Annotated in this window: 53 protein-coding genes and 1 tRNA gene (1 of these 54 only partly in view); 39 read left to right on the forward strand and 15 right to left on the reverse strand. The window is 70.4% G+C overall.

The features are described 5' to 3' along the window. The first annotated feature begins 152 nt into the window (after positions 1–152). Both nucS and ABD108_RS11345 read left to right on the forward strand, forming a co-directional pair. Positions 153–848: an endonuclease NucS gene (gene nucS / locus ABD108_RS11340; RefSeq protein WP_220659579.1), complete on the forward strand. Its 696-nt coding sequence runs from the start codon at positions 153–155 to the stop codon at positions 846–848. A gap of 11 nt (positions 849–859) precedes the next feature. Further along, entirely contained in the window at positions 860–1,147 is a 288-nt protein-coding gene (locus ABD108_RS11345; RefSeq protein ID WP_343930337.1) for a hypothetical protein, read from the forward strand. Here the strand turns inward: ABD108_RS11345 and ABD108_RS11350 are convergent. Together ABD108_RS11350 and mce are read right to left on the reverse strand one after the other, a co-directional pair. Next, entirely contained in the window at positions 1,128–2,174 is a 1,047-nt protein-coding gene (locus ABD108_RS11350; RefSeq protein ID WP_220659577.1) for a coiled-coil domain-containing protein, read from the reverse strand. The genes ABD108_RS11345 and ABD108_RS11350 overlap by 20 nt on opposite strands. Before the next feature lie 102 nt (positions 2,175–2,276). Beyond that, positions 2,277–2,780 carry a methylmalonyl-CoA epimerase gene (mce, locus tag ABD108_RS11355; RefSeq protein ID WP_343930338.1) on the reverse strand — a complete coding sequence of 168 codons (504 nt, stop codon included), beginning with the start codon at positions 2,778–2,780 and terminating at the stop codon, positions 2,277–2,279. A 64-nt stretch (positions 2,781–2,844) separates the two neighbouring features. Between mce and ABD108_RS11360 the strand changes: the two genes are divergently transcribed. The 8 genes from ABD108_RS11360 (at position 2,845) to ABD108_RS11395 (ending at position 12,616) form a co-directional block, all read left to right on the forward strand. Next, positions 2,845–4,047 carry an acetyl-CoA C-acetyltransferase gene (locus ABD108_RS11360; protein WP_220659576.1) on the forward strand — a complete coding sequence of 401 codons (1,203 nt, stop codon included), beginning with the start codon at positions 2,845–2,847 and terminating at the stop codon, positions 4,045–4,047. An 8-nt stretch (positions 4,048–4,055) separates the two neighbouring features. Next, positions 4,056–4,406, forward strand: a complete 351-nt coding sequence (locus ABD108_RS11365; protein ID WP_220659575.1) for a DUF3817 domain-containing protein — start codon at positions 4,056–4,058, stop codon at positions 4,404–4,406. 68 nt (positions 4,407–4,474) lie between these two features. After that, complete coding sequence (locus ABD108_RS11370) at positions 4,475–7,417, forward strand: AMP-binding protein (RefSeq protein WP_220659574.1); 2,943 nt, start codon at positions 4,475–4,477, stop codon at positions 7,415–7,417. 28 nt (positions 7,418–7,445) lie between these two features. Beyond that, positions 7,446–8,423: a tetratricopeptide repeat protein gene (locus tag ABD108_RS11375; protein WP_425579781.1), complete on the forward strand. Its 978-nt coding sequence runs from the start codon at positions 7,446–7,448 to the stop codon at positions 8,421–8,423. Between the two features lie 56 nt (positions 8,424–8,479). Continuing rightward, entirely contained in the window at positions 8,480–9,811 is a 1,332-nt protein-coding gene (locus tag ABD108_RS11380; protein ID WP_343930339.1) for an ABC transporter substrate-binding protein, read from the forward strand. 56 nt (positions 9,812–9,867) lie between these two features. Next, a complete protein-coding gene (locus ABD108_RS11385) occupies positions 9,868–10,734 on the forward strand; it encodes a carbohydrate ABC transporter permease (protein WP_343930340.1) in 867 nt (288 codons plus the stop codon). After that, a complete protein-coding gene (locus ABD108_RS11390; RefSeq protein ID WP_343930341.1) occupies positions 10,731–11,555 on the forward strand; it encodes a carbohydrate ABC transporter permease in 825 nt (274 codons plus the stop codon). The genes ABD108_RS11385 and ABD108_RS11390 overlap by 4 nt, the downstream gene beginning before the upstream one ends. A gap of 104 nt (positions 11,556–11,659) precedes the next feature. Further along, positions 11,660–12,616: an alpha/beta hydrolase gene (locus ABD108_RS11395; RefSeq protein WP_220659571.1), complete on the forward strand. Its 957-nt coding sequence runs from the start codon at positions 11,660–11,662 to the stop codon at positions 12,614–12,616. Positions 12,617–12,628: 12 nt separating this feature from the next. Here ABD108_RS11395 and ABD108_RS11400 read toward each other — a convergent pair whose 3' ends face one another. After that, entirely contained in the window at positions 12,629–14,209 is a 1,581-nt protein-coding gene (locus tag ABD108_RS11400; protein WP_343930342.1) for a molybdopterin-dependent oxidoreductase, read from the reverse strand. Between the two features lie 92 nt (positions 14,210–14,301). Between ABD108_RS11400 and ABD108_RS11405 the strand changes: the two genes are divergently transcribed. From ABD108_RS11405 to ABD108_RS11435, 7 genes are all read left to right on the forward strand, one after another. Further along, a complete protein-coding gene (locus ABD108_RS11405) occupies positions 14,302–15,720 on the forward strand; it encodes an acyl-CoA synthetase (RefSeq protein WP_343930343.1) in 1,419 nt (472 codons plus the stop codon). A 493-nt stretch (positions 15,721–16,213) separates the two neighbouring features. Beyond that, entirely contained in the window at positions 16,214–17,293 is a 1,080-nt protein-coding gene (locus ABD108_RS11410) for a 3-oxoacyl-ACP synthase III family protein (protein WP_305111414.1), read from the forward strand. Beyond that, entirely contained in the window at positions 17,290–18,162 is an 873-nt protein-coding gene (locus ABD108_RS11415; protein WP_343930344.1) for a hypothetical protein, read from the forward strand. The genes ABD108_RS11410 and ABD108_RS11415 overlap by 4 nt, the downstream gene beginning before the upstream one ends. Positions 18,163–18,173: 11 nt before the next feature. Next, positions 18,174–20,168, forward strand: a complete 1,995-nt coding sequence (gene asnB, locus ABD108_RS11420; protein ID WP_220659566.1) for an asparagine synthase (glutamine-hydrolyzing) — start codon at positions 18,174–18,176, stop codon at positions 20,166–20,168. Next, positions 20,152–21,066, forward strand: a complete 915-nt coding sequence (locus ABD108_RS11425; RefSeq protein WP_343930345.1) for an SDR family NAD(P)-dependent oxidoreductase — start codon at positions 20,152–20,154, stop codon at positions 21,064–21,066. Before asnB ends, ABD108_RS11425 begins: the two co-directional genes overlap by 17 nt. Before the next feature lies 1 nt (position 21,067). Next, positions 21,068–22,489, forward strand: coding sequence for a cytochrome P450 (locus tag ABD108_RS11430; protein WP_220659564.1), 1,422 nt, complete (start codon positions 21,068–21,070; stop codon positions 22,487–22,489). Beyond that, entirely contained in the window at positions 22,486–24,000 is a 1,515-nt protein-coding gene (locus tag ABD108_RS11435) for an MFS transporter (protein ID WP_220659563.1), read from the forward strand. The genes ABD108_RS11430 and ABD108_RS11435 overlap by 4 nt, the downstream gene beginning before the upstream one ends. Before the next feature lie 22 nt (positions 24,001–24,022). On the opposite strand, the gene ABD108_RS11440 is transcribed toward ABD108_RS11435, so the two are convergent. Continuing rightward, complete coding sequence (locus ABD108_RS11440; protein WP_343930346.1) at positions 24,023–24,898, reverse strand: LysR family transcriptional regulator; 876 nt, start codon at positions 24,896–24,898, stop codon at positions 24,023–24,025. A gap of 90 nt (positions 24,899–24,988) precedes the next feature. Between ABD108_RS11440 and ABD108_RS11445 the strand changes: the two genes are divergently transcribed. Both ABD108_RS11445 and ABD108_RS11450 read left to right on the forward strand, forming a co-directional pair. Then, positions 24,989–26,389, forward strand: coding sequence for a malate:quinone oxidoreductase (locus ABD108_RS11445; protein ID WP_343930347.1), 1,401 nt, complete (start codon positions 24,989–24,991; stop codon positions 26,387–26,389). Between the two features lie 63 nt (positions 26,390–26,452). Further along, entirely contained in the window at positions 26,453–26,896 is a 444-nt protein-coding gene (locus ABD108_RS11450; protein WP_343930348.1) for a lipoprotein LpqH, read from the forward strand. Here ABD108_RS11450 and ABD108_RS11455 read toward each other — a convergent pair. The 5 genes from ABD108_RS11455 to ABD108_RS11475 form a co-directional block, all read right to left on the reverse strand. Continuing rightward, positions 26,893–27,624, reverse strand: coding sequence for an MBL fold metallo-hydrolase (locus tag ABD108_RS11455; RefSeq protein ID WP_343930349.1), 732 nt, complete (start codon positions 27,622–27,624; stop codon positions 26,893–26,895). The two genes, ABD108_RS11450 and ABD108_RS11455, sit on opposite strands and share 4 nt — an antisense overlap. Continuing rightward, positions 27,621–29,822 carry a 1,4-alpha-glucan branching protein GlgB gene (gene glgB, locus ABD108_RS11460; protein ID WP_343930350.1) on the reverse strand — a complete coding sequence of 734 codons (2,202 nt, stop codon included), beginning with the start codon at positions 29,820–29,822 and terminating at the stop codon, positions 27,621–27,623. Before glgB ends, ABD108_RS11455 begins: the two co-directional genes overlap by 4 nt. Next, on the reverse strand, positions 29,822–31,822 hold the full coding sequence (locus tag ABD108_RS11465) for an alpha-1,4-glucan--maltose-1-phosphate maltosyltransferase (RefSeq protein WP_343930351.1): 2,001 nt from the start codon (positions 31,820–31,822) through the stop codon (positions 29,822–29,824). The genes glgB and ABD108_RS11465 overlap by 1 nt, the downstream gene beginning before the upstream one ends. A 62-nt stretch (positions 31,823–31,884) precedes the next feature. Next, on the reverse strand, positions 31,885–33,918 hold the full coding sequence (locus ABD108_RS11470; protein WP_343930352.1) for an ATP-dependent DNA helicase: 2,034 nt from the start codon (positions 33,916–33,918) through the stop codon (positions 31,885–31,887). Positions 33,919–33,946: 28 nt separating this feature from the next. Continuing rightward, positions 33,947–34,588 (reverse strand): GntR family transcriptional regulator, encoded by a 642-nt coding sequence (locus ABD108_RS11475; RefSeq protein WP_220659556.1) that lies wholly within the window; start codon positions 34,586–34,588, stop codon positions 33,947–33,949. Between the two features lie 99 nt (positions 34,589–34,687). On the opposite strand from ABD108_RS11475, the gene ABD108_RS11480 reads away from it, so the two are divergent. Then, positions 34,688–35,938, forward strand: coding sequence for an MFS transporter (locus ABD108_RS11480; RefSeq protein WP_343930353.1), 1,251 nt, complete (start codon positions 34,688–34,690; stop codon positions 35,936–35,938). Here the strand turns inward: ABD108_RS11480 and ABD108_RS11485 are convergent. Beyond that, a complete protein-coding gene (locus ABD108_RS11485) occupies positions 35,923–36,795 on the reverse strand; it encodes a LysR family transcriptional regulator (protein WP_343930354.1) in 873 nt (290 codons plus the stop codon). The two genes, ABD108_RS11480 and ABD108_RS11485, sit on opposite strands and share 16 nt — an antisense overlap. Before the next feature lie 71 nt (positions 36,796–36,866). On the opposite strand from ABD108_RS11485, the gene ABD108_RS11490 reads away from it, so the two are divergent. The 3 genes from ABD108_RS11490 to ABD108_RS11500 all read left to right on the forward strand — a co-directional run bounded on the left by ABD108_RS11490 (position 36,867) and on the right by ABD108_RS11500 (position 39,168). Then, positions 36,867–37,226 carry a nuclear transport factor 2 family protein gene (locus ABD108_RS11490; protein ID WP_220659553.1) on the forward strand — a complete coding sequence of 120 codons (360 nt, stop codon included), beginning with the start codon at positions 36,867–36,869 and terminating at the stop codon, positions 37,224–37,226. A 21-nt stretch (positions 37,227–37,247) separates the two neighbouring features. After that, positions 37,248–37,916 carry a hypothetical protein gene (locus ABD108_RS11495; protein ID WP_220659552.1) on the forward strand — a complete coding sequence of 223 codons (669 nt, stop codon included), beginning with the start codon at positions 37,248–37,250 and terminating at the stop codon, positions 37,914–37,916. 61 nt (positions 37,917–37,977) lie between these two features. Then, complete coding sequence (locus ABD108_RS11500) at positions 37,978–39,168, forward strand: oxygenase MpaB family protein (RefSeq protein WP_220659551.1); 1,191 nt, start codon at positions 37,978–37,980, stop codon at positions 39,166–39,168. A 9-nt stretch (positions 39,169–39,177) separates the two neighbouring features. On the opposite strand, the gene ABD108_RS11505 is transcribed toward ABD108_RS11500, so the two are convergent. Further along, positions 39,178–39,738 (reverse strand): isochorismatase family protein, encoded by a 561-nt coding sequence (locus ABD108_RS11505; RefSeq protein WP_305111426.1) that lies wholly within the window; start codon positions 39,736–39,738, stop codon positions 39,178–39,180. Continuing rightward, positions 39,735–41,090 (reverse strand): nicotinate phosphoribosyltransferase, encoded by a 1,356-nt coding sequence (locus tag ABD108_RS11510; RefSeq protein ID WP_343930638.1) that lies wholly within the window; start codon positions 41,088–41,090, stop codon positions 39,735–39,737. The genes ABD108_RS11505 and ABD108_RS11510 overlap by 4 nt, the downstream gene beginning before the upstream one ends. 24 nt (positions 41,091–41,114) lie before the next feature. Here ABD108_RS11510 and clpS point away from each other — a divergent pair, with 24 nt between their 5' ends. The 12 genes from clpS (at position 41,115) to ABD108_RS11570 (ending at position 49,564) form a co-directional block, all read left to right on the forward strand. Beyond that, positions 41,115–41,444 (forward strand): ATP-dependent Clp protease adapter ClpS, encoded by a 330-nt coding sequence (gene clpS, locus ABD108_RS11515; protein ID WP_220659548.1) that lies wholly within the window; start codon positions 41,115–41,117, stop codon positions 41,442–41,444. Beyond that, a complete protein-coding gene (locus tag ABD108_RS11520) occupies positions 41,445–42,050 on the forward strand; it encodes a DUF2017 domain-containing protein (RefSeq protein ID WP_343930355.1) in 606 nt (201 codons plus the stop codon). Between the two features lie 28 nt (positions 42,051–42,078). Beyond that, positions 42,079–42,513 carry a M67 family metallopeptidase gene (locus tag ABD108_RS11525; RefSeq protein WP_255585865.1) on the forward strand — a complete coding sequence of 145 codons (435 nt, stop codon included), beginning with the start codon at positions 42,079–42,081 and terminating at the stop codon, positions 42,511–42,513. Further along, positions 42,513–42,785: a MoaD/ThiS family protein gene (locus ABD108_RS11530; RefSeq protein WP_343930356.1), complete on the forward strand. Its 273-nt coding sequence runs from the start codon at positions 42,513–42,515 to the stop codon at positions 42,783–42,785. Before ABD108_RS11525 ends, ABD108_RS11530 begins: the two co-directional genes overlap by 1 nt. Before the next feature lie 2 nt (positions 42,786–42,787). Next, entirely contained in the window at positions 42,788–43,774 is a 987-nt protein-coding gene (locus ABD108_RS11535) for a PLP-dependent cysteine synthase family protein (RefSeq protein WP_305111428.1), read from the forward strand. Between the two features lie 33 nt (positions 43,775–43,807). Further along, entirely contained in the window at positions 43,808–44,464 is a 657-nt protein-coding gene (locus ABD108_RS11540; RefSeq protein WP_343930357.1) for a rhomboid family intramembrane serine protease, read from the forward strand. 28 nt (positions 44,465–44,492) lie between these two features. Next, entirely contained in the window at positions 44,493–45,254 is a 762-nt protein-coding gene (locus ABD108_RS11545; RefSeq protein WP_343930358.1) for a cyclic nucleotide-degrading phosphodiesterase, read from the forward strand. Between the two features lie 48 nt (positions 45,255–45,302). Beyond that, entirely contained in the window at positions 45,303–46,085 is a 783-nt protein-coding gene (gene rph, locus ABD108_RS11550; protein WP_305111432.1) for a ribonuclease PH, read from the forward strand. Next, a complete protein-coding gene (locus ABD108_RS11555; protein WP_220659541.1) occupies positions 46,082–46,723 on the forward strand; it encodes a non-canonical purine NTP pyrophosphatase in 642 nt (213 codons plus the stop codon). The genes rph and ABD108_RS11555 overlap by 4 nt, the downstream gene beginning before the upstream one ends. 9 nt (positions 46,724–46,732) lie before the next feature. Next, positions 46,733–47,971, forward strand: a complete 1,239-nt coding sequence (locus ABD108_RS11560) for an LCP family protein (RefSeq protein ID WP_344185824.1) — start codon at positions 46,733–46,735, stop codon at positions 47,969–47,971. Positions 47,972–48,068: 97 nt separating this feature from the next. Continuing rightward, complete coding sequence (locus tag ABD108_RS11565; RefSeq protein WP_220659539.1) at positions 48,069–49,337, forward strand: S8 family serine peptidase; 1,269 nt, start codon at positions 48,069–48,071, stop codon at positions 49,335–49,337. Next, the gene (locus ABD108_RS11570; protein WP_220659538.1) at positions 49,334–49,564 is read left to right on the forward strand and encodes a hypothetical protein; all 231 of its coding nucleotides are present in this window, start codon (positions 49,334–49,336) and stop codon (positions 49,562–49,564) included. The genes ABD108_RS11565 and ABD108_RS11570 overlap by 4 nt, the downstream gene beginning before the upstream one ends. Before the next feature lie 65 nt (positions 49,565–49,629). Here the strand turns inward: ABD108_RS11570 and ABD108_RS11575 are convergent, their stop codons facing one another. Further along, positions 49,630–51,222, reverse strand: coding sequence for a beta strand repeat-containing protein (locus tag ABD108_RS11575; protein WP_343930359.1), 1,593 nt, complete (start codon positions 51,220–51,222; stop codon positions 49,630–49,632). A 587-nt stretch (positions 51,223–51,809) separates the two neighbouring features. Then, positions 51,810–51,891, reverse strand: a tRNA-Leu gene (locus tag ABD108_RS11580). Between the two features lie 81 nt (positions 51,892–51,972). Here ABD108_RS11580 and ABD108_RS11585 point away from each other — a divergent pair. Together ABD108_RS11585 and ABD108_RS11590 are read left to right on the forward strand one after the other, a co-directional pair. Continuing rightward, positions 51,973–52,437 carry a transcriptional regulator gene (locus ABD108_RS11585; protein ID WP_220659536.1) on the forward strand — a complete coding sequence of 155 codons (465 nt, stop codon included), beginning with the start codon at positions 51,973–51,975 and terminating at the stop codon, positions 52,435–52,437. Next, entirely contained in the window at positions 52,434–52,811 is a 378-nt protein-coding gene (locus ABD108_RS11590) for a DUF3817 domain-containing protein (RefSeq protein WP_343930360.1), read from the forward strand. The genes ABD108_RS11585 and ABD108_RS11590 overlap by 4 nt, the downstream gene beginning before the upstream one ends. 79 nt (positions 52,812–52,890) lie before the next feature. Here ABD108_RS11590 and ABD108_RS11595 read toward each other — a convergent pair whose 3' ends face one another. Further along, the gene (locus ABD108_RS11595; protein ID WP_220659535.1) at positions 52,891–54,666 is read right to left on the reverse strand and encodes an AMP-dependent synthetase/ligase; all 1,776 of its coding nucleotides are present in this window, start codon (positions 54,664–54,666) and stop codon (positions 52,891–52,893) included. Between the two features lie 107 nt (positions 54,667–54,773). On the opposite strand from ABD108_RS11595, the gene ABD108_RS11600 reads away from it, so the two are divergent. Beyond that, the gene (locus tag ABD108_RS11600) at positions 54,774–56,585 is read left to right on the forward strand and encodes a DEAD/DEAH box helicase (RefSeq protein WP_255585863.1); all 1,812 of its coding nucleotides are present in this window, start codon (positions 54,774–54,776) and stop codon (positions 56,583–56,585) included. 108 nt (positions 56,586–56,693) lie between these two features. Continuing rightward, positions 56,694–57,153, forward strand: partial view of an AAA domain-containing protein gene (locus tag ABD108_RS11605; protein WP_343930361.1) — the beginning only. 3,773 nt of this gene lie beyond the right edge of the window; the window shows 460 of its 4,233 coding nt (coding positions 1–460); its start codon is at positions 56,694–56,696; the stop codon falls past the right edge of the window.

The raw sequence follows: 57,153 nt of genomic DNA on the forward strand, positions 1-57,153 counted from the left end.
GTGAGGGTGTGGGAGAGTAGGACACCGCCGGACTAAAATTAGATACAGGATGAAAGCCCTCGGGGGCTGGTGAGCAGAAATGCTCCCGCCTCCGGGGGCTTTCGCCGTATCCTCATCAGCTCCCGTTCGACGAATCCCGTAAGGTGGAAACCGTGCGTGTCGTGATTGCCGATTGCCAGGTCGACTACGTGGGACGGCTCACCGCCCACCTGCCCATGGCCCGCCGGCTCATTCTGGTGAAGGCCGACGGCTCCGTCAGCATCCACGCCGACGATCGCGCCTACAAGCCCCTGAACTGGATGAGCCCGCCCTGCTGGCTGGAGACGGCACCGTCGGGCGAGGACGCCAAGGACGTGCCCGAGGGCCAGCAGCTGTGGATCGTGCGGAACAAGGCCGACGAGCAGCTCCGCATCCTGATCGGCGAGGTCGAACACGACAGCAGCCATGAACTCGGCATCGATCCCGGCCTCGTCAAAGACGGTGTGGAGGCCCACCTGCAGGAGCTGCTCGCCGAGCACACGCACACCTTCGGTGAGGGCTACACCCTGATCCGGCGTGAGTACATGACGGCCATCGGCCCCGTGGACCTGCTGTGCCGCGACGCCGACGGTCGCACCGTGGCGGTCGAGGTGAAGCGCCGCGCCGAGATCGACGGCGTCGAGCAGCTCACCCGGTACCTGGACCTGCTCAACCGTGATCCGCTGCTCGCGCCCGTCCAGGGCATCCTCGCGGCGCAGCAGGTCAAGCCGCAGGCCCGCACGCTGGCCGAGGACCGCGGGATCCGGTGCGTCACCGTCGACTACGACGTGCTGCGCGGTACCGAGGACACCTCCTACAAGCTGTTCTGACGGCGCCGGACATGGCGAAGCGATCGGTCTCCCGACGCCGGGCCTCGGGCCCCGTCCGGCCGCTCAGCGCGGGCGGGTTCGGTTCCCGGGTCGAGGCGGGGGACGAGGCCTTCCAGGTGCGCACCGTGACCGGGAGCGCCGCGATCAAGGACTACCGCTGTCCGGGCTGCGCACAGACCATCCCCGCGGGCACCGCCCACGTGGTGGCCTGGCCGGCCGCCGAGTCCGGCGGCGTGAGTGAACGCCGCCATTGGCACACGGGGTGCTGGCGGCGCGAGGTCAGTCGGCGTTCGCGGTAGCGGGATCCGCGGCGGCGAAATCGTCCGCGTTGAGCACCTTGTCGGCACGCTCCGCGGCCGTGGGCCGCGCATCCGAGACGTGCTGTGCCGGCTGGGTCCGCGCGGGCTGGAAGGCGGCGGGCTCGACGTGCTTGTCGACCACATCCTGCTCTCCACTGCCCACGGCGAGCGCCTCGGGCACCAGCGAGAGCTGACGGCGCACCGTCTCCAGCTGATCGAGGATCGACGAGCGCAGCGCCTGCATGTCCTCGGTGATCCGGCGGGCGTTCGCCACCTGCGAGGAGATGCGGGTATTGGTCTCGTCCAGCTTCTGCTGCGCGGTGGCGTTGGCGGTGTTGAGCGTCTGATCGGCCCGCTCGTTGGCGCTGTCCACCCGCTCGCGGGCCTCGTTCTTGGAGGCCTCCTCGAGCTCGGTGATCGTGCGGATCGCCTTGTCCCGCCGCATCGACATGGCGAGATCGAAGTCGTTCTGCACCCGCTCGCGGTTCTCCTCGGCGGTGCGCTCCAGCTTCGAGGCGCGCGCCTCGGCCTCGGCGATGATGCGCGCGGCCTCGGCCTCGGCGCGCTTCATCGTCTCCTTGTGCTCGTCCTCCATCGCCTGCCGGCGATTGGTCATGTCCGAGCGGATCCGGTCCGCCTCGCGGCGGGTGGACTCGGCCTCCTGGCGGGCCAGCGAGCGGACCTCGGCCGCCTCGTTCGCGGCGCCGGCACGGATCTCGGAGGCCTCGTCGGACGCGAGACGCATCATGCGCGCGATCCGGTCGCTCATGCCCTCGGCGGTGGTCGGCGGGACGCTGAGCCGGTCGACCTCGCGGCGGAGGTTGTCGATCTCGTCCTGCGCCTCGTCGAGCAGGTCGGTCAGCTCGCGCGCGTGCGCGGACGCCGCATCCCGGTCCGAGGCGAGAACGCGCAGCTCGGCCTGGTACCGGTGGAACTGCTCGCTGACCTGTTCGCGGTCGTAGCCACGGAGCACCACCGCGAACGGCGCGGGGGCCGGCCCGGCCGAGGGATTGTCCGAATTCGCCATAGCCTGAATGGTACGTGTATGCACCGGTCGAGCTCGTGTCAGCAGGCCCGTAGCGTCCGAATCGTTACGCACCGCGACTGACCGGACGTTGCGAATGCAAGGTCAGTGCGCGGCTCCCGGCTCGACCAGCTCGACAAGGATCCCGCCCGCGTCCTTCGGATGCAGGAAGTTGATCCGCGAACCGGCGGTACCAGACCGCGGCGCGTCGTAGAGCAGCCGCACACCCTGCTCACGCAGGTGCTCGGTCACCTTGTCGAGATCGGACACACGGTAGGCGAGCTGCTGCATGCCCGGACCGTTGCGATCGAGGAACTTCGCGATCGTCGACTCCGGGGTCAGCGGAGCCAGCACCTGCAGCTGCGCCGCCGCGGCCGGCTCGGCGCCCTCCGCGAGCAGCTTCGCGGGGGAGAGCATGGCCTCCCGCACGCCCTGCGCCTCGTTGATCTCCTCGTGGGTGCACACGAAGGCGAGGACCCGGGCGTACCACTGCACGGCCTCGTCCAGATCGGCCACTGCGACACCCACGTGATCGATGCCGAGCACGTACTGGGCGGGCAGTTCCGCGGCAGCGGGGTGGGGGCTGGGATGCGATTCGCTTGCGGTCATTGTCCGAATGTAGCGTGGAAGCAGGTGCGATCATTCGCAGGTGTACGAACAATAGGAGCGAGCAGTGTCCAACCCCGATCCGTCCGTCATCGTCTCCGGGGCCCGGACCCCGATCGGGAAGCTGCTCGGCGCACTCAAGGGCTTCAAGGCCACCGATCTCGGCGCGATCGCCATCAAGGGCGCGCTCGAGAAGGGCGGCGTCGATCCGAAGCACGTCGACTACGTGATCATGGGCCAGGTGCTCACCGCCGGTGCCGGCCAGATGCCCGCTCGCCAGGCCGCGGTCGGCGGCGGCATCGGCTGGGACGTCCCCACCCTCACCATCAACAAGATGTGCCTGTCCGGCCTCACCGCCATCGCGATGGCCGACCAGCTGATCCGCGCCGGCGAGTACGAGGTCGTCGTCGCCGGCGGCCAGGAGTCCATGACCCAGGCCCCGCACATCCTCAAGGGCAGCCGCGAGGGCTTCAAGTACGGCGCCACCGAGCTGCTCGACCACACCGCCTACGACGGCCTGCACGACGTCTTCACCGACCAGCCGATGGGCGGGCTCACCGAGCAGGAGAACCGCGTCGAGGGCCAGAAGTTCACCCGCGAGCAGCAGGACGAGGTGGCGGCGAAGTCGCACCAGCGCGCCGCCGCCGCGTGGGCCGAGGGCCGGTTCAAGGACGAGGTGGTCCCCGTCGAGATCCCGCAGCGCAAGGGCGACCCGGTCGTCTTCGCCGAGGACGAGGGCGTGCGCGGCTCCACCACCGCCGAGTCGCTGAGCGGCCTGCGTCCCGCCTTCGCCAAGGACGGCACCATCACCGCCGGTAACGCCTCGCAGATCTCCGACGGCGCCGCCGCCCTCATCGTGATGCGCAAGAGCAAGGCGCAGGAGCTGGGCCTGGACTACGTCGCCGAGATCGGCGCCCACGGCGTGGTGGCCGGCCCCGATTCCACGCTGCAGCACCAGCCCTCGAACGCCATCAAGAAGGCCCTCGCCAAGCAGGGGCTCACCGTGGCCGATCTCGACCTGATCGAGATCAACGAGGCCTTCGCCGCTGTCGGCCTCGCCTCGATGGCCGACCTCGGCGTGACCGACGAGATCGTCAACGTCGACGGCGGCGCCATCTCCATCGGCCACCCCCTCGGCGTCTCCGGCGCCCGGGTCGTGCTGCACCTGGCCTACGAGCTGCAGCGCCGCGGCGGCGGCACCGGTGTCGCCGCGCTGTGCGGCGCCGGCGGCCAGGGCGACGCCCTCATCCTGACCGTTCCGAAGAAGTGAGTGAGACCATGAACGAATCGACCGCGTCCAAGATCGTCACCGCCTTCAAGGTGGTCGCCTTCGCCGAAGCGCTCACCTGGGTGTGGCTGCTGATCGGCATGTACGGCAAGTGGGTCGGCGGCAACGAGGAGGCCGTGGCCAAGCCCGGCATGACCCACGGCATCGTCTTCATGGTGCTCGTGGCGCTCACCCTGGCCGTGGCCTACGTGCGCAAGTGGGACATCAAGACCCTCGCCCTCGGTCTGCTCGCCACCGTCCTGCCCTTCTGCTCGGTGGTCTTCGAGGTGTGGGCGCAGAAGGCCGGCAAGCTCGACGCTCCGGCCGCCGCGCCGGCGTCCGCAGACGCAATCGGCGGTTAACCGGCGGCACGTCCCGCCCGGCGGTACGTTGACTCGCTGACCGGATCGACTTCACTGGAGGCGGGGAGATGGTGGACATCCTGGGCGGATTGCCGGGCGGAAGGGCCCTCGAAGCGTCGGTGAACCGGCTCGCGGCCACGGCCCGCAACGGCATGGAGGTGCTGCGGCAGGGCGGTCTGGAGACGGGTGCCAAGCCCTCGCCGTTCACCGTCGCCGAGCGCAGCCCGATGTACCGGCTGCGCCGCTACTTCGCCGACGGCGCACCGTCGCCGAAGGACGACGATCGGCCCGTGATCCTGCTGGTCCCGCCGATGATGGTGGACGCCAACGTCTTCGATGTCACCGAGGACAAGGGCGCCGTCTCGGTGCTGCACCGCGCGGGGCTCGACCCGTGGGTGATCGACTTCGGTTCGCCCGACCGCGAGGAGGGCGGCCTCGAACGCAACCTCGCCGATCACGTGGTGGCGATCTCCCGCGCCATCGATCAGATCGTGGCGCTCCGCGGCCGCGACGTGCACCTCGGCGGCTACTCGCAGGGCGGCATGTTCTGCTACCAGGTGGCCGCCTACCGCCAATCGCGGAGCCTGGCCAGCCTGATCACCTTCGGCAGCCCCGTCGACATCTCCGCGGGCCTGCCGCTGGGCGCCCCGCCCGCGCTGGTGAACAAGGGCGCCGAATTCGTCGCCGACCACGTCTTCAACCGGTTCTTCCTGCCGGGCTGGATGGCGCAGCGCGGCTTCGAGCTGCTCAACCCGGTCAAGGCAGTGCGCTCGCGCGTCGACTTCGTGCGGCAATTGCACGACCGCTCGGCGCTGCTGCCCCGGGAGGATCAGCGGCGGTTCCTCGAATCCGACGGCTGGGTGGCCTACGCCGGACCGGCCGTGGCCGATCTGCTCAAGCAGTTCGTGGTGCACAACCGCATGCTCACCGGCGGCTTCTCCATCGAGGGCGAGGCCGTCTCGCTCGCCTCGATCACCTGCCCGGTGCTGGCCTTCGTCGGCACGTCCGATCAGATCGGTCGTCCCAGCGCCGTGCGAGGCATCCTGCAGGCTGCACCGTCGGCCGAGGTCTACGAGGCGCAGGCCTCCGCCGGACACTTCGGTCTGGTGGTCGGCAGCACCGCCGGCAGCGTCACCTACCCGACGGTGGCCGACTGGGTGAAGTGGCGTGAGGGCCGCGGCACGGAGCCCGCCAATGTCGCCCGGATGCAGCCCCACGACGGTATGGACGCCCCGGTGAATCCGCTGGTGGCCGGCGTCGCGGGCCTCGCGACCGTCGGCTTCGTCGCGGCGCGCGATGTGATCGATGCCGCCGCCGGCGCCGCGGCGGGTGCCTCCGCCGTGGCCCGCGAGGTGACCCGCGGTCTGCCGAAGTTGGCGCGGCTGGACCAGCTGCAGGCGCACACCCGGGTCTCGCTCGGCAAACTGCTGGCCGAGCAGGCCGCGAAGGATCCGCACGGCGAGCTCTTCCTGTACGAGGACCGCGTCCACACCAAGCAGGCGGTCAACGAGCGCATCGACCGCGTCGTCAGCGGCCTGCTGCAGGTGGGGGTGCGGCAAGGTGAGCACGTGGGCGTGCTCATGCACACCCGGCCCTCGGCCCTGGTGACGATCGCCGCGCTGTCGCGGCTCGGCGCCGTCTCGGTGCTGCTCTCGCCGGGCACCGATTACGCCGCCTCGCTGAAGCTGGGTGAGGCCACCTCCGTCATCACCGATCCGGAGCACGCGGAGGAGGCCGGCGCGGTCGCCGAACGCGTCTTCGTGGTGGGCGGCGGTGACCGCCGCGACCGGCCCGGAGCCTCGCGGCAGGACCTGGGGGCCGAGTTCGTCGACCTCGAGCAGGTCGACCCGGACAATGTGCGCATCCCGCGCTGGTACCGGCCGGATGCGGGCCTCGGACGTGACCTGGCCTTCGTGATGTTCTCCGAGGCGGGCGGAACGCTGCGGGCCAAGCGGGTCACCAACGGCCGGTGGGCGCTGTCGGCCTTCGGTACCGCCTCGGCCACGCGGCTCTCCGAGAGCGACACCGTGTACTGCCTCACCCCGCTCAGCCACAGCTCGGGCCTGATGACCAGCCTGGGCGGCGCCCTCGCCGGCGGCTCCCGGATCGCGCTGACCCGCGATTTCGACCCGGCGCGGTTCATGACCGAGGTGCAGCGGTACGGCGTCACCGTGGTCTGTTACACCTGGAACCTCATGCGCGCCGTGCTCGACGAGCCCGATCTGCAGATCCCGCGCTACCACCCGATCCGCGCCTTCATCGGCTCCGGTATGTCGTCGGAACTGTCGCGCCGGGTCAGCGAGGCCTTCAGCGCTCGCGTCGTCGAGTTCTACGCCTCCACCGAGGGCGAGATCGTGCTCGCCAAGGTCGGCGGCGGCAAGCCCGGCGCGAAGGGCCGCCGCCTCCCCGGTAGCGCCGAGGTCACGCTCGTCGACTTCTACGTGGATTCGGGTCGCTTCGTCGAGACCGACGAGGGCTATCTGCAGGAGGTGCAGCGCGGCGAGGTCGGCGTGCTCATCGGCCGCGCCGATCCCGACACCACCCAGCGGGACGTGCTGCTGCGCGGCGTCTTCCGGCCGGGTGATGCCTGGTTCTCCACCGGGCACCTGTTCCGGCAGGACGACGACGGCGACTACTGGTTGGTCGACGACGTGCGCACCGTGGCGCTCACCGACCGCGGGCCGGTGTACTCGATCCCGATCGCCGATGTCCTCGAACAGTTGGGCCAGGTCGATCAGGCCGTGGTCTACCAGGTGCCGGGGGAGTCCGACGGTGCGCCGCGAGTGGTCGCGGCCGTCACGCTGCGGCCGGGCGGAACGCTGAGCGCCGACGATGTGACCGAGGTCTTCGCCGGCCGGCACGGCCAGTACCCCGATGCGGTGCAGGTGGTCGACGAGGTGCCGCTCACCAGTTGGTACCGCCCCCGCGGCGGTGTGCTCGCCGCGCGCGGGATGCCCGAGCCCGGTCCGGCGTCGTGGCGCTACGAGGTGGCCAGCGCGCGCTACGTGTGACGGCGCCGGTCCCGCGCGGCGTGCCAAGATGGAGTGCGTGACTACACCGCGCGCGCCCCGGGGCGCATCGAGGCAGGATCAGGAGCGGGCGCTGCGCACCGCCGCGGCGATGGCGGGTGCCGTGGACCTCTCGGGGCTCAAGGCCCGCGCCGAGGCGAAGGCCGCCCAGCAGGCCCGTCCGGCGGCGGCTCCCGGCGAGTCCGACGGTGCGCCCGCCGCCGCCGTGGTCGACGTGACCGATCAGAGTTTCCCGACCGAGGTGATCGACGCCTCGGCGCAGCAGCTGGTGGTGGTCGCCTTGACCGCCTCGTACAGCGAGCAGTCCGCCGCGATGACCTCGGTACTGGCGAAGCTGGCCGCGGAGGACGGCGGCCGGTGGAAGTTCGTCCGCGTCGATGTGGACGCCGCGCCCGGAGTGGCGCAGGCCTTCGGCGCGCAGTCGGTGCCGATGGTGATCGCGGTGGCCGGCGGCCGCGCGGTGACGGCCTTCGCCGGGGCGCAGCCCGAACCGGCGGTGCGGCAGTGGCTCGACGATGTCCTGGCCCAGGTCGGTCCGGCGTTCGGCGATGCGGAGGGCGGGCCGGCGGAGGCGCCGTCCGACCCGCGGCGCGAGGCGGCGGAACAGCTCGCGGCCGACGGTGACTACGCCGGAGCGCAGGCCGCGTACGAGGCGATCCTGCACGCCGATCCGCGCGATGCCGAGGCCGCGGCGGCGGTCAAGCAGATGGCCTTCTTCGCCCGCGCGACCGCGGCGGAGCCGGGCGCGGTGGACCGCGCCGATGCCGACCCGAAGAATGTCGATGCCGCCCTCGCCGCCGCCGACGAGGAGCTGCTCACGGGCGCGCCGCAGGCCGCCTTCGCCCGATTGATCACCGCGATTCGAATCACCGCGGGCGACGAGCGCGCCGCGGCGCGCACCCGGCTGCTGGAGCTGTTCGAGCTGTTCGACCCGGCCGATGCCGCGGTCCTCGCGGCCCGGCGCGACCTGGCCGCCGCCCTGTTCTGATCGCGCCACGGTGCGCCCACACGATCGTCGGCCGGGTGCTTTGAGATACTGATCGGGTGTTGGGGAACTTCGGCCGCGCAGCGGACCCGGTGTCGCGCCGCGCGGTGGGCCCGGGCTCGGCGTCGCGCCGCGCGGTGGGCTCGGTCTCGCGCCGCTCGGTGCTGGCCGGGATGGGCGGACTCGCCGCGGCGGGAGTGCTCGCGGCGTGCGGCGACAACACGGGCCGCGGCGGCGCGGCGTCCGGCGACTTGACGGTGTGGTTCCACGAGTACGGCGAGAAGGGCACCGCCGGTGCCCTGCGGCGCTACGCGGAGGACTTCCCCGGCGGCGGCGTGGGGATCGCGACCTTCCCCGGCGACTACGACCAGAAGGTGGCCTCGGCGCTCCTCGGTGACGGCGGGCCGGACGTCTTCGAGTTCGGCAACGGCCCCACGATCGACATGATCGCCGCGGGTCAGGTGGCCGATCTCACGGACCTGCTGGGCGACGCCCGCTCCGATTTCAACCCCGCGCTGCTCGACCGGATGACCTACCAGGGCAAGGTCTACGGCATTCCGCAGGTGCTCGATCTGCAGCTGCTGGTGTACCGGCCGTCGATGCTGCAGAAGGCGGGAGTGCGGGAGCCGCGCACCATCGACGAGCTGGTGTCCGCCGCGAAGGAGCTCAACAAGGGCGGGGTCAAGGGCCTGTTCCTGGGCAACAACGGTGGCGCCGATGTCCTGGGCGGCGTGTTGCTGTGGTCGTCCGGTCACGACTACCTCACCCCGGATCGCAAGCCGGGCTTCGCGAACGAGGACGTGGCCGCGGGCCTGCGCACGCTGCGTACGTTGTTCACTTCCGGCGATCTGCTGCTGGGTGCTCCGCAGGACTGGTCGGACCCGGGCGCCTTCATCGCCGGACTCACGGCGATGCAGTGGACCGGGCTGTGGGCGCTGCCGGCGATCACGCAGGCGCTCGGCGACGACGTGCGGGTCTGCCCCTTCCCCGCGATCGGCACCAACGGCGGGGCCAGTGTGCCCTTCGGTGCGTACGGTTCGGCGATCAACACCAAGGGCGATGTGAAGCGGGCGAAGAAGTTCGTGCAGTGGCTGTGGGTGGAGCGGGCCGACCTGCAACTGGACTGGGCCCAGGGCTACGGCCTGCACGTCCCGGCGCGCCGCTCCCTGGTGCCGCAGGCGAACAAGCTCGCCACCGGCATCTACAGCGAGGCATCGAAACTGGTCTACAGCGTGGGCCACCCGCAGACGCCGCTGCTGTGGACGCAGCGCAGTTCCACCGCCTACCGCGATGCCCTGGACCGGGTGATCCGCGGCGGCGCCGACCCGATGACCGAGCTCAACGGTGTGGCCGCGGTGGTGACGCAGGAACTGGACCGGTTCCCCCGCTGATGACGCGCGGTACCCGTGCGGGATGGCGTGATTCACCGCACCTGTGGTTCTGGTTGATGACGGGCCCGTTCCTGGCGGGGCTCGCCGCCTTCGTGGTGGTGCCGATCGGGTGGAGCCTGTGGCTGAGCCTGTTCGAGGCGCGCAACACCGTGACGCCCACCGTCTTCGTCGGCCTCGGCAACTACCGGGACATGCTGTCCGATCCCGCTTTCCGGTCGAGTCTGCTCACCTTCGTGGTGTTCGCGGCGGTGGTGGTGCCGCTGACCTTCGTGGGTTCGCTGGGACTCGCGGTGCTGGTGAACGGGATCCGGCTGTTCCAGCGCTTCTTCCGGTCCGTGTTCTTCCTGCCGATGGCCTGCTCCTACGTGGCGGCCTCGCTGATCTGGCGCGGGTCGATCTTCCCGGGCATTCCGACCGGGGTGGCGAACACGGCGCTGCGCGCGGTGGGCCTGGAACCGGTGGCGTGGCTGTCGGTGGTCGATCCGCCCTGGTACTGGCTGGTGCTGGTGACCGTGCGGTTGTGGTTGCAGCTCGGCTTCTACATGGTGCTCTTCCTGGCGGCCCTGCAGCGGGTGCCGCGGCACCTGTACGAGGCGGCCGCCCTGGACGGGGCCTCCGCGTGGACCACGTTCGCGCGCATCACCTTCCCGCAGTTGCGCGCGGTATCGGTGGCGGTGCTGCTGTTGGCCACGGTGAACGCCTTCCAGGCCTTCGACGAGTTCTACGGGATCATGGCCACGGCGCAGGGCTACCCGCCGTACGCCCGCCCGCCGCTGGTGTACCTGTACTACGCGGCGCTCGGCAACGGCCAGGACTTCGGCCACGGCGGGGCGGGCGGCATCATCCTCACACTGCTGATCGCGGCCTTCGCGCTGCTGCAGGGTCGGTTGACGGGGTTGCTGCGGCGACGGGAGGACGCGTGATCACCTCGGCGGGTGGCCGCGCCGCCCGGTACCTCGTGCTGGCCGGGCTGGCCCTGCTGTTCCTGCTGCCGCTGTATCTGTTGGCGCGCGGCGCACTGGGGACGTCGGCCGATGTGGCGGCGGGAGCCTGGCTGCCGCAGGCGCCGGTGTGGGACAACTTCCGGGAGATCTTCTCCGACGAGTCGCGGCCCTTGGCCCGGGCCCTGGTCAATTCCACGGTGGTCGCGGTGCTGCAGACGGCCGGCGTGATCGCCGTCTCGCTGCCCGCGGGGTTCGCCTTCGCCCGGATCCGGGTGCAGTACGGGGGAGCGGTGTTCGGGGTGGTGCTGGCCACGCTGCTGGTGCCGGCGGCGATCACCTTCGTGCCCACCTTCCTCATGGTGTCCTCGCTCGGCTGGGTCTCGTCGCTGCGGGGCCTGGTGGTCCCCGGGCTGTTCCAGGCCACGGCGGTCTTCCTGTTCCGGCAGCACTTCCTCGGGTTCCCGCGGGAGCTCGAGGAAGCCGCCATGCTCGACGGCGCGGGGCCCGGCCGGATCTTCCTGCGGGTGGCGCTGCCCGGGGCGGGCCCGGTGACGGCGGCGGTGGCCACGATCACCTTCGTCGGGAGCTGGAACGCGTTCCTGTGGCCGTTGGTGATCGGGCAGGACCCGCAGTCCTGGACCGTGCAGTTGGTGCTGTCCAGTTACATCACCGCGCAGACGGTGAACGTGCCCGCGATGTTCGCGGCGGCGCTGGTGTCGATCGCGCCGCTCCTGCTGTTCTTCCTGGTCGCGCAGCGGTGGATCGCCGCGGGGGTGGAGCGCACCGGCATCTCCGGATGACGGTTCCACGACACGTTTGTTCACTGTGGGTGGATCGATGATGCGATCCGGCATACTCTGAACCGGTTCTGCTCGATCCTGGTGGTCGGGCGAGAGGAGTTCAGATGTCCGTCGTCGAACATCGTGGTGTGAGTCCGCAGTCGGCGCTCGCGATCGCGGGAGCGCGCCTGCTGCTCAAGCCGCTGATCGGCCTGTACCCCGTGCGTTCCTGGTCCTTCGGGCCGCTGTCGCTGATCGAGGGCATCGCGGAGCGGATCGGCCGGACGCCGGGCGGCGTGGAGGTCGAGCGGATCGAGCTGGCCGGGGTGCCGGTCGAACGCCTGGTTCCCACGGTGGGCGAACTACGGTCCGACGCCGCGATCTGCTACTACCACGGCGGCGCCTTCCTCTCGGGCGGCCCGGCCACGCACCGGCACGTGGCGGCGGCACTGGCCCGTGCGCTGGGCGTCACGGTGTTCAACGTGGACTACCGGCAACTGCCCGAGGTGGGCGTGGGCACCTCCGTCGACGACGGCTACCGCGTGTACCGCGCGGTCGCGGACTCGGGCCGGTACCGGCACGTCGCGGTGGGCGGCGATTCCGCGGGCGGGTACGTCTCGGCGAAGGTCGTGGAGCTCGCTCATCTGGACGCCGCCACGGCTCCGCTGGCCTACTTCGGCTTCTCACCCCTGCTCACGCCCACGGTCGAGGACGGCGATCCGCGCTACGACATCGACGACGCGTATCTCACCGTGGGGAAGCTGCGCGGCCTGCGCGAGTTCTTCGACCGCGGACCGGAGGGGCTGCGTGGGCACGACGACGCCACCGAGATCGACCCCGAGGCCTTCCCGCCGGCGCTGATCGTGGCGTGCACCGAGGAGATGCTGCGGGTGGACGCCGAGCGGCTGCACGCCCGGCTCGACGGTGCGGGCAAGCCCTGCGAGTTGCACCTGTTCGAGGGCGGTGTGCACGCCTTCCCCGTGCTGTCGGGCGCGACGCCCGAGAGCGCCCGCGCGGTCGAGCTCACCGCGACCTTCCTGGCGGCCGCCTTCGCGGCGCACCGGGCGCACCGCGCGGCGTAGGAGCGCCGCCCGTCAGGTGACCGTCACCCGCACGGAGTGCCACCCGGTGGCACCGTCGGGCGCGGGTGGCGCCTGCTCCGGCGTTTGCGTGCGCCCGGCCGCGTCGGTGGCGCGCACCGTGAGGGTGTGTTCGCCCGGGGCGAGCGGGATCGATGCGCGCCACTGGCGCCAGGTGTCCGGGCCCACGGTGTCGGCGAGATCGGCGCGCGTCCAGGCGCCGTCGTCGGCGCGCACCTCCACGGCGTCGATCCCGGTGTGCTGGGCCCAGGCGACCCCGGCCACGGTCACCGCGCCGGCGGGCGTGCGCCCGCGCGGGACGTCGATGCGGGACTGCACCTTGACGGGGCCGTGTGCCGACCAGCCGCGCGGTGTCCAGTAGCCCTGATCGGCGGCGAAGGTGGTGACCCGCAGCGAGGTGACCCATTTGGTCGCCGAGACGTAGCCGTACAGCCCGGGGACCACGAGCCGCGCCGGGAAGCCGTGTTCCACGGGCAGTGGCTCGCCGTTCATCCCGATCGCCAGTAGGGCGTCGCGGCCGGGGTCCTGCAGCACGTCGAGCGGTGTGCCCGCGGTGAAGCCGTCGTCGCTGCGGGAGAGCACCATATCGGCCCCGGGGCGCGGCCCGGCGCGTTCGAGCAGCGCGCGGATCGGGTAGCCGAGCCACCGGGCGGTGCCGATCAGATCGCCGCCCACGGGGTTGCTCACGCAGGCCAGCGTCACGTAGTGCTCCTCCAACGGGAGCGCGAGCAACTCGTCCCAGGTGATCGTGTACGGCCGCTCGACCATGCCGTCCACGGTCAGGGACCACTGTGCGGGGTCGACCTGCGGGACGCGCAGCGCGGTGTCGATCCGGAAGAACTGGGTGTTCGCCGTGACGTAGGGGGTGAGGCGATCGAGGCGGAGATCGGCGCCCGCGGGAACGGCTGGGGCCGCCGTCCGCGGGGCGGGGAGGAAGAGCTTCTCGCGCGCCGCGGTCACGGCCCTCGAACCCGCCGACAGCACGCGGGCGCCGCCCAGCGCCAGCACCGTGATGCCGGCGGAGATCCCCGCCGCCGTGAGGAAGCCCCGTCTGTCCACGCCGTCGTCGGCTCTGCCGTCGCCCGCGCCACCGTCGCCCGCACCATCGTCTGTCTCGTCCGGCCGTAGCGCGCCCACTGCCCAGCGGAGCAGGATCACTGCAGTACCGATACCGATCAGGCTCGGCAGCGCCCACGTCGGTGTCGCGCCCGGCCGCAGCACGGCCACGATCGCCCCGACGATGCCCACACCGCCGATCAGCGCGGTGCCCCACGGTGGCCGCCGCAGTTCCAGCACGCCCGCGCAGGCCGCCCCGAGCGTGAGCACCGCCGCCATCGAGCCCAGGAGCACGGCCTTGTCCGCGGTGCCGAACCGTTCCACGGCGAAGTCCTTGAGCCAGGCGGGCGCAGCGTCGATCACCGCGGCCCCGCCCGCGAACACCGTGCTCGCGCCGGGCGCGATGACCGCGGCGACGAGCTCGGCCACCGCGAGACCGGCGGCCCCGGCGAGCACGCCGGCCAGTGCCGCGGCCCAGCTCACCCAGGGCCGCTCACGGGTTCCGCTCGCCTCGGTCATGGCCCCAGCGTGGCATGCGGAGCCACCGGATGGGCGGTCGCTTCCGTGCGCGTCACCGACTCGTCAGAACTCGCCGGGCCTAGGCTGGCCCCATGCTCCTGCCGCACACCGTGACCCCCGTCCCGCCCGGCTCCGATGACGAATCGGCCGTCACGATCGGCGGCCGCACGCTGTCCCGCACCGATCTGATCGGGGCGTCCACGGCGGTGGCGGAGCGGTTGCGAGGGCTCGGTGTGCGCGGCCCGGTCGCGGTCTGGGCGACCCCGTCGCTCGCCACCGTGATCGCCTTCGTGGGCGCGCTGCGCGCGGGTGTGCCCGCCGTGCCGGTTCCGCCCGACTCGGGCGGCGAGGAGATCGCCCACGTGCTGGGGGATTCGGGGGCCCAGGCGTGGTTGGGCGCCACGCCGGAGGATGCGCACGGATTGCCCGCTGTGCCGGTGCGCGAGCACGCCCGCGGCTGGCACGCGCTGCCGGAGCCGCCGGCGGCGGCGGTCGCCCTGATCATGTACACCTCGGGCACCACCGGGGCCCCGAAGGGCGTCCCGATCCGGCGCGGCGCCATCGCGGCCTGCCTCGACGGGCTCGCCGAGGCGTGGGACTGGACCGCGAACGACACGCTGGTGCACGGTCTTCCGCTGTTCCATGTCCACGGCCTGATCCTCGGTGTGCTCGGCGCGCTCCGCGTGGGCAGCCCGCTGGTGCACACGGGCAAGCCCACGCCCGAGGCCTACGCCGAGGCGGGCGGCAGCCTGTACTTCGGGGTGCCCACGGTGTGGTCGCGCATCGCTCGATCACCGGAGCACGCCGCGGCGCTCTCCGGTGCGCGGCTGTTGGTCTCGGGTAGCGCGCCCCTGCCTGCCCCCGTCTTCGAGCGCATGCTCGAGCTCTCCGGGCACGAGATCGTGGAGCGGTACGGGATGACCGAGACGCTCATCACCGTCAGTGCCCGGGCCGACGGTGAGCGGCGCCCCGGGTGGGTCGGACTGCCACTGAACGGCGTGCAGACCCGCCTCATCACCGAATCCGGCGAGCCGGCGCCGCACGACGGCGAGTCGATCGGGGCGCTGCAGGTGCGCGGTCCGATGGTGGGAACCGAATACCTCGGAAGGCCCGAGGCCACGGCCGAATCCTGGGTCGGTGACGGCTGGTTCGACACGGGCGATGTCGCGGTGATCGATGCAGTGGGTTTCCATCGCATCGTGGGCCGCGCCTCCACGGACCTGATCAAGACGGGCGGCTTCCGCGTGGGCGCGGGGGAGATCGAGGCGGCGTTGCTCGGGCACGACGACATCCGTGAGGCCGCCGTCGTCGGCCTGCCGGACGACGATCTCGGCCAGCGGGTGGTGGCCTTCGTGGTCTCCGACGGTGCGCGGGACGACGAGACCGCCGTCGCCATCGTCGAATTCGTGGGTCGCACCCTGTCGAAGCACAAGCGCCCTCGCGAGATCCGGTTCGTCGACGAACTGCCGCGCAACCCGATGGGCAAGGTGCAGAAGAAGCTTCTGCTGTAAGCCCTGACCCCTTGCGACGGGAATGCGTCCTTCGTCTGAAGGGCGTGTGTCATCGAGGTGACGAATGCATCCGATTGTCGTGGAGTGTCGCGCCGCGGTGGGACGGGCGTGTCTCCCGGTATAAGCGATCGACCTGCGAAGGGCGAACGGGCAAGCGATAGGGCATCCCTCGACGTTGTCAGATTTGTCTTATTGAACCGCGACAGAACTGACACATTCGTCTGTGCGCTGGGCTTCGAGGCTTCGCGCCCGTCGGCGTAGTGGTTGCGCGGTTGGGCAGACCATTCATGAAAAGTGCTGGTCCACAAGGCAGGTAATCGAACTTTGTCCGAAATGTCGTGTAGTTCAGACGAAGTTGACTGCCCTGTGATCCTCCTCATGTGGCACGCGTTCTCGAATTCTCTGCGTTACTGTTGACCGACTGAACCAACCCACATTGATCACTACGACGAGATTGCAACAGTCCTGAAGGGCTGTTTGCAGGAGGTGCGTCATGAACAACAGCTCACTGGATTCCGGGAGTCTCAGTCGGCCCCGGCCGCGAATCGAATCCATCGGCGCGTTGATTCCGTCCGAGGTCGTCACCAGCACGGACCTCGTGAATCAGCTCGCCGTGGACAAGAAGCCCCCGCTCGAGGCGGTGACGGGAATCGTGGAACGCCGCCGCGCGGCCCCGTCCGACACCAGCCTGGACCTGGCGCTCGCGGCAGCGCGCGATGCACTCGAAGGATCTCGGTACGAGGCGGCGGATATCGACCTGATCATCAGCTGCTCGATCACCCGCATGGTGAGCGTCTGGCGAACCCAGTTCGCACCGTCCCTCGCGGCGGTCATCGGAAGGGAAATCGGTGCGAGCAAGGATGCGCTGACCTTCGACGTGGCGAATGCGTGCGCGGGAATGGCAACGGGCTTGTTCCTGGCGGATCGAATGATCAAGACCGGCAGGGCGACTCGTGCCCTGGTCGTGAGTGGTGAGCGGATCACTCTGATCACCGACACCGCTGTGCGAGAGATCAAGGATTCCTACGATCCGCAGTTCGCCGCGCTCACGGTGGGAGATAGCGGGTGCGCCCTGGTGGTCGACGGAGAGGGCACCGAGCCCGATCAGATCGAGGCCATCTCGCTGGCCACCGCCTCGGAGGCGGCCTCGCTGTGCGTGGCGCTCCCGAGTGATCGCTCGGAGGGCATCGCGATGTACACCGATAACAAGCGGATGCACAGCGAGCGGCGGTACACCCAGGCCATGGAGTTCGTCCAGCACGGACTGGAGGGACTGGGAACCACCATGGCCGATGCCGACTACGACTATCTGATCCATCACCAGTTCAGCCTCGTGGCGTTGAACTACATGCGTTCGATCGGTGAGGAGAAGGTCTTCAACGGCACCATGCCGACCGAGCTGAACGTGATGCAGTTCCTCGGGAACACCTCGTCGACCGCTCTGTTCCTGGTGCTGTACCACCACATTCGGAACGGGACCGTCGAGCCGGGCGATCGGCTCCTCGTGGTGCCCACCGCATCGGGCATGGTCTACGGATTCATTTCACTGCGCGTCGGAGAGGCAGTCGCATGACGGACATCGCAATCGCCGGGCTCGGGGTGATCCCCAATGCCACCAGCTACGTCGCCTCGGGTGCACGGGCATTGACGGCCGCACTGTTGGACGCCGGGATCGACGGTGACCAGCTCGGGCTGCTGATCAATGCCGGTGCCTCCCGCGATATGAACATCAGTGAGCCGGCCGTGGCCGCCCTGATCCAGCAGGAGGCCGGGATCCATCCCGCTTTCGATCCGGACGCCGATACCTCGATCCTCACCTTCGATCTGCTCAACGGCGGTCTCTCTTTCGGTACCGCCGTCTCGCTGATCGGGGACATGATCGAGATGGGCGACATCGAATACGGCGCCGTTGTCGTCGGCGATGTGCATCCCAGTATGAATCCCTTCTTCAAGCCGAATTTCCCTTTGGTGAGTGATGTCTTCGCGGCCGTGATCGGACCGGGGGATTCGACCGTTCTCGAGGTGGCCACACCTCAGCGCGCTTCGGACGACATCAGTTCCGAGGTCTACGCGGAGCTCAACGGTGCCGGTGCCGGCGCCCGCAGCAGCGTGGTCGTGGACCTGCACGAGTTCGATGCCGGCTACTTCAATGCCGTCTCGGCCGCCATCGGGGCGCTCAGCGTGGACCCCACGGAATCGGTGATCGTGGCTCCCTGGCCGGCGGCTTCGAATCCGGCCTTCCGCACCGCTTTCGGCGAGGTGGATGTGCGGATCGTGAACCCGTACGAGCGCACGGACGGCAAGCAGTACTACACGGCCGCGCCCGTCGCGGCACTCGAGCACGCGCACCGTGCCGGGATCGACACCACCGTTGCGACCGTGCTCGCGCCCTCCGCTCCCGGCGCGGATGTCTCCGTGGTCGCCGAGAGCCGGATCGGCTGAGGGAGAAGACCATGTGCTCCATTGCGGGTATCTACTCCCGGGACCTCCAGGCGGACGGATTCCGTGATCGACTCGAGGCGATGAATTCCGCTCAGCGGCATCGGGGACCGGACGGTGCCACCATCTGGCACGACGGACCCATCGGGTTCGGACACACCCGGCTCGCCATCGTGGGCGTGTCCGACGGTGTGCAACCGAGTTTCACCGAGGACGGCTCCATCGCGGTCATCTTCAACGGTGAGATCTACAACCACCGCGCGCTGCGGGCCGAGTTGGAGCGCAAGGGGCACCGGCTCCGCGCCGCGTCGGACACGGAGGTGATCGGTCACCTCTACGAGGAGTACGGGGCGGACTTCGTCCGCAGGCTCGACGGTGACTTCGCCATCGCCCTGTGGGACGGCAAGACCGAATCGCTCCTCCTCACCCGCGATCGGGCGGGCGTGAAGCCGCTGTACGTGTCGGCGGAAGACGGCCGGATCGTCTTCGCCTCGGAGGCCAAGGCGATCTTCGCGAGCGGTCTGGTGGAGCCGGCGGTCGATCCGCAGGGCCTGGCCGACTGCCAGTTCTACGGTCACACCGTGGCTCCGCACACCTTCTGGGCGGGCGTGCAGGAGGTGCGGCCCGGCACCACCGTCACCTACGTCGACGGTGAGAAGCAGGACGAGAGCACCTATTTCCGGCCCTTCGACCTCGGCGTCACCGAGCGGACCGCCCATCGCGGCGAGGAGGGGCTCGCCGACTACCAGCGGGCCTTCGACGAGGCCGTGGGCAAGCGCATCCCCGACGAGGTCGAATGGGGGATCGCGCTCAGCGGCGGCCTGGACAGTTCGGCGATCGCGGGGGTCGCGGCGGCACGGCACGGTGAGCGGCCGCTCACGATCAGCGTGGAGGTGGTCGACAGCCATCTCGACGAGACCTCCGATTCGCAGCTGGTCGCCTCGCACCTCGGTGTGCCGAACATCGAAGTCCCGGTGACGGGCGAGCGGATGTCCGAGCTCGCCGAGGAAGCGGTCTACCACTTCGAGTCACCGTTCTGGTACGGCATCGTCGCCACCCCGATCCTCGACCTGATGGACACCGCACGCGAGCGCGGCCTGAAGGTGATGATGAGCGGCGACGGCTCGGACGAGACGCTGGCCGGGTACGACTTCTACCGCCTGTTGCGGTTGCGCCGAATCCTGCAGCGGCTGCGCCTGACCCGTTTCGAACCGTGGTTCTGGCGCCGGACCCTCAAGTGGTTCGGTGCGCCGATCGGTTTCGAATCCGAGGTGGCCGCGATCAACGAGACCCTGGACGCGGTGGAGGCCGAGTTCGGGCACGTCCCCGCCTGGATCTACATGTGGACGGCACTCGAACAGCGCATGCGCGGCGTCTCGCGCACACCGCTCCCGGCGCACTCCTCGCTGCCACGGCCCACCTCGACGGTCGGGCTGCACCGCCAGCTCTCCTACGAGGCGTACACCCGGCTGCCGCACTGGGTCCTGTCCATCTCGGACCGGCTCGGGATGGCCCGCAGCATGGAGCTCCGGGTGCCCTTCCTCGATCGCGATGTCCTCGATTCGGCTGCGCAACTGCATCCCTCGCTGATGCTGCACGGCAACACCGAGAAGTACGCGCTGAAGAAGGCGGTGCGGGACGTGCTGCCGCGCCGCACCACGGCACGGCGCAAGAAGCCCTTCATGACGCCGATCGGGTCCTGGTACCTGGTGGACGAGAACGGCCCCACCGAACTCGTCCGGCGGCACATGTCGCGGGCCCGGCTCGAAGAGGTCGGCCTGTTCGAGCCCGACGCGGTGGCGCGGTTGCTCGCCGATGTCGCCCGCAATGACGGGAGCTGGGCGGCGGTGACCGCGGAGTGGGCGTGCCTGTCGATTCTCGCGACGCAGATCCTGGTGCAGCAGTACGTGGTCGAGCGGCGTTTCGACTTCCCGGCCGTCCGGGCGGAGAGCGACATCGTGACCACGCCGAACGAGAAGATCGGGGCCGACGGTGCCGCAGCCACGTAGCGGCGGCGACCGCTCCGACACGGCCGTGGTCACCGGGGCATCGCGGGGCATCGGCCTCGCGGTGGCCCACCGGCTGGCCCGGTCCGGCCACCACGTCGTCCTGACCTCCCGCCGCCTCGAGGACGCGCAGACGGCCGCGGACCGGGTGTGCGCCGCGGTGGGCGACGATGCCGCGGCCACCGGTGCGGCGCTGGAGCTCGGCGACCGCGACTCCATCGCCGAGTTCGCCACCCCGCTGGCGCGGGACGGCGGACTCCGTGTCCTGGTGAACAATGCGGGGATCGCGCCCACCTCCACCGAGTACACGAAGGAGGGCTTCGAGCGGCACACGGCGGTGAACGTCCTGGGGTCCGTCCTGCTGACCGAGACACTGCTGCCGCGGCTCGCCGTCAACGGCCGGGCCGGCCTGTTCGGCATCTCCTCGTTGTCGAACGTGGTCGCCACCCGTTCGCGGATCCGGCGGTCGCTGACGCCCGGCGATCTGCCGCGGCCCGTGCCCTTCCTGCACTACGCGGCCTCCAAGGCGGCACTGCACCTGGTGCTGCGGCACTACCGCCGCCGCGCGGAGCAGCAGTCCCTCGACCTCACGGTGGGGTCGATCTACCCGGGCTTCGTGGACACCTCGATCTACGACGAGTACTCGCTCGCGGTCCGGCGGGCGATCCGGCTCGCCGCCGTCTCGCCCGATCGGTCGGGCGAGGTGGTGGCCGCGATGCTGGCCGACGGACCGCGGGGAGAGTTCTACCGCGGCGCCCAATGGCCGTTGCTGCAATCCCCGGTCACCCGCTCGGACGATTTCGCGGCCCACGTCCATGCGCTCGCGTGCGATGCGCTCGGCATCGAATCCGCGTGGGCCGCGGAGGTCGCCGGGACCGGCGCCGCTCTCGGAAAGGACTGACGTGTATCGGATCGAGGAGAACCGCAATGTCTGGCCGGTGGCGCCGAAGCAGGTGGGCCGCCGCGTTCCGATCATCGGTGACATGACCCGGGGATCGGTCATGTCACCCATCGGTCGCCTGGTGGAGACCACCACGCCGGGCCAACACGATGTCTTCGGCATCCGCTTCTTCGGCCAGAACTACGTGTTCACCGGAGAGCCCGATCTGGCCGCCGAGGTGTGCGACGACGTGCTCTTCGAAAAGGCGCACGCCCCCTCGCTGTACGCCCTGCGGGAGTTCATCGGCGACGGTCTGTTCAGCGCCTACAACGACGAGTCCGCCTGGACCGACGCACACGAGTTGTTGGCACCGGCCTTCTCCCGCGAGGCGATGCGGGCCTATCACGACACGATGTGCGATGTCGCGGACGAGCTGGTGGTCCGGTGGCGGGCGACCGACTCCGTCGACGTCTCGCACGAGATGACCCGCGCCACCTTCGAGACGATCGCGCGCGCGGGTTTCGGGCGGCCCTACAACCTGCTCGTGCCGAACGACGACCGCTCGCATCCACTGGTGCGGGCATCGGAGGTGCTGCTGCGCACTTCCCTGGTCAAGAGCGCCGTGCACGCGCTCCCCGCCGGCGGACTGATCGAGCTCGGTGCCGACCGCTACGCCGCGAAGCACCGGCGGTTCGCCCGCGAGCACCTGGGCGGCATCGTCGACGAGATGCGCCGCCGCGGACCGGAGCGCAACGGAACCGACCGCGCCACGATGCTCGAACTCATGGTGCACGGCTCCGAGTCCCGCCCCGGTCTCGACGGTGAGAGCGCCTTCTACCAGTTGCTCACCTTCCTGATCGCGGGCCACGAGACGACATCGGGAACGATGGCCTTCGCGCTGTACTACCTCAGCCGGGACCGCGAGCTGCTGGAGCAGGCGAAGGCCGAGGCCGATGCCGCGTTCGAGGCGACCGGGGAGGGGCGCGACCTGGCCTTCGAGGCGGTGCCGCGCTTGCGCTTCCTGCGCAGGGTGGTCGACGAATCGCTGCGCATGTGGCCCACGGTGCCGGGTATGGCGCGCCAGCCCAAGCACGATCACATCCTGGGCGGGCGGTACCGGATGCGGCCCGACAACTGGGTGGTGCTCTTCTTCCATCATCTGCATCGCCATCCCGATGTCTGGGACCGGCCGAACGCCTTCGACCCCAGCCGGTTCGAGAGCGCGGCAGTGCGCGCACGGCCCGCACACGTCTACAAGCCCTTCGGCACCGGCGCACGTGCCTGCATCGGCCGTCAGTTCGCCATTCACGAGGCACTGGTCATCCTGGCGCGGCTGCTCCACGAGTTCGACATCGAGAGCGACCCGGACTACCGACTGCGGGTCGACGAGCGGCTGACCCTGATACCGAAGGACTTCCGCCTCAGCCTGCGGGACCGGCAGTGAGCTCACCGTCGGCCACGGCGTCGCGGATCGCCATGGCCACGATGATCGGCTGCTCGCTGGTGGTGATGCTCGACAACACGATCATCACCGTCGCGCTACCGACCATCGCCCGGGAGTTCGCCCTGACCACGGCACAGATGCAGTGGGTGGTGGACGCCTACACGGTGGTCTTCGCGGGCATGCTGCTCACGGCGGGTGCCGTTGCCGATCGGTTCGGGAAGGTGCGCGTCCTGGTCGCCGGGATCGCCCTGTTCACCGTGACCTCGATGGTGATCCCGTTCGTCTCGGGGTTCCTCGGCCTGGCCGGGGGACGTGCCGTCCTCGGTCTGGCGGCGGCGATGGTCTATCCACCGACGCTCGGCATCGTCGTCGATCTGGCCACGCGCGGCACCGACGAGGGGGCCGACCGGGACCAGCGCCGCGCGTCGGCGTTGGCGCTGTGGGCCACCGCCGGCGGACTGGGGGTCGCGTGCGGCCCGATCGTCGGTGGGCTACTGGTGGAGCACTTCGGCTGGCGCTCGGTGTTCGTGATGAACGTCCCGCTGGGCGTGGGCGCGATGCTCGCGCTGTGGGCGGTGCGGTCCACGCTCGCCGACGCGACGACCGAGACCGAGGAGGCTGCGCCCATCGGGCCGGTCAGCGCGGTCTTGTCGGTGCTCGCGATCGGCACCATGGTGCTCGCGGTCATCGAGGCCCCGGCGGACGGCTGGACCTCTCGGGAGAGCGTGAACCGTTACGTCATCGCGGCCGCCGTGGGCGTGCTCTTCGCCGTGCAACAGGCCAGGACCTCGCGGCCGATCGTGCCCTGGCAGGTGTTCCGGGGCATCCAGATGCGCTGGGGCTCCGCGGTGATCTTCCTGTGCTTCGGGCTCCTGTTCGGTCTCGTCTTCATCCTGGTGCTGTACTTCCAGATCGTCCGCGGTGCATCGCCGCCGGCGGCCGGAGCGATGTTGCTGCCCTTCGCCGCCGGGATGGCGGTGGCCTCGCCGCTGGGACCGGTGCTGGGCCGGCGTACCGAGTGGCGGGTGCCGATCATCGCCGGTCTCACGGTCATGGCGATCGGCTTCGCGCTGTTCCGGAGCACGCCGTGGGAGGGCTCGTACTGGGGCTACCCGTTCTTCGGGCTGCTCGTCCTGGGCGTGGGCTTCGCGGTGGTGCAGGTCCCCGCCACGGAATACATCATGAACTCGGTGGCGCCGCAGCAGTTCGGGATCGGTTCGGCGGTCAACGATACGAGTCGCGAGCTGGGCGGGGCGTTCGGCGTCGCGATCCTGGGCTCCGTCTTCGCCACCGCACTCGCGAGCCGGGCCGGTCTCGGTGGCCGCGGCGATGCGATGGGACTGCTGCTGGAAGCCGGGCCGGACACACCCGGTAGTGCGGTGGTCCTGCAGGAGTACTTCGTTCCGGCGATGCAGACCTGTCTGCTGATCGCGATCGTCGCGGTGGCCGTGACGGCGGCCTGTGCGGCCGCGCTCCTCATCCGGTCCCGCCTCCTGGCGAAGGTGATGTGAGCGAACCCCGTTCCGCTGGGGCTCAGCGCGCCACGATGTAGTCGTGGAGGCGGCGAGCCGCGGGCGTGAGCAGGGGTGTGGCGGAGGCCAGCGCGACGGCCCTGCGGTGGTCGCCGGCCAGCGGTACCTCCACCACATCCGACGGTGCGCGGTCGTCGTGGGGGAGTAGGGCGACGCCCAGCTCCCGCGCCACCAGTTCGCGGATCGTGGTGAACTCGGTGACCTCGAATGCGACATCGGGTGCGAATCCCGCCTCGGCGCACCACCGTTCGGTGGCGCCGCGCAGGTGGTAGCTGGCGGGGTTCGCGATGAAGGTCTCGGCCGCGAGATCGGCCAGATCGACATCGGCGGCGCCCGCGCACCGGTGTCCGCGCGGCAGGACCGCGAGGATCTCCTGTGATCCGATCAGGGTGCAGTGCAGGTGCTGCGGTGGCGGGATCACCACCGCGAGATCGAGCCGTCCCGATTTCAGGTCGTCGGCGAGCTCCGATCCGTGTGCCTGTTTGAGCACCACGGAGATTCCCGGATGCGCGGTGCGGAAGTCGGAGATCAGGTCGGGGATCCGGCCGGTGCCCATGGTGAGCGGGAAACCGAAGCGCACGGTGCCGTGGTCGGCATCGGCGGAGCCGACCGCCTCGGCGATGGCGAGGTCGATCTCGCGAAGGGGTTGCCGCAGGCGCCGCGCCAGATCGAGTGCGGCGGGTGTGAGCCGGACGGTACGCCCGGCGTGCACCAGCAGGGGCAGCTTGAGATCCGTTTCCAGGGCGTGGATGCGGCGGCTCATCGACGATTGGGGCACGCCCAGGGCGGCCGCCGCGCGGGTCATGTGCCCGTCGTGCTCGGCCAGGACGACGAGCGCCTGCAACTGCGGGGTGAACAGGCCCGACCATTGATCCATTTCCTGATCATATCGCCGCAATGCTTCATTGGACGGAACATAGGTCGCGGCGAGAAGCTGCAGGCACAGCAACTCGCGAAGGAGAATCCGATGACCCACTCCACCACCGAAGGATTCGACGCCGATCTCGTGCTGATCGGCGGCGGCATCATGTCGGCGACCTTCGGCGCCATGCTCGCCGACCTGCGGCCCGATTGGCGGATCGTCGTGCTCGAGCGCGGTGACGCGCTCGCCGAGGAGAGCAGCGGCCCGTGGAACAACGCCGGCACCGGCCACACCGGATACTGCGAACTCAATTACATGCCCGATCCGGCCGATGCCGCGAAGCCGCTGCACATGGTGGAGCAATTCGCGCTCACCCGCCGGTGGTGGGACCGGCTCGTGGCGCAGGGCCGCCTCGACGGCGAATTCCTGCACTCCACCCCGCACCTGGACGTGGTCTTCGGCGACCGGGACGTCGAGTACCTGCGGCGCCGCTTTGACACCCTGCACCGACACTCCGAGTTCGCGGCGATGGAGTACACGCAGGACCCGGCCGTGATCGCGGACTGGGCTCCGCTCGTCATGGCCGGCCGGACCGGTGCCGGGGAGGCGCTCGGTCCGATGGCGGCCACGCGACATCCGGGCGGAACGGATGTGGATTTCGGGGCGTTAACCCGGGGGCTGACCGCGATCATCACCGAGGCGGGCGGCGAGGTGCGCTTCGGTCACGAGGTGCGCCGCGTCAAGCGGAGCCTGGCGGGGTGGACGGTGCGCGGCCGTAACGCCGACGGGCGGTTCGAGATCCGCACGCGGCGCGTCTTCGTGGGCGCGGGCGGTATGGCGCTGCGGCTGCTGCAGAGTGCGCGCATCCCGGAGGTCCGCGGATACGCCGTGCTGCCGGTGGGGGCCGCCTTCCTACGCTGCTCCGACCCGGACGTGGCGCACCGTCTCGATGGAAAGGTGTACGGGCAGGCCGCGATCGGCGCACCGCCGATGTCGGTGCCCCACCTGGACCGTCGGTACGTCGATGGTGCCGATCACCTGATGTTCGGCCCGTACGCCACGTTCAGCACCAAGCTCCTCAAGCGCGGCCGGCTCACCGATTTCTTCACCACGGTGCGTCCGGGCAACCTGCACGTGATCGCGGCGGCCGCGTTGCAGAACCTCGCCCTCGTGCGGTACCTCATCAGCGAGCTCCTGGCGGGCAAGCGGAAGAAGTTCGCACAGTTGCAGCGCTTCTACCCGGATGCCGATCCAGGGCAATGGGAACTCATCGCCGCGGGCCAGCGTGCGCAGCTGGTGACGCCCGATCGTCGCCGGATCGGCGTGCTGCAGCAGGGAACCGAGCTCGTCAGCGGTGCCGACGGCACCATCGCGGGCCTGCTCGGCGCCTCGCCGGGGGCGTCGACAGCGGTCCCGATCATGGTGGACTTGCTCGACCGCTGGGGCATCGAGGCACCGTCGTTCGCGACTGCAACCGAACCCGCTGATCCGCTTCGCGCGGGCTGATCCTGTGGTCTTCTCTCCTCGGGCATCCGCTCGAAATCGGTTCTGTGCCTAAGGAGGCTCGCTATGAATCGCACTCTTCTCATCGTCCCGGTCGCCGTCTTCGCCGCGGTGGGGCTCACCGCCTGCGGGGGCGGTGGCGGCTCGGATTCGAGTTCAGGGAGCTCCGGCTCCGGCACCGTGGTGAAGGTCGACGGCAAGGACCTGTCCGGTGTGGACCTCAGCTCGGTCGGCTGCGCGAAGACGAGTAACACCATCGCGATCGGCTCCGGCGGCGCGGGAGGTGGTGTCGGAGCCACCCTCACCGACGGCAACCCGCCCACCGTCCAGACCGTGGGCATCACCGTCGACGGCAATGCCCTCGCGGTGGGCCCGGGGGTCGGCGACGCCACGGTGAAGGTCGACGGTAAGCGCTACACGATCACCGGGAACGCGCAGGGCGGCAACATCTCCAATCCCATGGCGGGCGTGACGAAGAAGTCCTTCGAGATCTCCGTGACCTGCAACTAGGTGCGAGCCTGCGCCACCGCGTCGGCGGGGCTCCCGTGCCACGGTTCGCCGTGGCCGGGGGCCAGCAGGCCGGCGTCGAGCGCTGCGATCGCATCCAGTGTGGCGACGGTGCGCGGCAGGTCATGGCTGAAGAACTCGGGAAGCAGCTGCGGCCCCGTCGAACCCGAGAGCGGATGGCCCGTCACCAGGGCGTCGCCCGTGGCCACGACACCGCCCGGCAGGAGGAATGCGGTGTGGCCGGACGTGTGCCCGGGGCAGGCGACCGGTACCGGGGCGCCCGGGAGGTCGAGCGCGCCGCCGGACCCGGGGGAGAAGGGCTGCGCATAGGGCATGTCCACATGCCCCAGCACGCCGACCCGCGTCACATCGGCCAGCCAGCGCAGCGTGCGCGGCCGCCACGCGATGGGCAGGATGTCCAGTGGCGCCGCCTGCTCGTGCACCTCGCCGCGCGCGTGCGCCACCTCGTCCGGATGCGCCAGGACCGGGGTGCCGTAGCGCTCGTGCAGCTTCGCGACCCCACCCACGTGGTCGATGTGCGCGTGCGTCACCAGGATGGCGCGCACGTCCTCGGGACGCCGCCCGATCGCGCGCAGCGCCGCCTCCACCCGGTCCACATCGCCGGACCAGCCCGCATCGATCAGCGTGACATCCGCACCGTCGACCAGTGCCAGGAAGTTGACGTGTGTGCCGGTGCCGAACCAGACGCCCTTCTCGAGCTCGCGCATCATGCGCCGTCGAAGGTGAGCCAGACGGCCGCGTTCGGGCCGAGCACCACCTCGGCCGATGCCGGCCGGCCGTGCCAGGAGCGCGTGTCCGCCGTGACACCGCCCATGTTCCCGGCGCCGGTGCCCGAGTACTCGGCGGAGTCCGTGTTGAGGATCTCCCGCCACGAGCCGGCGAAGGGCACACCCACGCGGTACCGCTCGTGCGTCTGGCCGGCGAAGTTGTACAGGCACAGCACCACCGAACCGTCGCTGCCCCAGCGCAGGAAGCTCAGCACGTTGTTCTGCGAATCGTTCGCATCCACCCATTCGTAGCCCGACGGGGTGGTGTCCTGGCTCCACAGCGCGGGGTGGGAGCGGTACGCCGCGTTGAGATCCCGGGTGAGCGACTGAATCCCGGTGTGCAGCTCGCCCTCCCAGCCCTCCAGGCAGTCCCAGTCCAGGCTGCGCTCGTCGGACCACTCGCGGACCTGCCCGAATTCCTGCCCCATGAACAGCAATTGCTTGCCGGGGTGGCCCCACATGTAGGCCAGCAGGGCCCGCACGCCGCAGGCCTTGGTGTGTGCGTCGCCGGGCATCCGGGTCCACAGCGTGCCCTTGCCGTGCACCACCTCGTCGTGACTGATCGGCAGCACGAAGTTCTCGCTCCACGCGTACATCAGCGAGAAGGTGATCTCGTGGTGGTGGAAACTGCGGTGCACCTGATCGCGCCCGAGGTAGCCCAGGGTGTCGTGCATCCACCCCATGTTCCACTTCATCGAGAAGCCGAGCCCGCCGAGGTCGGTGCGCCGCGTGACGCCGGGCCAGCTCGTGGACTCCTCCGCCACGGTGACCACGCCTGGGAAAGTCTTGTGCACCGTGCCGTTCACCTCCTGGAGGAACTCGACCGCCTCCAGGTTCTCCCGGCCGCCGTACACGTTCGGCGTCCACCCGCCATCGGGCCGCGAGTAGTCCAGGTAGAGCATCGAGGCCACCGCGTCCACCCGCAGGCCGTCCACGTGGAACTCGTCGAACCAGTAGAGCGCGTTGGCCACCAGGAAGTTCCGCACCTCGCGGCGCCCGAAGTCGAAGACGTAGGTGCCCCAGTCCAACTGCTCGCCGCGCTGCGGATCGCTGTGCTCGTAGAGCGGGGTCCCGTCGAACCGGGCCAGCGCCCAGGCGTCCTTGGGGAAGTGCGCCGGTACCCAGTCCACGATCACGCCGATCCCGCGCGAATGCAGCACGTCCACGAACTCGCGGAACTCGTCCGGGGTGCCGAAGCGCGAGGTGGGTGCGTAGTAGGAGGTCACCTGGTAGCCCCACGACCCGCCGAACGGGTGCTCGGCCACCGGCATCAGCTCCACGTGGGTGAACCCGGTCTCGGTCACGTAGTCGGCGAGTTCGGTGGCCAGCTCCAGGTAGGTCAGTCCCTGCCGCCACGAACCCAGGTGCACCTCGTAGGTGCTCATCGGCCGATCGGTGGGGTTCTGCCTGGCGCGCTCGGCGATCCACGCGGCGTCGCGCCATTCGTGCCGGCTGTGCGTGACGATCGAGGCGGTGGCCGGGGGCACCTCGGTGCGCCGCGCCATCGGATCGGCCTTCTCCACCGGGCCGTTCTCGGTGAAGATCCGGAACTTGTAGGCGGCACCGTCGGCCACCCCGGGGACGAAGACCTCCCACACGCCCGACGAACCCAGGGTGCGCATCGGGTAGGACTCGCCCGCCCAGTACTCGAAGTCCCCGATCACGGTGACGCCGTGGGCGTTCGGTGCCCACACCGCGAACGACGTGCCGGTGACCTCGCCATCGGGGGTGGTGTAGCTGCGCAGGTGCGCGCCGAGCGCCTCCCACAGTCGTTCGTGGCGGCCCTCCGAGATGAGGTGCTGATCCATCTCGCCCACAGTCGGGAGGAAGCGGTAGCCGTCGGCCACGATCACGCTGCCCGCCGGGTACAGCACCTCGTAGCGGTAGTCGGCCAGATCGGTGATCGGCACCTCGGTGCCCCACAGGGCGCCCTCGAGACGGGCCAGCGGATAGCGCTCGCCGCCGATCACCGCGGCCACCGCGGTGGCCCCCGGCTTGAGCGCGCGCAGCACGGTTCCGCCCACCGTGGCGTGCGCCCCCAGAATCGCATGCGGATCGTGATAGCGGCCGGTCAGCAGGCGCGCGGCCACCTCCGGGTCGACGGCCGCCGCGGTGCTGCGGCCCGCGGTGTTCTCGCTCATCATGCCTCCCGGTAGGACAGGTTCTCCCGCGCCTGCGGGCTGAGCTGGGGCAGCACCAGTATGTGCGCCACATTGCGCCACGGCTCCAGCCGCACGAAATCGGCCTGGCCCCAGTGGTACACCTCGCCGGACACCTCGTCGCGCACCGGGAACCGCTCGTGCCAGTCCAGGCCCAGCGCCGGCAGATCGAGCCAGACCACGCCCGACTCCGCGCCGAACGGATTGAGGTTCACCACGATCAGCACCAGATCGCCGGTGACCGCATCGTGCTTGCTGTACGCGATCAACGCCTCATTGTCGACGTGGTGGAAGTGCAGGTTGCGCAGCTGCTGCAGAGCGGGATGCCGTCGCCGGATCTCATTGAGCCGGGCGATCCACGGCTCCAGCGATTCCCCGCGGCTCTGCGCCGCCTTGTAATCGCGCGGGCGGAGCTCGTACTTCTCCGAATCGAGGTACTCCTCGCTGCCCGGATGCACCGCCTGATGCTCGAACAGCTCGAATCCCGAGTACATGCCCCAGCTGGGGGACAGGGTCGCCGCGAGCGTCGCGCGGATCGCGAACTGGCCGGGGCCACCGTGTTGCAGGCTCTCGTGCAGGATGTCCGGCGTGTTCACCCACAGGTTCGGCCGGCACACGTCCGCCTTCGCGGCGTGCTCGCGGGCGAACTCCTCGAGCTCCCATTTGGCGGTGCGCCAGGTGAAGTAGGTGTAGCTCTGCGTGAAACCGGCCTTGGCGAGGCCGTACATCCGGGCCGGCCGGGTGAACGCCTCCGCCAGGAAGAGCACGTCCGGATCGACCTTCTTCACCTCGCTGATCAGCCAGAACCAGAAGTCCGGTGGTTTGGTGTGCGGGTTGTCCACCCGGAACACCTGCACCCCGCGCTGCACCCAGAACAGGGTGACCCGCAACAGTTCCCGGTAGATGCCCACCCGGTCGTCGTCGAAGTTGATCGGGTAGATGTCCTGGTACTTCTTCGGCGGATTCTCCGCGTAGGCGATGGTGCCGTCCGGGAGCACCGTGAACCACTCCGGATGCTCCGCGGCCCAGGGGTGATCGGGAGCCGCCTGGAAGGCCAGGTCCAGCGCGACCTCCATGCCCAGATCGCGCGCGCGTTGGGCGAAGTGATCGAAATCGTCGAGCGAACCGAGCGCCGGATGCACCGCATCGTGCCCGCCGGTGGCCGCGCCGATGGCCCACGGCGAGCCCACGTCATGGGCCTCGGGGGTCAGAGTGTTGTTGCGGCCCTTGCGGTTCACGGTGCCGATCGGGTGGATCGGCGGCAGGTACACGATGTCGAAACCCATATCGGCGATCCGCGGCAGATCCTCGGCGGCGGTGTGGAAGGTGCCGTGTACGGGGTTGCCCTCGCCGTCCCAGCCGCCGGTGGACCGCGGGAACAGTTCGTACCACGAGCCGAACAGCGCACGGCTGCGGTCCACCCAGATCCGGTAGGTTCGCGATTTCGTCACCAGATCCCGCACGGGATTCTCGTCCAGTACCCGGGTGATCTCGGGATGCAGTGCAGCACCGGTCCGTTCGACCAGGCTCCGTTCGTCATCGCGCAGTGCGGACGCCGCGGCCAGCACGGACGGCCGCGCCTCGGCGGGCACCCCGTCGGCGGCGCGATCGAGCAGCCGCGCACCGAGCTCCAGATCGTTGGCGAGCTCGGCGGGGCCCTGCCCGGCGGCCAGCTTCTTCTGCACCGCGTTGCGCCACGTGGCCACCGGATCGGACCAGCCCTCGATACGCAGCGACCAGTAGCCGGTGAGATCGGGGCGCACCAACGCGTGGAAGCGGTCGGGCTCGGCGGCCGGGGTCATGCGCACCGTCTGCCCGGTGCCGTCGGGACCGGTGAAGACCACGGTGGCGGCCACGGCGTCGTGACCCTCGCGCCAGACGGTGGCCGAGACCGGCACCACCTCGCCCACCACGGCCTTGCCGGGGTACTGCCCGCACGACACCACGGGTTCGATGTCGTCGATACCGATGCGCCCTGTCACCCGGTCAACGGTAGTGCACCGCCCGGCGCGGCGGGTGGGTACCGAGGCCCCGCCCGGACCGTTCAGGACTCGGCCAGGCGCTGCAACGCCGCGACCGCGGTGTCCCGGTTCGCCGTCTCCCAGAACGGCGGCAGCGAGGCGCGCAGGAAGCCGCCGTAGCGGGCCGTGGCGAGCCGCGAATCGAGCACCGCGACCACGCCGCGGTCGTCGGTGGAGCGCAGCAGCCGGCCCACGCCCTGCGCGAGGAGCAGTGCCGCGTGGGTGGCGGCCACCGCCATGAAACCGTTGCCGCCGCGCGATTCCACGGCGCGCTGGCGCGCGGTGAGCAGCGGATCGTCGGGGCGCGGGAAGGGGATACGGTCGATCAGCACCAGCGACAGCGACGGTCCCGGCACGTCCACGCCCTGCCAGAGGCTGAGCGTCCCGAACAGCGAGGTCGCCGGATCGGCGGCGAAATCGCGCACCAACTGCCCGGTGTTGCCCTCGCCCTGGCACAGGATCGGCGTATCGATCCGCTCACGCAGCGCCTCCGCTGCGGCCTTCGCCGCGCGGGTCGAGCTGAACAGCCCGAGAGTGCGACCGCCGGCGGCCTTGATCAGCGTCTCGATCTCGTCCAGGACCGCCGGATTCGTGCCGTCGCGTCCGGGTGGCGGCAGCTTCGTGGCCACGTAGAGGATGCCGGAGCGGGCGTAGTCGAAGGGCGAGCCCACATCGAGGTGGCTCCACTCGATCGCCGCGTCCGGCTTCTTGCCGGACGCCAGATCGGGATCGCGCTCGGCCTCCGTGCTGCCCGCGCGGGGCAGGCCCCAGGAACCGGCCACCGTGTCGAAGGCGCCGCCCACCGCCAGGGTCGCAGACGTGAGCACCACCGTCGACTCCCCGAACAACCGGGTGCGCAGGAGTCCGCCCACCGACAGCGGGGCCACGTGCAAGGTTCGGCGGAATCCGCCGCCGCGCACCGGAACATCGGAGGTCCACACCACATCGCGCCGTTTGGACTCGTCGGGTTCGTCGAAGGCGGTGAGCACCCGGACGGCGGTGTCGTGCACCTCGTCGAGCGCGGTGATCGCGGCGCTGCGGGCAGCGGCCGCATCGGGATCGAGGTTGGCGCCGCGCGCCGGACCCACCGCGGTGCGGGTGGCCCATGCGGCGTCCCGGACGGCGGCCAGGGCTGGTCCGGCACCGTCGGGCAGGCCGAGCCAGCGCCGCGTGCCGCAGTCCTCCAACAGACCGGTCAGTCCCTCGGAGGCGGCGACCAGCGCGTCGGCGATCTCCTCCTCGACCAGCTTGCCGGCGCGGCGCGCGGCCGCGGCCACCGTGGTCCCGGTGAGTTCCGCGGTGGCCACCGAGGTCACCCGGTCCACCAGCTCGTGCGCCTCGTCGACCACCACGGCGTCGTGATCGGGCAGCACGTTGACCTCGGTCATGGCATCGATGGCCAGCAGCGCGTGGTTGGTCACCACCACGTCCACCTGCCCGGTGCGCTTGCGGGCCGCCTCGGCGAAACAGTCCTGGCCGTAGGTGCAATTGGTGGCGCCCAGGCATTCCCGCGCGCCCACACTCACCAGTCGCCACGACTGATCGGAGACCGCGGGCGTGAGCTCGTCGCGGTCGCCGGTCTCGGTATCGCTGCTCCACTCGCGGATCCGCTTCATCTCCCGGCCCAGCCGCGAGGCGGCGAACGGGTCGAAGAGCTCCTCGCTGTCGGGCTCGGAGGCCACCGAGCTGTGCAGCTTGTTCAGGCACAGGTAGTTGCCACGGCCCTTGAGGATGGCGAACTCGGGCTCGCGCCCCAGGTCCTTCTTCAGCGCCTTCGACAACCGGGGCAGATCGCGGTCCACCAACTGCTGCTGCAGCGCGATGGTCGCGGTGCTCACCACCACCGTCTTGCCGGTGGTCACCGCGTGCCGGATCGAGGGCACGAGGTAGGCGAGCGATTTGCCGGTGCCGGTACCCGCCTGCACGGCGAGGTGCTCGCCGGTGTCCAGGGAGTGCGCCACCGCCGCGGCCATCCGCACCTGCCCGTCGCGCTTGCTGCCGCCGAGCGCGGAGACCGCGGTGTCCAGCAGTTTCGGCACGATCGGCGGTTCAGTCACCGCGAGGAGTCTACCGGTGGGCGCGCGGCTACAGAGCGGGCGCGCCGGTGCCGTAGCTGTCGCGCTGGTGGGCGTCGAGCAGTTCCGCGAACCGGACCCAGTCGCCCGCGACCGCCGCGTCCAGCACTGCCCGGTGGTCGGCGAGCACGTGGTCGGGATCGCCGGATATCCGGCCGGCGTGGGTGGTGAGGGAGAAGCGCTGGCGGTCGCGCAGCCGGGCGTAGGTCGCCGACATGAGCGAGTTGCCCGCGAGGTCCACGAAGGCCCCGTGGAAGGCCATCGCCGCCTCGGCGAAGGCGGCGAAATCGCCCGACCGCAGCGCCCGCTCCTGTGCCGCCAGGTTCTCCGGCATGCGGTCGGCCAGCTCCGCTCGGCCGGCCGCATCGGATTGCAGGACGCCGGCCGTCTCCAGCGCGTGGCGCAACTGCGCCGATTCCCGGATCTCCTGGGGCGAGAGGCCCTGCACCTGTGCGCCGCGCTGGGCGTAGATGCACACCCAGCCCTCCTCCTGCAGCCGGGTGAGCGCCGCCCGGACAGGGGTGCGGCTCATCGCCAGTTCGGCAGCGAGAGCGTTCTCGCTGAGCATCGTTCCGGGCGCGAAATCGCCGCGCACGATCGCGTCGCGGATGTGCGTGTGGGCGCGCTCGGCAGCACTGGCGGCGTCGGCCATCGGCGTCTCCCTCGGTGCGATCGCGATTCATGGAACCACTGGACGGTACCCCGGAGATTGGGATACAACTAGGATACAAGTTTGCCGAGAGGGGTGGCGATGATCGCGGACGCGGACCGGGCGCACGAGCGGGACCGGGTGCAACGCCGCACCCTGCGCGTGGTCATGGCGGGCCAGGTGATGGGCGGCGCGGGACTCGCCGCCGGCATCACGGTGGGCGCACTGCTCGCCCGGGACATGCTCGGCACCGACGCCCTCGCCGGGCTGCCGGTCGCGATGTTCACCTTCGGCTCGGCGGTCACCGCCTACCTCGTCGGCCGGATCAGCCAGCGGGCCGGACGCCGGGTGGGACTCGCCGCCGGCTTCGGCGCGGGCGCGGTCGGTGCGGCGGGCGTGGTCCTCGCGGCCGCCCTCGGCAGCGTGCCCCTGCTGTTCGCGTCCTTCCTCGTGTACGGCGCGGGCACCGCCACCAACCTCCAGGCCCGCTACGCCGGCACCGATCTCGCCGCACCGGACCGCCGCGCCACCGCCGTCAGCCTGGCCCTGGTCTCCACCACCCTGGGCGCGGTGGCCGGGCCGAACCTGGTGTCGCCCCTGGGAACCTTCGCCGCCGGGCTCGGGCTGCCTCCCCTCGCCGGCCCGTTCCTGCTCGCGGCCCTCGCGTACGCCGCGGCGGGGCTCGTTCTCGTCCTGCTGCTGCGGCCCGACCCGCTGCTTCTGGCCCGCGAGCTCGGGGCGGCGGCCGGGTCGGACGATTCGGCGCCGGACGGGGCACCGTCGGGCGTGCGCCCCGCCGCCTACCTGGGCGCCGCCGTCATGGTGGTCACGCAGATCGGCATGACGGCCGTGATGACGATGACACCGATCCACATGCAGGCCCACCATCACGGACTCGGCGCGGTGGGCATGGTGATCGGCCTGCACATCGCGGGCATGTACCTGCCCTCGCCGATCACCGGGATCCTGGTCGACCGGCTCGGCCGCACCCCGATGGTGATCGCCTCCGGGGTGGTGCTCGCGACGGCCGGGGTGGTCGCCGCGCTGGGGCCCGGCGACTCCCTGGCCTGGAACATCGTCGCGCTCGTCCTGCTCGGGATCGGCTGGAACTTCGGGCTGGTGGCCGGCACCGCGCTGGTCGTGGACGGCACCGAACTCGGCGATCGCGCAGCCACGCAGGGGCGGATCGACGTGCTCATCGCTTTGGCGGGCGCGGGCGGAGGCCTGATGTCGGGGATGGTGGTCTCGGCGTGGACCTTCGCGGGTCTCGGCTTCGGCGTCGCGGCGCTGACCGGGATCGCGCTGGTCGCCGCACTGGCCCGCTGGCGTCCGGCGGCTCAGCCCGCGAGGTGAGCGAGGAGGACGCGCGCCATCGCGCCCGCCGCCGCCGACGGTGCCGTTCGTGTGGCCAGGGACAGGTGCGTGCGGGCCGACCTGGCGAGCGGGATCGTCGTGCTGCCGGGGCGGCCGCCGGCCATCGACTCGGTGAGGATCGCCACGCCCGCGCCCCGATCGGCGAGCGCGAGCAACGCCTCGGGGGAGTGGGCCTGCACCGCGGGCGCCACCGCGCTGCGTTCCGCGGCGCAGGTGATCTCCAGTGCCGTGCGGACACCGGTCCCGGGTGGCAGGCAGAGCACCGTCTCGCGGGCCAGGTCCGCGCAGGTCACCGCGGAGCGCGCGGCCCAGGCGTGATCACGGGGCACCACCGCAACCAGCGGCTCCCGGATCAAGGTGTGCGCCACCACCTCCGGGGGAAGCGGCTCCGCGTGGGCCAGCAGGATCACATCGAGCCGGCCGGCACGCAGATCGGCCAGCAGATCGTCCGAATTGCCCTCCGCCACTTCGACCGTGACGCCGGGGTGCGCACGCCGGAAGTCGGCGAAGCCCGCCAGGTATCCGGGAATCGTGCAGCCGATCACCGTGCCCACCCGCACGTGTCCGGTGACCACGCCCGTCAGATCGTCCGCGGCGGCGCGGATCGCCTCGATCGCTGCTCTCGCGGCCCGGGCGTGCGGGAGCAGTGCGCTGCCCTCGGGGGTGGGTCGCACGGCGCGGCCGGTGCGGTCCAGGAGCCGGTGGCCGAGCTCCCGTTCCAGCTTGGCCACCTGGGCGGACACCCCGGACTGGCTCACGTGCAGGGCCTCCGCGGCCGCGGTGAACGATCCGTGATCGACCACCGCGACCAGATAGCGCAGCTGATGCAGCTCCATAACCAGTGATGCTAGTAGTCAGTAGATCCAGCTGTTGGACTAATGCGTGCGTGGGCGGCACCGTGGAGGACATGACCGAGAAGATGACACCCCGCCGCCTGGCCGAGATCTACTTCGATTGCTGGGCCGCCGCGGATTTCGCGCCGCTGCGCCCGCACCTCGCACCCGATTGCGCCTTCACCGGCGTCTTCGGCACCGCACACGGCCCGGACGAGTTCCTGCGCGGACTCGCCGGGATGGCCGCCGCCACCGACTCGATCGCGGTGCGCGCCCGCGTCGCCGACGATGCGGACGTGATCACCTGGTTCGATCTCGCCATGGGTGGAGCGCCCGCCACCGCGGTCGCGAACTGGACCCACGTCGAGAACGGGCTGATCGCCGCCGTCAACGTCACCTTCGATCCGCGGGAGATCCTCGCCGCGTCGGCGTAGGGGCTCGCCTACGCTGGACGAATGACCGACACCGCCGCCGATGGCCGCCGCTACAACGGTGTCTCCGCCGAGGCGCGCCGGGACGAACGCCGAGCCCGCTTCCTGGACGCGGCGCTCACCGTGGCGGCCAGGGACGGTGTCGCGGCGGTGAGTGCGCGAGCGCTGTGCGCCGAATCGGGACTGCACGCCCGCTACTTCCGGGAGGCCTTCGCCTCCTCCGATGAGGCCCTCGAGGCGGCGTTCGACGGATTCACCCTCGCCGTGATGGGCTCGGCTACCGAGGAGATCGCCGCGGTCCCCGCCGACGCTCCCGACGCCCTGATCCGCCGGGTGCGCGCCGGAGTGCACGCCTGTCTCGTAGCGATGGAGGCGGACCCGCGCCGCGCCGCGCTGCTGGTCGGCGCGGACACCCACACCGGTCTGCACGCGCGGCGCGAGGCGCTCGTCGACCTCCTCGTGGCGGCGATGGCGGCCCAGGCCAAGGAGATGTTGGACGATCCGCCCGACGACCACGACGCCCTGCTCTCGGCGCGACTGATCGCGGTCGGCGGCCTGCACCTCGGGATCGCCGCGCGCAGCGGCCGCATTCCCGCCACGACGGAGCAGGTCGAGGACATCATGGTGGCCTCCATCCTCGGTAACCGTGATCTGGCCGCCGTGTTGCGGCAGGTCAGAGGTGGTTCCGACTAGCGCAGCGAGATTCTCAGGATTCTGGCCACGCTATGTGGCCAGAATGGGTTAGGCTCGGATCATGACCACGGCACCGAGCACCTCCCAGGCAGTCGCGCCCGAGCGCTTCGACCGCGACCCCGAGTGGGCTGCGCGCACCGTTCTGCCGCTGCGCATCCTGCAGCGCGATCGCCGCCCCTTCGCGCCCGAGGAGATCGACTGGGCCCGCGAGGCCGTGGATCGCGGAGACGAGCTGGGCAACCGTCTCGCGCTGGCGATGATCGACGACCGCGCCTTCTCCATGCGCGACCTGGACGCGGCGCTGGAGACCGGCCGGACCGAGATCCCCGCCCTGCGTGAACTTCTCGATGCGGTCGGCCCCGAATCCACGCCCGACTGGGTGGACTTCGACGCCTGCCGCCGCGGCGCCGCGGTGTGCCGCCGTTCGGGCTCGCTCGGGCTCGACGTGCTGGCCACGGCGTCGCTGATGACGGGGTACACCACCTCCGCCACCACCCGCCAGCTCGTCGCCACCGGCCGCATGGTGGAGGGGGTCGACGCCCGCATCCACGAGACCACGCAGTGGTGGTCGCAGATCATCGCGCCGGGCGATGCCATGCGGCCGCAGCACTCCGCGTGGCGTGCGGCGGTGAAGGTGCGCGTGATCCACGGCCTCGCCAACACCACGCTGCTGCGGCGCGCCGATTGGGACCGCGCCGCCTGGGGAGTCCCGATCAACCAGTCCGACCAGCTCGGAACGCTCGGGCTGTTCTCCACCTCGTTCCTGGTGGCGCTGCGCGCCCTGGGCATGCCCGTGTCCGCAGCGGAGGGACGCGATGTGATGGCGCTGTGGCGCTACGTGGGCTGGCTGCTCGGCATCGACGAGCACGTGCTCCCGGCCACCGAGGGGGAGGGCCGCCGGCGGATGGTCCAGATCGGGCAGTACTCGCCGGGCCCGGACGCCGACAGTGCGGTGCTCGGCCGCGCCCTCTACGGCAACTGGGGGCGGCACAACTACCCCGTGCTGCAGGGGCTGCGCCGCAAGATCCACCAGCGCTACCTCGGCAGCCTCGAAACGGTCTTCGCCGGACCGTGGGGGATGCGCGATCTCGGCATCCCGATGGACCTGCCCTGGGCCGTCGGCGTGACCTGGGCGCAGCACGGCCCGGTGCAGTTCGCCGCGCGCCTGTCGCCGGCCGTGCGGCACTGGGCCACTCGGCGCGGCGAGCAGCAGATCGCCACCTGGCTGGGGCGCAATGCCCCGGCGGCCTAGCGGATTCGCCTAGACGACGGTGATCCCCGCCGCGGAGAACTCGGCGAGCGCCGCGCGGGTGGACTCCGGCGCGACGCCCGCGGTGTACTCCGCGAGCACGCGCACCGTCAGGCCCGCGGCCAGCGCGTCGAGCGCCGTGGCGCGCACGCAGTAGTCGGTGGCGATACCCACCACGTCGACCGATGAGACATCATGCGCCGCGAGCCATTCCGCGAGCGAGGCGCCATCGGCGTCGTGCGCCTCGAAGCCGGAGTAGGCCGCCGAGTACGCACCCTTGCTGAACACCGGCACCCGCAACGGAAGCCGCAGGTTCGGGTGGAACTCGGCACCCGATGTGCGCGCCCGGCAGTGAACGGGCCAGGAATCCACGAAGTCGGGAGTCGCCGAGAAGTGCGCGCCCGGATCGATGTGCCAGTCGCGGGTGGCCACGATCGTCGGATACCGCTCCAGCAGGTCGTCGTGGACCCGCCGGGCCACGGCCGCGCCGCCCGCCACCGCGAGCGAACCGCCCTCGCAGAAGTCGTTCTGCACGTCCACCACGATCAGCGCGTCGCCGCGCCCGTCGCTCATCGCTTGCCCTCGTACCGCGTCGTGATCGCCGGCTCGCCGTGCGAGAGGCCCAGGCCCTCCCAGGGCAGCGTCACCATCGCCTTCCGCAGGTGGTCCCGGGCGTCCTCGAGGCCGGGCAGGCCGGGCACGGTGTCGCCGCCGCGGACCAGCGGGATCTGCAGCTCGGTGGCCGTGAGGTGGGCGGGCACCGTGGGCGTCGATCCCACCGGGAAGAGCACCTCCTCGACGATGGTGCCGGTGCTGCGCGCCAGCCGCAGCGAGCGCTTCTCGCCGCCCACGGTCTCCTTGTGCGAGCTGCGCTTGGCCACGGGGATCCCGTCCACCTGCACCAGCTTGTAGACCATGCCCGCGGTCGGCGCTCCCGAGCCCGTGACCACCGAGGTCCCCACGCCGTACACGTCGATCGGCTCCGCGCGGAGTGCGCCGATCGCGTACTCGTCCAGATCGCCCGAGACCACGATCTTCGTCTTCGGTGCGCCGAGCTCGTCGAGCTGGGTGCGCACCTGGCGCGTGATGATGCCCAGGTCGCCCGAGTCGATGCGCACGCCGCCCAGTTCCGGGCCCGCGGCGCGGACGGCGCGGTTGACGCCCTCGGTGATGTCGTAGGTGTCCACCAGCAGCGTGGTCCCCGGACCCTGCGCCGCCACCTGCGCGGCGAAAGCGGCCTCCTCATCGGGGCCGTCCGGGCCGGTGTGCAGCAGCGTGAAGGCGTGCGCGGCGGTGCCGCCCGACGGTACGCCGTAGGTGCGCGCCGCCTCCATGTTCGAGGTGGTGGTGAAGCCCGCCAGATACGCCGCGCGCGCCGCCGCCACAGCCGCCTGCTCGTGCGTGCGGCGCGAGCCCATCTCGATCAGCGGACGCCCCGCCGCGGCGGAGACCATGCGCGCCGCGGCCGAGGCGATCGCGCTGTCGTGGTTGAGGATCGACAGGAACAGCGTCTCCAGGATCACACCCTCGGCGAAGCTCGCACGGACCGTGAGGATGGGGGAGCCCGGGAAGTACAGCTCGCCCTCGCGGTAGCCGTCGATCTCGCCGGTGAACCGGAAGTCGCGCAACCAGGCCAGGGTGTCGGCGTCGAGGAAGCGCTCGGCCACCGCCAGCTCGGCCGGGCCGAACCGGAACCGCTGGAGCGCCTGCAGTGCGCGTGCCGTCCCCGCCACCACGCCGTACCGCCGCCCGGCGGGCAGCCGCCGCGCGAAGACCTCGAAGACGCACGGCCGGTGCGCCGTGCCGTCGCGCAGCGCGGCGGCCAGCATGGTCAGCTCGTACTGGTCGGTGAGCAGCGCGGAACTGGGCGCTGCGCCCCCGTGCGCATCGGACGGGGAGTTCTTCGAACGGGCTGTGTCATCCACGGTCACACTGGGTACCCTAGAACCATGAGCGACAGCAGCGCAGCCGCACCGGGCTCCCCGGGCGTCAGCGGGCAACCCGGCTCGGCCGCCACCCTGGAGCGGGAGACCGACCAGGCGATCGACAAGCCGTGGGTCACCGTGGTCTGGGACGATCCGGTGAACCTCATGTCGTACGTGACCTTCGTCCTCCGGAAGATCTTCGGCTACAGCACCTCCAAGGCCAAGGAACTGATGATGCAGGTGCACACCGAGGGCAAGGCCGTGGTGTCCACCGGCGATCGCGACAAGGTGGAGGGCGACGTCCGCAAGCTGCATGCGGCCGGCCTGTGGGCGACGATGCAGCGCGACAGCTGAGTGCGTAACTGGCAGGCGAAGCGGGGCGTACGCGGTCTGCGCTACGTCTCGAAGATGGAACCCGAGGAGGTCGGCCTCGTCCGATCGCTCGTCGGATCACTCGTCGAGCTCCTCGACGAACGGGAGGGCTCGGCCCCGCACGACGAACTCGCCGAGCTCACCGGTCTGCGCACCGGGCATGCGGAGCCCCCGGAGGAGCCGGTGCTCGACCGGCTGCTGCCCGACTTCTACCGCCCCGGAGCCGACGCACCGGGGGCCGTGGACGCACCGTCGGGCGAGTTCGCGCACGATCTCAACGCGGCGCTGCGTTCGCTCAACGAACCCGAGGTGATCGACGCCAAACGCGATGCGGCGCAGACCGTGCTCGCCACCCTGCCCGAGCGCGCGGGCACCGTCTCGCTCACCGAGGACGAGGCCCGCGACTGGCTGACCTGTGTCAACGACCTGCGGCTCGCGCTCGGTGCGCTCCTCGGCATCACCGCCGACCTGCCCGACGGTGCGGCGCCGGACGATCCGGCCAAGGCGGGGCACGTGGACGTGTACCACTGGCTGTCGGCGCTGCTCGACGTGCTGGTGTCCGTGATGCTGGACCACGAGCCGGAATAGGCCGCGCGCGGCGGGGGTTGACCAGGACGTGACCGAGCAGACCGGCCCGCACGCACTGCGCATCCGCCGCGACCTGGTGGACGCGATGATCGCGCACGCGCGCCGCGATCACCCGGACGAGGCTTGTGGCGTGATCGCCGGTCCGGAGGGCTCCGACCGCCCCGACCGGTTCGTCGAGATGCTCAACGCCGAGCGTTCGCCCACCTTCTACCGGTTCGATTCGGGGGAGCAGCTCACCGTATGGCGCGAGATGGACGCCCGTGACGAGGAGCCGGTGGTGATCTACCACTCGCACACCGCCACCGAGGCCTATCCGTCGCGCACCGATGTCAGCTACGCCTCCGAGCCGAACGCGCACTACGTGCTGATCTCCACCCGCGACCCCGAAACCGCCGAGGTGCGCAGCTACCGCATCGTCGGCGGCGTCGTCACCGAGGAACCCCTAGAGATCGAGGAATCCTGATGCCCGTCACCGTGTCCATCCCCACCATCCTGCGGCCGCACACCGGCGGCGAGAAGCGCGTACCCGCCGACGGTGCCACCCTCGGCGCCGTGATCGACGATCTGGAGTCCCGCCACCCCGGCCTCAAGGACCGGCTCGTGGACGACGGGAAGCTGCATCGCTTCGTCAACGTCTACGTCGACGATGAGGACGTGCGGTTCACGGGCGGCCTCGACACTCCCGTCGCCGACGGCGGAACCGTGACGGTGCTGCCCGCGGTGGCCGGCGGCTGACGGTGGCCCGGTTCGATTCGCTGCTGCACTCGCTCGGTGGAACACCGCTGGTCGGGCTGCCGCGGCTCTCGCCCCGCTGGGAGGAATCGGCGGGCTCGGCGGGGGAGCCGCTGCCGCACGTGCGGCTGTGGGCCAAACTCGAGGACCGCAATCCCACCGGATCGATCAAGGACCGCCCGGCGCTGCGGATGATCGAGGAGGCCGAGGCCGCCGGACGGCTGCGCCCCGGCGACACCATCCTCGAACCCACGTCGGGGAACACCGGCATCAGCCTCGCGATGGCGGCCAAGCTCAAGGGCTACCGGCTGATCTGCGTGATGCCGGAGAACACCTCCGCCGAACGGCGCCAGTTGCTCACCATGTACGGCGCGCAGATCATCCCCTCGCCCGCGGCCGGCGGGTCCAACCGCGCCGTCGCCGATGCCAAGGAGCTGGCCGCCGAGCACCCCGACTGGGTGATGCTCTACCAGTACGGCAATCCCGCCAACGCCCGCGCGCACTACGAGGGCACGGGGCCGGAACTGCTCGCCGACCTACCCGAGATCACTCACTTCGTGGCCGGTCTCGGCACCACCGGCACCCTCATGGGCACCGGCCGCTACCTCCGCGAGAACGTGCCGGATGTGCAGATCGTGGCCGCCGAACCGCGCTACGGCGAGCTGGTCTACGGGCTCCGCAATCTCGATGAGGGCTTCGTGCCCGAGCTGTACGACGAGTCCGTGCTCACCCGCCGGTTCTCGGTGGGCGCGTACGACGCGGTGCGGCGCATGCGGCAGCTGATCGACGACGAGGGGATCTTCGCCGGCGTCTCCACCGGTGGGGTGCTGCACGCCGCGCTCGGCGTCGCGAATAAGGCCCTGACCTCGGGCGAGCGTGCCGATGTGGCCTTCGTGGTGGCCGATGCGGGATGGAAGTATCTGTCGACCGGCGCGTACGACGGTAGCGTGGAGGATGCCGAAGAGGCCCTGGAGGGCCAGCTCTGGGCGTAGCCCACCCGGAGAGTGAGGCGAAGGAGGTTCGCCGTGACGCTATCGACCAACGACGGTTCGTCCACGCGCTCCGGGCCGGGATGGCTCGCCGGGCGTCGCGTGGGCCGCGCCGCGGCCGCGATCATCGCCTTCGTCGCCCTGCTCTGGGTGCTCGAGGGCGTCGACACCGTGATGAACAACGCACTCGACCAGTGGGGCATCCGCCCGCGCCAGGAGGAGGGGCTGCGCGGTATCGCCTTCGCGCCGCTGCTGCACGGCGGCTGGGAGCACCTGGCCGCCAACTCGGTCCCCGCTCTCGTGCTCGGCTTCGTCGGGCTGGTGGCGGGCGCCGCCCGGTTCGTCGTGGCCACGGCCCTGATCTGGCTGGTCTCGGGCGCCGGCGTGTGGCTCACGGGTGGAACCAACACCCTCGTGGTCGGACTGTCCGGCGTGATCTTCGGCTGGATGACCTACCTGGTGGCCCGCGGCCTGTTCACCCGCAAGATCGTCGACGTGGTGGTGGGTTTGGCGCTGCTCGTGGTGTACGGCGGCATGCTGTGGGGCGTCTTCCCCGGCGACCCCGGGATCTCGTGGCAGGCGCATCTGTGGGGCGCCGTGGGCGGCGTGATCGCCGCGGTCTGGCTCGGCCGCCGCTCGCGGGCCGCGGTGCGGTCGCGTAAATCCAGTGAGGTCGGCTCGATTGCCTCGTGACGATCGTGGATCTGGCACGATGAGCGGCATGCGACTCACCATCCTCGGGTGTTCGGGCAGCGTCGGCGGTCCGCAGGCGGCCTGTTCCGGTTATCTCCTGCAGGTGGACGGGCACGAGCCGGTGGTGATGGATTTCGGTCCCGGTGTCCTCGGTGAGCTCCAGCAGCGCATCGATCCGAACTCGGCCTCCGTGATGCTCTCGCACCTGCACGCCGACCACTGCCTCGACCTGCCCTCGCTCCTGGTGTGGCGCCGCTACCACCCGTCGCCGGCGAGCGGCCGCGCCCGCCTGATCGGTCCGGCCGACACCCCCGAACGGATCGGCCGCGCCTCGGCGGAGACCGCGTCGCTGTTCGACGACATCACGGACACCTTCGATTTCGGTTCGTGGACCGAAGGAGAAGACCTCGCCGTCGGCGGGTTCACGGTGCGTCCCTACCGCATGTACCACCCGCCGGAATCCTTCGGGCTGCGGATCACCGCGCCCAGCGGCCGGACACTCGCCTACACCGGCGACACCGGTACCTGCGACAACCTGGTCGAGTTGGCGCGCGGCGTCGATGTGCTGCTGGCCGAGGCCAGTTGGACGCACGATCCCGGTAATCGCCCGCTCGGGGTGCACCTGTCGGGCATCGAGGCCGGCGAGGCCGCGCAGGCAGCGGGCGTGGGACGGCTGCTGCTCACCCACATCCCACCGTGGACGTCGAAGGAGGCCGTGGTCGAAGAGGCCAAGTCGGTCTACGACGGCCCCGTGGACGCGGTCAACGGCGGCGACGTCTTCGACCTGTAGGTCCACAACCCGTAGAGCGCGGTCCCGGTCGGGCGATAGGGTGGAGTCGTGAGCAGACGCGCAGACGGCCGAGCCGACGACGAACTCCGCCCCGTGACCATCACCCGGGGATTCACCCAGAACCCCGCGGGTTCGGTGCTCGTGGAGTTCGGCAACACCAAGGTGCTGTGCACCGCGAGCGTCGAACTCGGCGTTCCGGGGTGGCGTCGCGGATCGGGCCAGGGCTGGCTGACCGCGGAGTACTCGATGCTGCCCGGCGCCACGCACGAGCGCAGCCGCCGCGAGTCCACCAAGGGCAAGGTGGGCGGCCGCACCCACGAGATCTCCCGCCTCATCGGCCGGTCGCTGCGCGCCTGCATCGACCTGGCGGCCCTGGGGGAGAACACCATCGCCATCGACTGCGATGTGCTGCAGGCCGACGGCGGTACCCGTACCGCGTCGATCACCGGCGCCTACGTGGCGCTGTGCGACGCCGTGACCTACCTCGGCGCAGCCGGCAAGCTGACCGACCCGCAACCGATCTCGTGCGCCATCGCCGCCGTCTCGGTGGGCGTGGTGGACGGCCGGGTCCGGCTGGACCTGCCGTACGAGGAGGACTCGCGCGCGGAGGTCGACATGAACGTGGTCGCCACCGACACCGGCACCCTGGTCGAGGTGCAGGGCACCGGTGAGGGCGCCACCTTCGCCCGCACCACACTGGATTGGATGCTCGATTCGGCGGTCGCCGGCACCGAGCAGCTGTTCGCGGTGCAGAAGGAGGCGCTCGCGGCGCCGTACCCGGGCGTGCTGCCCGAGGCCGAGGGCGAGCCGAAGAAGAAGTTCGGGCAGTGACCCGGCTGCTGCTGGCCTCGCGCAACGCCAAGAAGCTGCGCGAGCTGCGGCAGGTGGTGGCCGATGCCGGGATCGTGGGCCTCGAGGTGGTCGGCCTCGACGAGGTGCCCGCCTTCGAGGAACTTCCCGAGGATGCGCCCTCGTTCGAGGGCAATGCGCTGATCAAGGCCCGGCAGGGCTTCGAGCGCACCGGGCTGCCCTGTCTCGCCGATGATTCCGGAATCTGCGTGGACGCGTTGAACGGCATGCCCGGCGTGCTCTCGGCACGCTGGTCCGGTCGGCACGGCGACGATCCGGCGAACACGGCGCTCGTGCTCGCGCAGACCTCGGACGTGCCGGACGAGCGCCGCGGAGCCGAGTTCGTCTCCGCCTGTGCGCTGGTGCACGGCCCGGGGGAGGCGGGGGAGATCACGGTACGTGGCACCTGGCGCGGATCGCTGCTGCGGGAACCGCACGGCGACGGCGGATTCGGCTACGACCCGGTGTTCCTCCCCGAGGGCTCCGAGCGCACCGCGGCCGAGCTCGCCCCCGAGGAGAAGAACGCGATCAGCCACCGGGCCCGCGCACTCGCGCAGCTGGTGGAACCGTTGCGCGAGCTCGCGGCGCGCGTCCCCGATGAAGGGTCTTCCGCGGGGTAACGTCGACGCGTGAATCGCAGACCGTCGGGATTCCGCGGTGGCCGCGTGGCCATCGCGCTGCTCTCGATGGTCGTGCTCGCCGTGACCGGGACGCTCTGGTGGAGCACCAATCTGGTGATCGGAGGGTTCAACCTCTCCGGTGCCCTCGCCGAGGCCAAGGTGGCGCAGTCCACCGGTGGTGACCGCAACATCCTGTTGATGGGCCTCGACACCCGCAAGGACCAGGACGGCAACGACCTGCCCGCGGATGTGCTCAAGCAGTTGCACGCCGGCGACAGCAGCAACGGCGGGTACAACACCAACACGCTGATCCTGATGCACGTCCCCGCGGACGGGAAGAAGGTGGTGGCCTTCTCGATCCCCCGCGACGACTACGTGACCTTGGTCGGCGTGAAGTCGCGTACGAAGGGCAAGATCAAGGAGGCCTACGGTCTGCGTAAGGCCGAGGTGCAGGACGAACTGACCGCGAAGGGCGTCACCGATCGCAAGGAACTGGAAGCGCGCAGCCGCGAGTCGGCCCGCGCCGCCACCCTCGCCACCGTCGAACGACTGGTGGGAGTCCCGATCGACCACTTCGCCGAGGTGAGCCTGGTGGGCTTCTACGATCTCGCGAAGACCCTCGGCGGAGTCGAAGTGTGCCTGAACAAGCCGGTGCGCGACAGCTATTCGGGCGCCGCCTTCCCCGCGGGCCGGCAGAAGCTCAACGCGGCGCAGTCGCTGTCCTTCGTGCGGCAGCGGCACGGTCTGGCCGACGGCGACCTCGACCGCACCCACCGCCAGCAGGCGTTCATCGCCGGGGTGATGGTGCAGCTGCAGAACCAGGGCGTCTTCGGCGATGTGCGCAAGCTGCAATCGCTCATCGCGGTGGCGCAGAAGGACGTGGTGATCTCCAGCGGCTGGGACCTGGAGCAGTTCGCCAAGCAGGCCGGCAAGATCGCCGGTACCGCGCTCACCTTCACCACCCTGCCGGTGCTCGGCTACGACACGATCGACGAGCAGGCCGTGAACATCGTGGACCCCAAGGCCATCCGGTCGCAGGTGCAGCAGGCCTTCGGGCAGTCCATTCCGGACCCGGCCGATGAGGAGACCACCACCGCGCCCGGTGGCGCCGGACCGAGCCAGGTGGGCTACGCCCCGACGCAGGCCGCCACCGCTCCTCGTCTCACGGCGCCCACCACCGCCGTCGCCGGGCCCACACCGGACGCGGGAACCACCCTGCGCGGCGGCCAGATCCCCTGCGTGGACTGAACGCGGCGCGATTCGCGGGTAATCTCGGTGTCGTACGCGGATCTAAGAGTTCGCTGCGGTGCGCTTCACTGATCGCAGCGTCGGACGAGGAGGACGTGTGATCGCGATCGACGGTGTGCCGAACGAGGCCGGGCGCTACGTGCTCGTCTTCCCCTCCGGCTCCGACGAATACGGCCGGGTGTTGCGCCGCGTCATGGGAGTCTCCGAGGTGCTGCGGTCCGCGGATGCGGGCTCGGAGAACGATCTCCAGACCGCGGGTGCGGTGGTCTTCGACCGCTTGGGCATCGCCGTGGTGCAGGCGGACCCGGATCAGCTGGTCTCGCTGCAGGGAGCGTCGCCCGATGTGCTGTCGGTGGAGCCGGAACTCGAGCACTACCCGCTCGGCGTGGGCTCCGAGGATTACCTCGCCGGTTACCGGGACGGCGTCGCCGACCTCACGCGGCGGCTCGGGATCGCCGAGCCCGCCACCCCCAGCGGCGCCGCGTCGCGTTTCGCCGATACCGCGGAGTTCACCTGGGGCTTGCAGGCCGTCGGTGCCTCCGTCGATCGCTCGGGAGGCGCGGGCATCAAGGTGGCGGTCCTCGACACCGGTTTCACCCTGGGGCATCCCGATTTCGCCGACCGCGGCGTGATCACCCGGTCCTTCGTCCCCGGCGAGGACGCCGCCGATGCCCACGGACACGGGACGCACTGCGTGGGCACGGCCTGCGGGCCGCTCGTGCCCGCCGGTGGTGGACGCCGCTACGGCGTCGCCTACGCGTCGCAGGTGTATGTGGGGAAGGTGCTGGCCAACAACGGAACCGGGAACGACACTGGCATCCTGGCCGGAATCGACTGGGCGCTCGGCGAGGGCTGCCAGGTGATCTCGATGTCGCTCGGTGCCGATGTCCGGCAGGTGTCCGCCGCGTACGAGCGCGCCGGCGCCGCGGCGCTCGCCGCCGGCACCCTCATCGTGGCCGCCGCGGGAAACAACGCGCGCCGCCCGGGCGATAAGGGATTCGTCGGCGTGCCTGCCAACAGCCCGTCGATCATGGCGGTCGCCGCCGTCGACCAGGCGCTCGGCGTGGCCCCGTTCTCGGCGACCAGCAACCCCGTGGCGGGCGGGCAGGTGGATATCGCGGCCCCGGGGGTCGAGGTCTACTCGTCGTGGACCCTGCCGCAGCGCTACAACACGATCAGCGGCACCAGCATGGCCACCCCGCACGTCGCCGGGCTGGCCGCGGTCGCGGCCCAGGTCACAGGCCTGCGCGGGCAGGACCTGTGGGCGCAGCTCACCCGGACCGCGCAACGCCTCGACGGAGCCTCGGCGGACGTGGGCAGCGGCCTGGCCCACACCGACGGGAACGGCGCTATCGTCGACTCATGACCCCGGTCACCGTCACCCTGAGCTGCCCGAACGATGCCTTCGATGCCACCGTCGAGGCCGTGCGGGCCACCGGCCTGCGGGTCGATCAGGTGCTCCGGAATCTCGGGATCGTGACCGGCGAGGTCGAACCGGGACGGCTCGCGGCGCTGCGCGGCGTCGACGGCGTGGGCACCGTGGAGGCCGCTCAGGGCTTCACGGCTCCGCCGCCGGACGGCCCGGTCCAGTAGGGCACAGAGGAACGGCCGCCCCTCGCGAATGCGTGGGACGGCCGTTCTCGTTGCGGTGTGGGTGATTACGCCGCGTCCTTGCCGCTCGACACCTCGTTCGAGGAGCTCGAGGAGCTCGAGGAGCTCGACGAGCTGGAGGAATCCGAGGCGGAGTCCTTGCTCGCGGAGCTCGAGGTGCCCGGCGTGGTGGTCACCGAGACGCTGCCCGGGGTCACCGAGGTGCCGCCGGGCGTCACCGTGGCGGAACCGGTGCTGCCCGTGACGGTGGTGCTCGCACCGTTCGGCGCGGTCACGGTGCCGGTGCCCGAGGGGCCGGTCACCGTGGCGCCGCCGGGGCTCACGCTGCCGCTGCCGGTGTTCACCGAGCCGGAGGCGCTGCCCGCGGGGGTGGTCACGCCGCCGCCGACGGTCGGGCCGGTCACCGTGGCGCCGCCGGGGGTGACGGTGGCGGTGCCGGGGGTCACGGCGACATTGCCGCTGCCGACCGGAGTGGTCACGGACGCGGAGCCCGACGGGGTGGTCACCGAGGCACCGTTGGGTCCGACGGAGACCGCACCGGTGTTGACGTTCGCGGTGCCGCTCGCGATCGGGGTGGTCACCGCGACGGACCCGGACGGGCCGTTGACGGCGACACCGTTCGGGCCGAGGCTCGCCCCGCCGCCACCGAACGCGCCCGTGGCGGAACCGATCGGGGTGGTCACGCCGCCACTGAGCACCGGAAGGGTCGCTCCGATGCCGTTCAGGCCCGCGGTGATGGTGCCCGCGGAGAGGCCCACGTTGGCGGATCCGATCGGCGTGGTCAGACCGGCGCCCAGGGTGGGTGTGGTGATGACCAGGCCGTTCGGGCCGACGGCGATGCTGCCGAGGCCCAGGTTGATGTTGCCGCCGAAGCCCAGGGCCGACAGGTTCAGGCCGAGGGTCGGGCCCGCGAGCCCGACGGTGCCGTTGCCGTAGATCAGGCCGCCGGGGGAGAACGTGAACAACGCATTGCCCAGGCCGAGCGGCGCCGTGGCACCGACCTTGATGTTCGGCGTCACCGTGGTGACACCGTTGGTCCGGATCGAGCTCAGCCAGGCATCGAGGCTCAGGCCGCTGCCCAGCGGTCCGTTGATCGTGGTGGCGTTGCCCAGGATGCTGCCGAGATCGGCGGTGGAGAGCGGTCCCAGATTGCCGGTGGAGATGGCGGTGAGGATCGCGGGCAGGCTGCTGGCCGGGAAGGTCACGCCGCCGTAGAAGGAATTGCTCACGCCGCCGAGGCCGAGAGCGCTGATGCCGACGTTCTGGACGGCGCCCAGGCCGGTCCAGCCGGCGGGGCCGTGGTTGATCGCGCCGATGCCCGACGTGGACGAACTGGTGGCGGGGAACAGTGAGCCGACGATGGGAATGCCGTTCCACGTCTGCACGCCCTGAGCGATCTGTGCCGATGTCGCCGGAATGACCACCAGCGGAATCACGCCGGGCGCGGCGGGCGCCAGACCCAGCAGCACGGCGGCCGGCTGGTTGGCGAGATTCGCCGGATCGAGGGGATTCGTCGTGGCGGCGGCAGCCGTGCCGGCGGTGCCGGTGGTGAGCGCGGCGGTTGCTGCCAGCGCGCCGGCGACGGCGGTCAGGTGACGGGTAGAACGCGTCAGAGCGGTGGAACCTGAATGACGAGCCATGGGGACCTCCGAGTGGGAAAGCAGTGCGTCTTCTTCGCGTCTGCCTGGCTGACGTTAGTAGACGACGATCGGATTTGTACACGTTTTATTCAGCATTCTCTTAAATACGTAAGTGCAACAGTTAGTCCCGTTAATTGGGTATTGCCACTCTCCCTATTGTTACCGCGCAGTAGTGAAAGAGTCGTGGGCTCTAGTGCGACCAAGCAACCGAGGCAACCAAAGTTGTCGCTGGATAGAGGTTCGCTGCGCCAAATTACGTGGCGCTGAAACGCGGTTATTGAACGCCGTAAGAATGGTGTAACTGCAAATACATCGAGGCGTCGAGTGTCGCAGCGTCCGCCTGAAACCGGGTATGAATGAGGGGTTGGTAGACCTTTTCAGCGAGTTCACAGCGAGTGAAACCTGAAAAAATCCTGGGCGTTCGGAATCGGGGACTTCAATGTCTGACCGGCAAGCCATAACGTGGTCTCCCGCGGAATATCCGTACCGGGGTGGTGGCCATTGTTGCGGTTGCATGCGAGAGAGTCCGGCATGCGCCGGCGGAGGAGGGTGTGGCGTGGGCGGCGCAGTAGCAGCAAGGGGGTGAGTGCGCCCGGGGAGACTTGAACTCCCACACCCTGAGGTACCAGAACCTAAATCTGGCGCGTCTGCCAATTCCGCCACGGGCGCGTGCCCAGCGGTCCACCGCTGCGGCGCAGGTCACGATACCTGTCTTCAGCGTCGAACGCCCGGACAGGTACCGTCGAGGATGTGAATCGTCGTCGCCATCGCCCCGCACTCATCGTGTTCGTGGTGGTCGCGGCGGCGGCATGCCTCGCACTCGGTTGGTGGCAGTGGGGGCGGTTCGAGTCGACCGCCGGTAGTGCGCGCAACCTCGGCTACGCCATGCAGTGGCCGCTGTTCGCCGTCGCCTTCATCTGGGGCTACCGCCGGTTCGTCCAACTGGAGGACGAGGCGGAACTCGAAGACCGGATGGCCGCCGAGGAAGAGGCCGCCGCAGCGGGCGACGGCACCGCCGCGAGCGCTCAGCGTGCGAAGTCCGCGGCATCGTCCCTGACGGCCATCCCCGAGGGATTCCTCCCCAGCCGGCCCGCGGCCGCGTCGCCCGCCGATGATGGGCCCGAAGATGCGGCGCACGCCGAATACAACCGTCTGCTCGCCGAACTCGCGGCGAACGACACCCCCCGGACAGACACCGCCAAGGAGAAGCAGTGACCGACGCCCCCACCCCGACCGCCGACCAGCTCGCGGCCAAGCGCCGCGATCAGGTCAAGGGAGCCCTCGGCCGCTACCGGTTCATGGCCAACTTCACCGGTTACTTCCTGCTGATCCTGTGTGCGGAGATGATCTACAAGTACCTGTTGGCGCCCGCCTTCGACTGGCCCATCCCGGGGTGGCTGGGCCTGATCGCGATCATTCACGGCTGGGGATACTTCATCTACCTGATCCACACGCTGGACCTGGGCGTGAAGGTGAAGTGGCCCGCGCCGCGCTTCCTCGTGACGCTGCTCGCGGGAACGATCCCGCTGCTGGGCTTCTACTTCGAGAAGAAGAACTCCGACGAGATCCGGGCCCAGTACAAGCTCTGACCGCCGAGATCGACCGGCCCACGAAACAGCGCCGCCCGCCACGGAATCCGTGGCGGGCGGCGCTGCGTCGCGAGGGGAATCAGCCGTAGATCGCGTCGACTTCGCCCGCGTGCTTGTCCATCACCACGTTCCGCTTCACCTTGAGCGTGGGCGTCAGTTCGCCGCCGTCGATGGTGAAGTCGGTGGTCAGCACGCGCCACTTCTTCACCTGCTCGGCGTTGGACACCAGCGAGTTGGCGGTGGCCACGGCGGAACCGATCTCGGCCAGCAGGGTCTCGTTCTCGGCGGCCTCGGCGAGCGTCATCTCGGGCAGCCCGCGCGCGGTGAGCCAGCCGGGGAGGGCCTCGGGATCGAGCGTGATGAGCGCGCCCACGAAGGGCTGCTTATCGCCCACGAGCATCGCCTGCGAGACGAGCGGGTGCTGGCGCAGGGCGTCCTCCGTCTGCGCGGGCGCCACGTTTTTGCCCGCCGCGGTCACCAGGATCTCCTTCTTGCGTCCGGTGATCGAGAGGTAGCCGTCCTCGTCCAGCGACCCCAGGTCGCCCGTGTGGAACCAGCCGTCCTGCAGCGCTTCCGCGGTCGCCTGCGGAAGACCCCAGTAGCCGCCGAAGACCACGGGGCCGCGCAGCAGGATCTCGCCGTCGTCGGCGATCGCCACCTCCTGGCCGGGCAGCGGGCGGCCCACCGTGCCCACCTTCTGGCTGCTGGGGGAGTTGCAGGTGATCGCCGCGCTGGTCTCCGAGAGGCCGTAGCCCTCGTACACCGGCACGCCGGCGCCGCGGAAGAAATGGCCGAGCCGCGCCCCGAGCGGCGCACCGCCCGAGACGGCGCAGTTGCAGTTGCCGCCCAGTGCCTCGCGCAGCTTCGCGTAGACCAGCTTGTCGAAGACGGCGTGCTTGAGCTTCAGAACCAGACCGGCGCCGCCGGAATCCTGTGCCTTGCTGTACTCGATCGCCGTATCGACGGCCGCGGTGAAGATCTTGCCCTTGCCGCCCTCCTCGGCCTTCGCGCTCATGGTGTTGTAGACCTTCTCGAAGACGCGCGGCACGCTGAGGATGTAACTCGGCTTCAGCTCGGCGAACAGTCCGGTCAGGTTCGTCAGATCGGCGGTGTGCGCCACCCGGATGCCGTGCTGCACAGCGGCCACCGAGACGGCGCGCGCGAAGATGTGGGCCAGGGGCAGGAACATCACGGTGCTGTCGCCCGGCTGCGCCATCTGGCTCAGCCCGTCGTAGATGGCGTCGTACTCGGCCAGCAGGTTCTCGTGGGTGAGGACCACGCCCTTGGGCTTGCCGGTGGTTCCCGACGTGTACACGAGGGTGGCCTCGGCAGCGGAGGTCACCGCGGACACGCGGTCGGCGTAATCGGCGTCGCTGACGCCCGCACCGTCGGCCACCAGTCCGTCGATCAGGCCCTCGTCGATCACCCACACCGGCACCCCGGCGGGCACACCGGAGCCGATCCGATCGGCGGTCGCGCGGCTGTCGGTGATGAGCGCGATCGACGCCGAATCGGTGAGGATGTGCTCGACCTGCGCGGCCGAGTTCGATTCGTACACCGCCACTGTGGAGCCGCCCACCGCCCAGTTGGCGAAGTCGAGGGCGGCCCACTCGTACCGGGTGGGGCTCATCAGTGCGATGCGGGTGCCGTTGCCCACGCCGCGGGCGATCAATCCCTTGCCGATCGCCGTGATCTGCTCGTTGAACTGCGCCGCCGTCACGGGCTGCCAGCCCGATCCGGTGGGCCGCAGGAACAGTTCCGTCCCGGGGGCCGACTCCGTGAGAGTGCGGATCCTGGTGGTCAGGTTGTCCGACGGGGCATGGGTGCGGGTGGGGGCCGTGGCCTCGATGCGCAAGTGCTCCTCCTGGAAGCCGATAGGGATGTGTGCCCAACCTATCGGAGGATGTCCGATTCCGCTGGTGTTTCGCGTGACCGACTCATAGCACATATGCTGGGCAAATAATGTCTGAAGAATTCGGTGCCGAGCGCACCGCCACCGCTGTCGCCGCCACCGACGAGCAGGCCGGCCAAGAGAGTCCCGAGCCCGTCACCTTCCTGGATCTCGGAATCGACGAGCGAGTGCTGCGTGCGCTCGCCGAGGTCGGTTACGAGAACCCGTCGCCGATCCAGGCCGCCACCATTCCGCCGCTGCTCAGCGGTTCCGATGTGGTGGGCCTCGCGCAGACGGGCACCGGTAAGACCGCCGCCTTCGCGGTGCCCGTGCTGTCCAAGATCGACGGTGAGAGCCGCAAGCCGCAGGCGTTGGTGCTGGCGCCCACCCGCGAGCTCGCGCTGCAGGTGTCCGAGGCCTTCGGCAAGTACGCCGTGCACATGCCGAACGTCACCGTGCTGCCGATCTACGGCGGGCAGAGCTACGGCGTGCAGCTCTCGGGGCTGCGCCGCGGCGCGCAGATCATCGTCGGAACGCCGGGCCGCGTGATCGATCACCTGGAGAAAGGCACGCTCGACCTGTCGAACCTCGAGTTCCTGGTGCTCGACGAGGCCGACGAGATGCTCACCATGGGCTTCCAGGAGGACGTCGAGCGGATCCTCGCCGACACCCCGGAGTTCAAGCAGGTGGCCCTGTTCTCGGCCACCATGCCGCCCGCGATCCGCAAGATCTCCAAGAAGTACCTGCACGATCCGGTCGAGGTCACCGTCAAGGCGAAGACCGCGACCGCGTCGAACATCACCCAGCGCTACCTGCAGGTGGCGCACCAGCGCAAACTCGACGCGCTCACCCGCCTGCTGGAGGTGGAGGAGTTCGACGGGATGATCATCTTCGTCCGCACCAAGTCGGCCACCGAGGAGCTCGCCGAGAAGCTGCGCGCCCGCGGGCACGCCGCCGCCGCGATCAACGGCGACATCGTGCAGGCCCAGCGCGAGCGCACCATCGGGCAGCTCAAGGACGGCAAGATCGACATCCTGGTGGCCACCGACGTCGCGGCCCGCGGTCTGGACGTCGAGCGCATCAGCCACGTGGTGAACTACGACATCCCGCACGACACCGAGTCCTACGTGCACCGCATCGGCCGCACCGGCCGCGCCGGCCGCAAGGGCGACGCGCTGCTGTTCGTGACGCCCCGCGAGCGGCACCTGCTGCGCGCGATCGAGAAGGCCACGCGGCAGCCGCTCACGGAGATGGGCCTGCCCTCGGTGGAGGACGTGAACGCCCACCGCGTGGAGAAGTTCGGCGAGTCGATCACCGAGAACCTCACCTCCGAGCACCTGCAGCTGTTCCGCAAGCTGATCGAGGACTACGTGGGCAGCAACGACGTACCGCTCGTCGACGTGGCCGCGGCGCTCGCGCTGCAGTCCCGCGACGGCTCGTCGTTCCTGCTGCAGCCCGATCCGCCGGAGCGCGAGCGCAACGCCCGCGACCGCAAGGACCGGGACTTCGGCGACCGCGAGGACCGCGGCCGGGGCCGCAAGGACCGCGACCGCGACCGGGAGCCGTCGATCCACCGCAAGACCGGCCGCCCGATGGCGCCGTACCGGATCGCGGTCGGCAAGCGGCAGCACGCCACCCCGTCGGCCATCGTCGGCGCGATCGCGAACGAGGGCGGCCTTCGCCGCAGCGACTTCGGGCACATCAGCATCCGGCCCGATCACAGCATCGTCGAACTGCCCGATGACCTGCCCCGGGAGGTCTTCGACGCCCTCGAGCGCACCCGGATCTCGGGCCAGCTGATCAACCTCGAACTGGACCCGGGGGCACCGTCGGGCCGCCCCACCGGTGGCAAGCAGCGTTTCCGCGCGGGTCGCAAGAGGTAATGACCTGTCGGCTCTTCGGCGATATGCATTAACCTCTAGTCAAGGTGTAGCCCATCGTGGGCGCGCCGAAGCGTCGGCCTGCGCCGACCCGAGAGACTCGAGGAGCACATGACCGCCGCCGATGAGCAGGGCGACGGCCCGGGCGGCCGTCGGGATCGCGTCGTCCGGCTGTTGCAGTACCTGGACGAGCTGATCCGTTCCCGTTCCGTGGTCGCGCGCGATCTGGACGATCACCTCGCGGTCCTGCCGCTCACCGGTACCGGCGCGCTCACCGACAGCTGGGACGCCGATACCAAGCCCGGCGGCACCATCTTCACCGTGCCCCGCCAGGGCGACGACGGGCCCGATTCGCCGCACGCCCGCCTGCTGCGCGTGTACGACGAGCTGGCCGACCATCCCGAGTCGGTGGAGCTGGTGCTGGCCTCGGGCCTGCTCACCGCCCGGGACGGCGACACCCGCATCCGCGCCCACCTGCTCACCCAGCCCGTCCTGCTCGAACGCGACCGCCGCGGCCGCAAGCTCTCGGTGGTCCTGCCGCGCGATTCGGTGCCCCGCGTCGAGGACTCGC

This window comes from Tsukamurella strandjordii, from assembly GCF_039525985.1.
Lineage (GTDB): Bacteria > Actinomycetota > Actinomycetes > Mycobacteriales > Mycobacteriaceae > Tsukamurella > Tsukamurella strandjordii.

What these genes read in the sequence shown, in the direction of transcription:
- ABD108_RS11345 (WP_343930337.1), top strand. Translation starts at nt 860, where the DNA reads ATGGCGAAGCGATCGGTCTCCCGACGCCGGGCCTCGGGCCCCGTCCGG.
- ABD108_RS11350 (WP_220659577.1), bottom strand. Translation starts at nt 2,174, where the DNA reads ATGGCGAATTCGGACAATCCCTCGGCCGGGCCGGCCCCCGCGCCGTTC.
- mce (WP_343930338.1), bottom strand. Translation starts at nt 2,780, where the DNA reads ATGACCGCAAGCGAATCGCATCCCAGCCCCCACCCCGCTGCCGCGGAA.
- ABD108_RS11365 (WP_220659575.1), top strand. Translation starts at nt 4,056, where the DNA reads ATGAACGAATCGACCGCGTCCAAGATCGTCACCGCCTTCAAGGTGGTC.
- ABD108_RS11370 (WP_220659574.1), top strand. Translation starts at nt 4,475, where the DNA reads ATGGTGGACATCCTGGGCGGATTGCCGGGCGGAAGGGCCCTCGAAGCG.
- ABD108_RS11375 (WP_425579781.1), top strand. Translation starts at nt 7,446, where the DNA reads ATGGAGTGCGTGACTACACCGCGCGCGCCCCGGGGCGCATCGAGGCAG.
- ABD108_RS11385 (WP_343930340.1), top strand. Translation starts at nt 9,868, where the DNA reads ATGACGGGCCCGTTCCTGGCGGGGCTCGCCGCCTTCGTGGTGGTGCCG.
- ABD108_RS11395 (WP_220659571.1), top strand. Translation starts at nt 11,660, where the DNA reads ATGTCCGTCGTCGAACATCGTGGTGTGAGTCCGCAGTCGGCGCTCGCG.
- ABD108_RS11400 (WP_343930342.1), bottom strand. Translation starts at nt 14,209, where the DNA reads ATGACCGAGGCGAGCGGAACCCGTGAGCGGCCCTGGGTGAGCTGGGCC.
- ABD108_RS11405 (WP_343930343.1), top strand. Translation starts at nt 14,302, where the DNA reads ATGCTCCTGCCGCACACCGTGACCCCCGTCCCGCCCGGCTCCGATGAC.
- ABD108_RS11410 (WP_305111414.1), top strand. Translation starts at nt 16,214, where the DNA reads ATGAACAACAGCTCACTGGATTCCGGGAGTCTCAGTCGGCCCCGGCCG.
- ABD108_RS11415 (WP_343930344.1), top strand. Translation starts at nt 17,290, where the DNA reads ATGACGGACATCGCAATCGCCGGGCTCGGGGTGATCCCCAATGCCACC.
- asnB (WP_220659566.1), top strand. Translation starts at nt 18,174, where the DNA reads ATGTGCTCCATTGCGGGTATCTACTCCCGGGACCTCCAGGCGGACGGA.
- ABD108_RS11440 (WP_343930346.1), bottom strand. Translation starts at nt 24,898, where the DNA reads ATGGATCAATGGTCGGGCCTGTTCACCCCGCAGTTGCAGGCGCTCGTC.
- ABD108_RS11445 (WP_343930347.1), top strand. Translation starts at nt 24,989, where the DNA reads ATGACCCACTCCACCACCGAAGGATTCGACGCCGATCTCGTGCTGATC.
- ABD108_RS11450 (WP_343930348.1), top strand. Translation starts at nt 26,453, where the DNA reads ATGAATCGCACTCTTCTCATCGTCCCGGTCGCCGTCTTCGCCGCGGTG.
- ABD108_RS11455 (WP_343930349.1), bottom strand. Translation starts at nt 27,624, where the DNA reads ATGATGCGCGAGCTCGAGAAGGGCGTCTGGTTCGGCACCGGCACACAC.
- glgB (WP_343930350.1), bottom strand. Translation starts at nt 29,822, where the DNA reads ATGAGCGAGAACACCGCGGGCCGCAGCACCGCGGCGGCCGTCGACCCG.
- ABD108_RS11475 (WP_220659556.1), bottom strand. Translation starts at nt 34,588, where the DNA reads ATGGCCGACGCCGCCAGTGCTGCCGAGCGCGCCCACACGCACATCCGC.
- ABD108_RS11480 (WP_343930353.1), top strand. Translation starts at nt 34,688, where the DNA reads ATGATCGCGGACGCGGACCGGGCGCACGAGCGGGACCGGGTGCAACGC.
- ABD108_RS11485 (WP_343930354.1), bottom strand. Translation starts at nt 36,795, where the DNA reads ATGGAGCTGCATCAGCTGCGCTATCTGGTCGCGGTGGTCGATCACGGA.
- ABD108_RS11490 (WP_220659553.1), top strand. Translation starts at nt 36,867, where the DNA reads ATGACCGAGAAGATGACACCCCGCCGCCTGGCCGAGATCTACTTCGAT.
- ABD108_RS11495 (WP_220659552.1), top strand. Translation starts at nt 37,248, where the DNA reads ATGACCGACACCGCCGCCGATGGCCGCCGCTACAACGGTGTCTCCGCC.
- ABD108_RS11500 (WP_220659551.1), top strand. Translation starts at nt 37,978, where the DNA reads ATGACCACGGCACCGAGCACCTCCCAGGCAGTCGCGCCCGAGCGCTTC.
- ABD108_RS11505 (WP_305111426.1), bottom strand. Translation starts at nt 39,738, where the DNA reads ATGAGCGACGGGCGCGGCGACGCGCTGATCGTGGTGGACGTGCAGAAC.
- clpS (WP_220659548.1), top strand. Translation starts at nt 41,115, where the DNA reads ATGAGCGACAGCAGCGCAGCCGCACCGGGCTCCCCGGGCGTCAGCGGG.
- ABD108_RS11530 (WP_343930356.1), top strand. Translation starts at nt 42,513, where the DNA reads ATGCCCGTCACCGTGTCCATCCCCACCATCCTGCGGCCGCACACCGGC.
- ABD108_RS11545 (WP_343930358.1), top strand. Translation starts at nt 44,493, where the DNA reads ATGCGACTCACCATCCTCGGGTGTTCGGGCAGCGTCGGCGGTCCGCAG.
- ABD108_RS11570 (WP_220659538.1), top strand. Translation starts at nt 49,334, where the DNA reads ATGACCCCGGTCACCGTCACCCTGAGCTGCCCGAACGATGCCTTCGAT.
- ABD108_RS11575 (WP_343930359.1), bottom strand. Translation starts at nt 51,222, where the DNA reads ATGGCTCGTCATTCAGGTTCCACCGCTCTGACGCGTTCTACCCGTCAC.
- ABD108_RS11600 (WP_255585863.1), top strand. Translation starts at nt 54,774, where the DNA reads ATGTCTGAAGAATTCGGTGCCGAGCGCACCGCCACCGCTGTCGCCGCC.